Source organism: Amycolatopsis jiangsuensis (assembly GCF_014204865.1).
Lineage (GTDB): Bacteria > Actinomycetota > Actinomycetes > Mycobacteriales > Pseudonocardiaceae > Amycolatopsis > Amycolatopsis jiangsuensis.
This window is the reverse complement of the sequence record NZ_JACHMG010000001.1, coordinates 4985670-5043340: the sequence shown is the minus strand read 5'-3', so window position 1 is coordinate 5043340 and position 57671 is coordinate 4985670. Positions and strand designations below refer to the sequence as shown.

Annotated in this window: 45 protein-coding genes, 1 tRNA gene and 2 pseudogenes (2 of these 48 cut by a window edge); 32 read left to right on the top strand and 16 right to left on the bottom strand. The window is 69.4% G+C overall.

The window, feature by feature from the left end; all coding sequences use genetic code 11:
- The 3 genes from BJY18_RS22675 to BJY18_RS22665 form a co-directional block, all read right to left on the bottom strand.
- Nucleotides 1–3025: the 5' portion of an FkbM family methyltransferase gene (locus tag BJY18_RS22675; RefSeq protein WP_184781865.1), read on the bottom strand. It extends 653 nt beyond the left edge of the window; 3025 of the gene's 3678 nt are visible here — the first part of the coding sequence; its start codon is at nucleotides 3023–3025; its stop codon lies beyond the left edge, outside the window.
- Nucleotides 3018–4223: a hypothetical protein gene (locus tag BJY18_RS22670; protein WP_184781864.1), complete on the bottom strand. Its 1206-nt coding sequence runs from the start codon at nucleotides 4221–4223 to the stop codon at nucleotides 3018–3020. Before BJY18_RS22670 ends, BJY18_RS22675 begins: the two co-directional genes overlap by 8 nt.
- A gap of 134 nt (nucleotides 4224–4357) precedes the next feature.
- Nucleotides 4358–5041, bottom strand: coding sequence for a hypothetical protein (locus BJY18_RS22665; RefSeq protein ID WP_184781863.1), 684 nt, complete (start codon nucleotides 5039–5041; stop codon nucleotides 4358–4360).
- 2051 nt (nucleotides 5042–7092) lie between these two features.
- Between BJY18_RS22665 and BJY18_RS22660 the strand changes: the two genes are divergently transcribed.
- The 4 genes from BJY18_RS22660 (at nucleotide 7093) to BJY18_RS22645 (ending at nucleotide 9378) form a co-directional block, all read left to right on the top strand.
- Nucleotides 7093–7575, top strand: coding sequence for a hypothetical protein (locus BJY18_RS22660; RefSeq protein WP_184781862.1), 483 nt, complete (start codon nucleotides 7093–7095; stop codon nucleotides 7573–7575).
- A 77-nt stretch (nucleotides 7576–7652) separates the two neighbouring features.
- Complete coding sequence (locus BJY18_RS22655) at nucleotides 7653–8273, top strand: hypothetical protein (protein ID WP_184781861.1); 621 nt, start codon at nucleotides 7653–7655, stop codon at nucleotides 8271–8273.
- Nucleotides 8274–8405: 132 nt separating this feature from the next.
- On the top strand, nucleotides 8406–8951 hold the full coding sequence (locus BJY18_RS22650; protein WP_184781860.1) for a DUF2716 domain-containing protein: 546 nt from the start codon (nucleotides 8406–8408) through the stop codon (nucleotides 8949–8951).
- A 25-nt stretch (nucleotides 8952–8976) separates the two neighbouring features.
- Nucleotides 8977–9378 carry an immunity 7 family protein gene (locus BJY18_RS22645; RefSeq protein WP_184781859.1) on the top strand — a complete coding sequence of 134 codons (402 nt, stop codon included), beginning with the start codon at nucleotides 8977–8979 and terminating at the stop codon, nucleotides 9376–9378.
- A 46-nt stretch (nucleotides 9379–9424) separates the two neighbouring features.
- On the opposite strand, the gene BJY18_RS22640 is transcribed toward BJY18_RS22645, so the two are convergent.
- Both BJY18_RS22640 and BJY18_RS22635 read right to left on the bottom strand, forming a co-directional pair.
- Nucleotides 9425–10888 carry an alkaline phosphatase family protein gene (locus BJY18_RS22640; RefSeq protein ID WP_184781858.1) on the bottom strand — a complete coding sequence of 488 codons (1464 nt, stop codon included), beginning with the start codon at nucleotides 10886–10888 and terminating at the stop codon, nucleotides 9425–9427.
- Between the two features lie 1126 nt (nucleotides 10889–12014).
- Nucleotides 12015–12087, bottom strand: a tRNA-Gly gene (locus tag BJY18_RS22635).
- 207 nt (nucleotides 12088–12294) lie between these two features.
- On the opposite strand from BJY18_RS22635, the gene BJY18_RS22630 reads away from it, so the two are divergent.
- From BJY18_RS22630 to BJY18_RS22620, 3 genes are all read left to right on the top strand, one after another.
- The gene (locus BJY18_RS22630; RefSeq protein ID WP_184781857.1) at nucleotides 12295–13884 is read left to right on the top strand and encodes a zf-HC2 domain-containing protein; all 1590 of its coding nucleotides are present in this window, start codon (nucleotides 12295–12297) and stop codon (nucleotides 13882–13884) included.
- Between the two features lie 107 nt (nucleotides 13885–13991).
- Nucleotides 13992–14432 carry a DUF983 domain-containing protein gene (locus BJY18_RS22625; protein WP_184781856.1) on the top strand — a complete coding sequence of 147 codons (441 nt, stop codon included), beginning with the start codon at nucleotides 13992–13994 and terminating at the stop codon, nucleotides 14430–14432.
- Between the two features lie 39 nt (nucleotides 14433–14471).
- A complete protein-coding gene (locus tag BJY18_RS22620; RefSeq protein WP_184781855.1) occupies nucleotides 14472–15332 on the top strand; it encodes an Fpg/Nei family DNA glycosylase in 861 nt (286 codons plus the stop codon).
- Nucleotides 15333–15475: 143 nt separating this feature from the next.
- Here the strand turns inward: BJY18_RS22620 and BJY18_RS22615 are convergent.
- A pseudogene (locus tag BJY18_RS22615) lies at nucleotides 15476–15595 on the bottom strand (IS481 family transposase); the annotation flags it as partial.
- A 437-nt stretch (nucleotides 15596–16032) separates the two neighbouring features.
- On the opposite strand from BJY18_RS22615, the gene BJY18_RS22610 reads away from it, so the two are divergent.
- The 7 genes from BJY18_RS22610 to BJY18_RS22580 all read left to right on the top strand — a co-directional run bounded on the left by BJY18_RS22610 (nucleotide 16033) and on the right by BJY18_RS22580 (nucleotide 23772).
- Nucleotides 16033–17328, top strand: coding sequence for a GAF domain-containing sensor histidine kinase (locus tag BJY18_RS22610; protein ID WP_184781854.1), 1296 nt, complete (start codon nucleotides 16033–16035; stop codon nucleotides 17326–17328).
- Nucleotides 17329–17346: 18 nt separating this feature from the next.
- On the top strand, nucleotides 17347–18192 hold the full coding sequence (locus tag BJY18_RS22605; protein WP_184781853.1) for a S49 family peptidase: 846 nt from the start codon (nucleotides 17347–17349) through the stop codon (nucleotides 18190–18192).
- Nucleotides 18193–18279: 87 nt separating this feature from the next.
- A complete protein-coding gene (locus BJY18_RS22600) occupies nucleotides 18280–19113 on the top strand; it encodes a LytR/AlgR family response regulator transcription factor (RefSeq protein WP_184781852.1) in 834 nt (277 codons plus the stop codon).
- A gap of 7 nt (nucleotides 19114–19120) precedes the next feature.
- Nucleotides 19121–19627 (top strand): hypothetical protein, encoded by a 507-nt coding sequence (locus BJY18_RS22595; RefSeq protein WP_184781851.1) that lies wholly within the window; start codon nucleotides 19121–19123, stop codon nucleotides 19625–19627.
- A 70-nt stretch (nucleotides 19628–19697) separates the two neighbouring features.
- Nucleotides 19698–21509 carry a sodium/solute symporter gene (locus tag BJY18_RS22590; protein ID WP_184781850.1) on the top strand — a complete coding sequence of 604 codons (1812 nt, stop codon included), beginning with the start codon at nucleotides 19698–19700 and terminating at the stop codon, nucleotides 21507–21509.
- Between the two features lie 76 nt (nucleotides 21510–21585).
- Nucleotides 21586–21936 carry a rhodanese-like domain-containing protein gene (locus tag BJY18_RS22585; protein ID WP_312873927.1) on the top strand — a complete coding sequence of 117 codons (351 nt, stop codon included), beginning with the start codon at nucleotides 21586–21588 and terminating at the stop codon, nucleotides 21934–21936.
- A 954-nt stretch (nucleotides 21937–22890) separates the two neighbouring features.
- The gene (locus BJY18_RS22580; RefSeq protein ID WP_246458947.1) at nucleotides 22891–23772 is read left to right on the top strand and encodes a DUF4328 domain-containing protein; all 882 of its coding nucleotides are present in this window, start codon (nucleotides 22891–22893) and stop codon (nucleotides 23770–23772) included.
- 703 nt (nucleotides 23773–24475) lie between these two features.
- Here BJY18_RS22580 and BJY18_RS22575 read toward each other — a convergent pair.
- Nucleotides 24476–25078 carry a TetR/AcrR family transcriptional regulator gene (locus BJY18_RS22575; RefSeq protein ID WP_184781847.1) on the bottom strand — a complete coding sequence of 201 codons (603 nt, stop codon included), beginning with the start codon at nucleotides 25076–25078 and terminating at the stop codon, nucleotides 24476–24478.
- Between the two features lie 98 nt (nucleotides 25079–25176).
- On the opposite strand from BJY18_RS22575, the gene BJY18_RS22570 reads away from it, so the two are divergent.
- Together BJY18_RS22570 and mca are read left to right on the top strand one after the other, a co-directional pair.
- Complete coding sequence (locus BJY18_RS22570; RefSeq protein ID WP_246458945.1) at nucleotides 25177–26517, top strand: MDR family MFS transporter; 1341 nt, start codon at nucleotides 25177–25179, stop codon at nucleotides 26515–26517.
- Nucleotides 26514–27323 carry a mycothiol conjugate amidase Mca gene (gene mca / locus BJY18_RS22565; protein ID WP_184781845.1) on the top strand — a complete coding sequence of 270 codons (810 nt, stop codon included), beginning with the start codon at nucleotides 26514–26516 and terminating at the stop codon, nucleotides 27321–27323. Before BJY18_RS22570 ends, mca begins: the two co-directional genes overlap by 4 nt.
- Before the next feature lie 570 nt (nucleotides 27324–27893).
- Here mca and BJY18_RS22560 read toward each other — a convergent pair.
- Nucleotides 27894–29048, bottom strand: coding sequence for a cytochrome P450 (locus tag BJY18_RS22560; protein WP_184781844.1), 1155 nt, complete (start codon nucleotides 29046–29048; stop codon nucleotides 27894–27896).
- Nucleotides 29049–29123: 75 nt separating this feature from the next.
- On the opposite strand from BJY18_RS22560, the gene BJY18_RS22555 reads away from it, so the two are divergent.
- From BJY18_RS22555 to BJY18_RS22540, 4 genes are all read left to right on the top strand, one after another.
- Nucleotides 29124–29999 carry a DUF5926 family protein gene (locus tag BJY18_RS22555; RefSeq protein ID WP_184781843.1) on the top strand — a complete coding sequence of 292 codons (876 nt, stop codon included), beginning with the start codon at nucleotides 29124–29126 and terminating at the stop codon, nucleotides 29997–29999.
- A 69-nt stretch (nucleotides 30000–30068) separates the two neighbouring features.
- The gene (locus BJY18_RS22550) at nucleotides 30069–30422 is read left to right on the top strand and encodes a DUF952 domain-containing protein (protein ID WP_184781842.1); all 354 of its coding nucleotides are present in this window, start codon (nucleotides 30069–30071) and stop codon (nucleotides 30420–30422) included.
- A 161-nt stretch (nucleotides 30423–30583) separates the two neighbouring features.
- The gene (locus BJY18_RS22545) at nucleotides 30584–31105 is read left to right on the top strand and encodes a SigE family RNA polymerase sigma factor (RefSeq protein ID WP_246458944.1); all 522 of its coding nucleotides are present in this window, start codon (nucleotides 30584–30586) and stop codon (nucleotides 31103–31105) included.
- Nucleotides 31102–31926, top strand: a complete 825-nt coding sequence (locus BJY18_RS22540) for a hypothetical protein (RefSeq protein WP_184781841.1) — start codon at nucleotides 31102–31104, stop codon at nucleotides 31924–31926. The genes BJY18_RS22545 and BJY18_RS22540 overlap by 4 nt, the downstream gene beginning before the upstream one ends.
- Nucleotides 31927–32875: 949 nt before the next feature.
- Here the strand turns inward: BJY18_RS22540 and BJY18_RS22535 are convergent.
- From BJY18_RS22535 to BJY18_RS22525, 3 genes are all read right to left on the bottom strand, one after another.
- Nucleotides 32876–33427, bottom strand: coding sequence for a ferritin (locus BJY18_RS22535; protein WP_184781840.1), 552 nt, complete (start codon nucleotides 33425–33427; stop codon nucleotides 32876–32878).
- A gap of 140 nt (nucleotides 33428–33567) precedes the next feature.
- Nucleotides 33568–34761 carry an arginine deiminase gene (locus BJY18_RS22530; protein WP_184784778.1) on the bottom strand — a complete coding sequence of 398 codons (1194 nt, stop codon included), beginning with the start codon at nucleotides 34759–34761 and terminating at the stop codon, nucleotides 33568–33570.
- 50 nt (nucleotides 34762–34811) lie between these two features.
- Nucleotides 34812–35636, bottom strand: coding sequence for a CPBP family intramembrane glutamic endopeptidase (locus BJY18_RS22525; protein WP_184781839.1), 825 nt, complete (start codon nucleotides 35634–35636; stop codon nucleotides 34812–34814).
- 22 nt (nucleotides 35637–35658) lie between these two features.
- Between BJY18_RS22525 and BJY18_RS22520 the strand changes: the two genes are divergently transcribed.
- A complete protein-coding gene (locus BJY18_RS22520) occupies nucleotides 35659–36126 on the top strand; it encodes a PPOX class F420-dependent oxidoreductase (RefSeq protein WP_184781838.1) in 468 nt (155 codons plus the stop codon).
- A gap of 147 nt (nucleotides 36127–36273) precedes the next feature.
- Here BJY18_RS22520 and BJY18_RS22515 read toward each other — a convergent pair whose 3' ends face one another.
- A complete protein-coding gene (locus tag BJY18_RS22515) occupies nucleotides 36274–37074 on the bottom strand; it encodes a DUF2470 domain-containing protein (RefSeq protein WP_184781837.1) in 801 nt (266 codons plus the stop codon).
- A gap of 550 nt (nucleotides 37075–37624) precedes the next feature.
- Between BJY18_RS22515 and BJY18_RS22510 the strand changes: the two genes are divergently transcribed.
- Nucleotides 37625–38479, top strand: a complete 855-nt coding sequence (locus tag BJY18_RS22510; RefSeq protein ID WP_312874118.1) for a hypothetical protein — start codon at nucleotides 37625–37627, stop codon at nucleotides 38477–38479.
- Nucleotides 38476–39114: an IclR family transcriptional regulator gene (locus BJY18_RS22505; protein ID WP_184781836.1), complete on the top strand. Its 639-nt coding sequence runs from the start codon at nucleotides 38476–38478 to the stop codon at nucleotides 39112–39114. The genes BJY18_RS22510 and BJY18_RS22505 overlap by 4 nt, the downstream gene beginning before the upstream one ends.
- Here the strand turns inward: BJY18_RS22505 and BJY18_RS22500 are convergent.
- The gene (locus tag BJY18_RS22500; protein ID WP_312873926.1) at nucleotides 39111–39785 is read right to left on the bottom strand and encodes a DUF998 domain-containing protein; all 675 of its coding nucleotides are present in this window, start codon (nucleotides 39783–39785) and stop codon (nucleotides 39111–39113) included. The two genes, BJY18_RS22505 and BJY18_RS22500, sit on opposite strands and share 4 nt — an antisense overlap.
- A 121-nt stretch (nucleotides 39786–39906) precedes the next feature.
- A complete protein-coding gene (locus BJY18_RS22495) occupies nucleotides 39907–40506 on the bottom strand; it encodes a TMEM165/GDT1 family protein (protein ID WP_184781835.1) in 600 nt (199 codons plus the stop codon).
- Between the two features lie 172 nt (nucleotides 40507–40678).
- Between BJY18_RS22495 and cutA the strand changes: the two genes are divergently transcribed.
- The 8 genes and pseudogenes from cutA to BJY18_RS22460 all read left to right on the top strand — a co-directional run bounded on the left by cutA (nucleotide 40679) and on the right by BJY18_RS22460 (nucleotide 53571).
- Nucleotides 40679–40999: a divalent-cation tolerance protein CutA gene (cutA, locus tag BJY18_RS22490; RefSeq protein WP_184781834.1), complete on the top strand. Its 321-nt coding sequence runs from the start codon at nucleotides 40679–40681 to the stop codon at nucleotides 40997–40999.
- Nucleotides 41000–41290: 291 nt separating this feature from the next.
- Complete coding sequence (locus BJY18_RS22485; protein ID WP_184781833.1) at nucleotides 41291–42778, top strand: cytochrome ubiquinol oxidase subunit I; 1488 nt, start codon at nucleotides 41291–41293, stop codon at nucleotides 42776–42778.
- A 918-nt stretch (nucleotides 42779–43696) separates the two neighbouring features.
- Complete coding sequence (cydB, locus tag BJY18_RS22480) at nucleotides 43697–44704, top strand: cytochrome d ubiquinol oxidase subunit II (protein ID WP_184781832.1); 1008 nt, start codon at nucleotides 43697–43699, stop codon at nucleotides 44702–44704.
- Between the two features lie 44 nt (nucleotides 44705–44748).
- The gene (cydD, locus tag BJY18_RS22475; protein ID WP_312874117.1) at nucleotides 44749–48420 is read left to right on the top strand and encodes a thiol reductant ABC exporter subunit CydD; all 3672 of its coding nucleotides are present in this window, start codon (nucleotides 44749–44751) and stop codon (nucleotides 48418–48420) included.
- A gap of 70 nt (nucleotides 48421–48490) precedes the next feature.
- A pseudogene (locus BJY18_RS38255) lies at nucleotides 48491–48683 on the top strand (GAF domain-containing sensor histidine kinase); the annotation flags it as partial.
- A 293-nt stretch (nucleotides 48684–48976) separates the two neighbouring features.
- Nucleotides 48977–50281, top strand: coding sequence for a GAF domain-containing sensor histidine kinase (locus BJY18_RS22470; RefSeq protein ID WP_376774767.1), 1305 nt, complete (start codon nucleotides 48977–48979; stop codon nucleotides 50279–50281).
- 62 nt (nucleotides 50282–50343) lie between these two features.
- A protein-coding gene (locus BJY18_RS22465) for an IS5 family transposase (RefSeq protein WP_184779869.1) occupies nucleotides 50344–51149 on the top strand; the annotation gives its coding sequence in 2 pieces (ribosomal slippage) (nucleotides 50344–50683 and nucleotides 50683–51149; 807 coding nt in all).
- A 265-nt stretch (nucleotides 51150–51414) separates the two neighbouring features.
- A complete protein-coding gene (locus BJY18_RS22460; protein ID WP_184781830.1) occupies nucleotides 51415–53571 on the top strand; it encodes an AAA family ATPase in 2157 nt (718 codons plus the stop codon).
- Here BJY18_RS22460 and BJY18_RS22455 read toward each other — a convergent pair.
- Together BJY18_RS22455 and BJY18_RS22450 are read right to left on the bottom strand one after the other, a co-directional pair.
- Nucleotides 53547–55016, bottom strand: a complete 1470-nt coding sequence (locus BJY18_RS22455; RefSeq protein WP_184781829.1) for a hypothetical protein — start codon at nucleotides 55014–55016, stop codon at nucleotides 53547–53549. The genes BJY18_RS22460 and BJY18_RS22455 overlap by 25 nt on opposite strands.
- A gap of 103 nt (nucleotides 55017–55119) precedes the next feature.
- A complete protein-coding gene (locus tag BJY18_RS22450; protein WP_184781828.1) occupies nucleotides 55120–55746 on the bottom strand; it encodes a response regulator in 627 nt (208 codons plus the stop codon).
- 286 nt (nucleotides 55747–56032) lie between these two features.
- On the opposite strand from BJY18_RS22450, the gene BJY18_RS22445 reads away from it, so the two are divergent.
- A protein-coding gene (locus tag BJY18_RS22445; protein ID WP_184781827.1) for a PDDEXK-like endonuclease domain-containing protein crosses the window boundary here: on the top strand, nucleotides 56033–57671 show its beginning. Its footprint extends 2402 nt past the window's final position; the window shows 1639 of its 4041 coding nt (coding positions 1–1639); the start codon lies at nucleotides 56033–56035; its stop codon lies off the right edge, out of view.

The following is a 57671-nucleotide window of genomic DNA, read 5'->3' as shown; positions in this document are numbered from 1 at the left end:
CCTCCCAGGACCGGTGGAACACGATCCACGGCAGCATGACCTCGTCCACCGGCATCAGCAGCGCACCGACGTCGCACGGGACCACGTCGGCCCCGCGCGGCACCGGGGTGTGCGCCATGCGGGCCGACTCACGCATCGCGCTGACGTCGAGGGTGACCCGCTGAATCGCCTTCTCGTCCGCGTCGAGCCGCTCGTCGCGGGAGGAGAACATCTCGTGCACGGAGGCGGTGCTCGCCTCGATCTCGGAGCCGATGCCGCCGTAGCCCTCGCGCAGCTTCGCCACGTCGCCTTCGAGGTTGCGCAGCGCCAGCTCGGTGTCCGGCGCGCGGTGCCGCAGCTCTTCGACGGTGGTGCGCAGTCCCTCGAACCGCTCGCCGATGCCGTGCACGATCGCCGCCGAACGACGCGTCTCGGTGAGGTCGCGCTCGAGACCCTCGACCCGGTCGAGCAACCTGCGGTTGCTCTCCTCGGTCGCCTCCAGCAGCCTGCCCATCACGGTGCGCTGATGTACGTCGTAGTGGTCGATCGCGCGCAGCACGGCCTTGCGCAGCGCGGGCGCCAGCGGCAGCCGCGACGGGGTGCCCGCCTCCGGCCGCCAGCGCAACGCCTCGGTGGCCTCCTGCAGCGGCGTGAGCGGATGCGCGGACGGTGGCGCGTCGACGGTGTTCCGGCGCTCCTGCCACGTCCGGTACGCCTGCCCCAGCTCCTTGCGCATCCACTCGGCGGCGGCCGCCATCGAACGATCGCGCAGGACCGCCTCGCGCGCCCGGCGGCCACGCTTCGCGGCCTCGTCCGGATCGTCGGCCACCTGGCGCATCGCGGCCGCGGCCGAGTCCAGATCGGGCTCGGCCCAGGTCGCGCCCGCGTGGTACGGGTGGCTGTCCGGCCCCACCGGAACCATCCGGTACGGCACCGGCCAGCCGGTGCTCGCGTCGAGGAACTCGGTGGTGCTGGAGTAGTCCGTGGAGATCACCGGCATCGCCCGCGCCATCGCCTCGGCGACGGTGAGGCCGAAGCCCTCACTGCGGTGCAGCGACACGTAACAGGTGCTGCTCTCGTACAGCTCGTGCAGCTCGGCGACGCTGAGATACCGCTCGACGAGCTCGATGCGATCGTCCCCGCGCACCACCGCACGCAGCCGCTCGGCGGCGTTCGGATGCAGCTTCGCGTTGATCGCCTTGACCGTCAGCCGCACGTCGTCGCGGCCGGGAAAGGCACGCCGGAACGCCTCGACGGCGCCCCACGGGTTCTTCCGCTCGGCCACGCTGTTGAAGTCGAAGGCGAACAGGAACCGCACCGGCTCGCCCTGTTCCCGCGCCGGCGGGGACGGTTCACCCGGATCACGCACCGGCACCGGGATCGTCTTGACCGGGATCGATGCGTGCGCGGCGATCGACCGGCGGCAGAACTCGCTGACCGTCCAGACCTCGTCGAGCATGCCGAACGCCTCGTGCTGCCACTGCGGGAAGTCCTCGAGTTCCCACGCCCACAGCCCGATCCGGTAGCGCCCGGCACCCACCTCGGGGTGGTTGGTCAGGATCGTGCGGGTCTGGTCGGCGTTCACCGCGAGCACGCTGATCGGGAACCGCGGATCGCCGACCGTGGCCGGCCGCTCGATGCCCGTGCGGTTCGAAACCGCCTTCTCCTCCAGCACCGAGGCCACCGGCACGCCGCCGGTCTCGATCGCCTCCAGCACGATCCGGCCCATCTCGCCGAGACCCAGCTCGGCGGTCAGGTAGCCGAGCAGGTTCACGCCGAACTCGTCGTGCGGGGGATGGGTGGCGGCCGGCTCACCGGGCAGCGCCCATTCGGGCAGCCCGGCCTCGGTGACCCCGGAACCGGTGCACCAGTGGCGGAAACTCTCCGCGTCGTCGCTGTAGGGATGCGGGAACGCCATCTGGAGATCGAGCCGCGACGACCAGATCGCGTGCGTGAGCCGGTTCAGCCCGGCCGCGGCCTGCGCCTGGTCTTCTGGCGTGGCCAGCCACTCCCGAAGCGCCTGCCCGCCGTCCCTGGCATAGGCGTGTGGCGGCGCGGGCTTGTCCTTGCGCTCGGCCTTGATCCAGCCCTCGCGGAACACGCGGCGAGCCAGCTTCGGCACCGGCGTGCCGTCGCGGAAGTCCTTGAAGCCGTACGGGATCGAGTCGAGCGATTCGGCGTACCCCGCCTCACGCAGCTTCGCGCCGTACGAATCGCAGATGGCCCGCAGGTCGTCGTTGTGCGACAGCAGCACGCGCGGCTTGCGCGCGCAGTGGAAGCTGAGCAGCCACGGCTTCTCCGGCCGGTAACCGCTGAAGTGGAAGAAGCGCAGCTTCGCGCCACCCGCGGTGAGCGTGCCGTCGGCTTCCCGGCCGATCGGGCGCTCGTGCAGGTTCCAGTAGGCGACGTCGTACCCGGGATCGGTGACCACGTGGTGGCGGAACAGCGAAGGCACCTGGTCCACCCACCGCTGGTCGGTGAACAGCTGCTGCTCGGGTGCCACGATCGCGTCGTGCCGCAGCCGGCCGGCCCAGAAGTCGAGGAACGGCCCGGCGCCCTTGCCGACCCCGAGGAAGCCGAGGTTGAACATGCCGGTGCCCATGATCACCGCGTCACCCGGCTCCAGGCCGTCCTGCGGCAGCGGGGTGAGGAAGTGCGGCGCGAGCACGATGTCGTGGTCCGCGGCCAGCTGCGCGACCTCGGTGATCGGGGCGAACAGCTCGATGTCCGGGTCGAGGTAGATCGCCGCCGCGGACGTCGTGAGCAGCTCCCGCAGCAGGTACGGCTTGACCGCCGTGGCGAGCTCGGTGACCGAGTACGCGGTGGCCATCCGAAGGTAGTCGTCCTCAGTGATGCCGAACGCGGCCGGCCCGACGACGTTCGCCCCGGATTCGTCGCGGTGCGCCTCGTCGCGCGGCGCGTCGATCACCGCGATGACGAAGCGGTCGGCCGGATGCTGGGCGAGGTACGAACGGGCGAGCACCCGCGCCGCCGGCAGGTAGTTGCCGGCGACGATGGTGCAGGCGGTGGTGCCCGGCTCAGGCATCGGCGGTCAGGACGGTGAGCTGCTGGTTCAGCGCGGTGGCGAAGTCGGTCTTGGTGGACGCGCTGTCCTTGCCCGAAACCTCGACCCGCACGACCACCTTGCCGTGCGCGTAGTGGCCGCGGACCTGCGCGGACTGGCCGTCCTTCGCGTCGATCGTGGTGGCCTGCACGCCGGGCTGGGTGTCGGAGTAGAGCTTCGCGCCATTCGCGGTCTGCACCCCGGCCAGCTGCTCGACCGCCTTCTTCGCGGTGACCTTGCTGGAGGTCTGGGCGAGCAGCAGGGTGATGTTGTTGCCGTCCGGCAGGTGGTAGACGACGAACTTGACCTTGCCTGCGCCCGCCGACTTGTAGGCCGACAGCTCCTTGTCGTTGAGGTAGGTCAGGGTGTCGACCTGCGAGAACGACGTGATCTCGTCGTGTGTCTCCGCCTGCCCGGGCATGCTCGCCACGGCCAGCGGGTCGGGCGGCTTCGGCGCCGAGGAGCTCTGCTGCGGGGGCTGGGCGTTCTGCTGCGGCTCGTCGCCGCCGCTGTCGCGGCCCCACAGCCAGAAGGCACCGAACGCGATCGCGGCCAGCACCACCACGGCGCCGACGATCGCGCCGATCTTCTTCCCGTTGCCCGACTTGGGTTTGTCGCTGAAGTACTCCGGACCCTGGCTGACCCACTCCGAACTGCCGCCACCGGAGTTGAAGGGCGGAAGATCGCTCCCGCCCCACGGCGGCGTCTGGTCGCTCTCCGGCGCGTTCCACGGAGCCGGTGCCTGCGGGAACCCACCCGCAGGCGACGAGGGCGCCTGCTGCTGGAACCCACCCGGCGGGGAGTACGGCGGCGGCTGCTGGCCGGGCTGCACGTACTCGGTGCGGCCCCCCGGGTCGGCGGACTGCTGCTGGGCCTGCCAGGACTGCACCGCCTGGGTGCGCTCGGCACCCGGATCGGCGACGGGCTGGGGCGAACTCTGCTGTGGGTTTTGTTGCGGGCTCTGCTGCGGGCTCTGCTGTGGGGTGCCGCCGGGCGGGCTGACCGGGGCGATCACCTGGGTCGAGTCCGCGTTGGACGGCTGCTGCGGCGCGGCGGGCTGGTCCTGCTGGCCGACGGCCGAGGACAGCACCTGATCACGGCGGATGCGGTAGTCGTCCGCGGACAGCCGCCCGGACGCGAGCTCCTCGTCCAGCCGGCGCAGCTCCTCCTGCCAGGACACCAGTGCCCCCCTTATCTGTCGGCATGGCGACGTTTCGGCGCGTCACCGCGACCCGATGTGGGTGACGACGTGGACATTGTGCACGGTCACGACCCCGCGTGACCTCGCGGGTCGGCTTCCGTGGCGGTGGTCGTTCAGCCGGCCGGCAGGGTGGCGACGGCCTTCGCCCGGATCTGCTCGATCCGTGACCGCAGTGCCGCCGGGTCCTGGTCCAGCGGCGCCGACACGCCGACGCCGACGGCGACCGATCCGGAGGTGTACCAGAACGCGGTGACCCGTCCGGCCGGGCTGCTGCCGGAGTAGACCAGGTCGGTGGCCGCGGGCCCGAGCGGGGCGCTGTCGAACCCGCCGGTGACCAGGTTCTGCCGCAGCCCCTGCACGAGCTGCCCGGCTTGCGCGGCCGAACCGGTGGGTACCGCGATCAGCAACGTGCCGTTGGTGGCCTCGGCGTAGGAGTGGTAGACCAGCTCGTCGGCGCCGGCCGCGCGCATCAGGTCCGCGTCGGCCTGTGACACGGCCTTGAGCTGCACGGCCTTGTCCAGCGCCATCGTCGAGTTGTCCTTGCTCGGAGTGCCGGCCAGTTTCGGCAGCTTGTCCTCGAGCGAGGCAGGCTGACTCGGCGACGACGACACCGGCGGCGGCGAGACCCGGTCGGCGCTGTCCGAAGTGTCGGACTTGCTGCCGAAGTACCAGATGCCACCCACGGCCAGCGCGAGCACGAGCAACACCCCGAGCGACAGGAACAACCAGGTCGGCCGCGAGCGCCGCCGTTCGGGCTCCTCCTCCCACAACCGTCGCGGCTCCGGCTGCCCGACCACGCTGAACGTGTCCGTGGTGGCGAGATCCGCCGGACTGGGCGCGGTGGTGGAGGCCCCACCCCCCAGCCCCTGACTCGAATCCCACCGAGCCCCCCGCCCGAACGGAGCCCGAGCCGCCCCCTCCGGCGAGCCACCCCCGTTCTCACCCCACGCGACGGGCGGCCGGCTCGGCTGGTCCGGCTGGTGGCCGGTTTGGCTCGGCTGGCCTGGCCATTGGCCGGTTTGGCCCGGCTGCTGGACGGGTTGCTGCTGGTTCGGCTGGTGCTGGCCTGGCTGGTACTGGCCCGGCTGATACTGCTGTGGTTGCGGCTGGTACTGCTCGTTCGGTTGGGGCGGTTGCCCCGGCTGGTACTGCTGAAACGGTTGCGCCGACTGGCCCGGCGAACCGGGCTGCCCCTGCTGCGGCATCGCGGGATTCGCACTGGACCAGCCGCTCCCCCCGGGAGCGGAACCGGCCGCGTGCCACTGCACCGGCGCCGTGCCCGCCCAGGTACCGGGCCATCCGGAAGCCGGTTGGCTCCCCGGAGTGCCGAACCCCGAAGTCCCGAACGGCGGAGGAGTCCCGACAGGATCGCCGGACGCCGGAGCCGCAGGCGTCGGCGCGGGCCCCGCAGGCCCGCTGTCCGCAGGCCCGCTGTCCGCAGGCCCGCTGTCCGCAGGCCCGCTGTCCGCGGGACCGCCGGCCGCCGGCCCGCCGAAGGCCGGACCATCGGCACGACCGGCCGCCGGCTCACCTGGGGTGTCCAGCGCGGAGCCGCCAGAACTGTCAGCCGCGGCACTGCCGGGTGCACCGTTCGTCGGGACGGCTGGGGCGCCTTGCGCGGAGCCGCCAGAACTGTCAGCCGCGGCACTGCCGGGTGCACCGTTCGTCGGCTCACCTGGGGTGGCCAGCGCGGAGCCGCTCGAATTGTCGGCCGCGGCACTGTCCATGGACGGCGCCCCCGCGTCGCTCGTACCCGCGTTGTGCGCACCTGCGTCGCTCGCGCCCGGTACATCGCTGGTCGCAGTACTCACCGAGCCCGCGTCCTTGTCCGCACCCGCCGGCCCGGCAGCCGGAACGCCCGCCGCCGTCGTCGCCGCACTGCCCCCCGCCTCGGCCGACGCCGCAGCCCCACCACTCACGGGAGCCGAGTCCGTCGCCCCTTCGGCGTTCGCCGGACCGGCCGCCGCACCATCGGCCGGGACAGCGCTCTCCGAACCAGTCGTCGCGCCTCCGGCCGAGCCGGTCTCCGTGCCTTCGGCCACGCCCACTGACATCGTGTCAGCCGACGCGCCTGCCGCCGAGCCGGTGGTCATGCCCTCGGCCGACCCAGACGTCGTGCCGCCGACCGACCCAGACGTCGTGCCCGTGGTCGAGTCAGTCGTAGCGCCTTTGGCCGTACCAGCCGTACCGGCCGTCGTGTCTTCGCCCGTGCCCGCTGCCGTCGACCCGGCTGCCGTGCCTCCGGCCCCGTCAGGCCCCGCCGAACCAGTCGCCGGGTCCTCTGCCACCGCGCCGGTCGGCGTGCCCTCGGTCAAGTCCGCTCCTGTCGTACCGGTTGAACCCTGCGCTGCCGCCGGTGCCGTGCTTCCGGACGAAGGTGTACCTGCGGTCGTGCCGGCGTCCGGGGTCCGCGCCGCGTCGGGAGTCGCTGCACCCGGCGCCCACGCCGCGTCCGGGGTCGCCGCGCCCGGCGCCCACGGGGACCCCGCGGCGGGCGTCGTCTCGGGCGCCCGCCGCGTGCCGGCCACTGAGGCCGGGCCGGTCGGTCCACCGGTCTGGCGCTGCGGGGATGCCATCGGCGAGGGCGCGCCGCCTCCGGAGGCCTCCGCGAGCAGGTCGTCGCGTTTGCGCCGGTGTTCGGCGTGTCCGATACGGCCCGCGGCCAGCTCCGTGTCCAGTCGCCGGAGCTCTTCCTGCCAGCTCATCACACAGCTCCCTGTCACCGGTTCGGGCGATAGTGTTCCACGCGCCCGGTCCTGGGGAGGTTCCGGTTCGCCGTGTGCCGGCGCGATCATTCCGCGCCACGCGTGCGACGTCCAGGGTGCCGGGCGATCCGTAGGATCGAGGTATGTCCTCCGCACGCGGTGCGCTCGCCGCCCTGGCTGTGGATCGGCTGGCCGGCTTCGACGTACCCTCGCGCGACCTCGTGGCCGCAGGGATGCGCGCGGTGGTCGAGGGTCTGGACTCGCCCACGCTGCCCGAGCTGGCCGGCAGCGAAGACCGCGATGCCGCCGGCTTGTTCACCCGGGTGGTCGACGAGCTGGGCATCGAACTGCCGGTGGACGCGGATGCCGCGCGCTGGCAGCTGCTCGGCGAATGCCTCGGCGCGATGGTGCGTGGCGACGTCCCGCTGGCCGAGGCGGCCGCGCTGTTCGAAGAACTGGACGCCCGGCTGGGCAGGCCGGGCGTGCTGGCAGAGCTGCGCCGATGGCTCGCGATGCTCGCCACCTGGATCCCCACTGACGTCACCCCGGTCAGCTTCTGCGAGGAGCAGGTCCGCCAGCTCGCGCGCCAGCTGCTCGCCGGGCCGTGGCCGCCTGTCACCCGTTGAGCGGCAAAAACTGTCGTACATACGTTCTAAGATTGGCCGTGTCCTGGGAGAACCCTCCAGCGGAAGGCGGCCCGCCCATGTCCTCACCTGCACCGGCGTACGTCACCCTGCCCACTTTCGTCGGCTACAGCGCCAGTACCGGCCCGTCGCGTTCGTCGTTCGTCCGGCGGCAGCGCCGGCTTTACGAGGATCCGGCGCGCGCGGCGTTCAACTACTACCGCCGTGCGGCCAACGCGGTGCGTGCCGGGCGGGCCGCTCACCAGGACGAGGCCGCGATGCGCGCGCTGGTCGACCACGCCGACGAGCGCACCCGGCCGCACTACACCGAGGTCGCCGAGGGCTGGCTGCGTTATCTCGGCCGGCGGGATCCGGAGCTGCTGGAGGTCGGCCGCGCGCGGTACTCGCTGGGCGATCTGGAGGTGGGCATCAGCCCGCAGCTCGGGTTGCGCAAGTCCAGTGGCCGCCGGTTCGCCACCTGGCTGTACTTCAAGGAGGAGCCGTTGCGCCGGGACGCGGCGCGGCTCGCGTTGTGGCTGCTCACCGAGGGAATGCCGGAGCTGCTGCCGGACGGTGAGGCGCTGGTGGTCGACGTGCGCCGCGCCAAGGAGTTCACGCTGTCGGCCCGGGACCGGCAGCGGCTGCGGCCGTGGGCGTTCAGCGAGGCGTCGGCGTTCGTCACCCTCTGGCACGCGGCGTGAAGGGGTGGAGCAGCGATTCCACTCGGTCGGGTGACGGAGCTACTGCGCGGCGCCGGTGGACTGGACAATCCCGCCCCCAAACACGAAGCTTTGCGCAGTTTCGAGCCCGACCGATGACTTCGAGGTCGACAAGTGAACGCTGCCGCAGCCTGGGAACCGCTCTCCCGAGTGGTCGACGAACCCGCCTGGTACTGGGTCTACGACAAGCTCGGTTTCTGGCCGAGCACCTTCGCGCACGACTGGCCGGGGTTCCGCGAACCGGCTCCGTCGGCCACGTGGGACCTTTCCACCGGGGAGTACCACCGGGATTCCCCGGAGTTCCGGCTCGGGCCGTACGCGGTCGAGGAGCACGACGTCGCGCGGGTCGTGCTCGCGGCGCTGAAGGAGATCGTCGCGGAGGACGAATGGCTGTGGGTGCTGCACTGGCAGCACCAGTCGTTCAAGTTCTGGCCGCACCGCATGGCCGGCGACGGCGAGTGGCCGGTGCCGGTGTTCCCGCGAGGGGACTACCACCTGTTCCTCGCCGCAGACTTCCGTTACGGCACCCTCGGCCACCCGTGGGAGCGCACGCTCTGCGTGTTCGGCGACGAATTCCTGCCCGCCGTGGAGAAGCACGGCGACGGGGTGCTCGGCGCGGTGCTGCGTCGCGACGGCCGGCCCTCGGCGCTGACCCGCTGATCACGGCGCTGCTACCGTCTCCAGCGTGTTCGAATACCACGGCTGGGTGACCATCGCCGCCACCGCGAGCGGTGACGACGACGCGGCGCTGCTGGAGCGCCTCGTCGAACGCGTGCACCGCACCCTGCGCGACGCGGGCACACTCGATCTCGTCGACCTGCGCTGGAGTTCGGGCCTGCCGATGCTGCACCTGGGTGGTCTGGACAAGCACGGTGGCGCGATTTCGCCCGAGCTGCTGGAGACGTTCGCCAGGGTCGGCGAGCTGGCCCCGGGTTCCTACGGCCTGCTGCACGTGTGGGACGACCAGGATCCCGAGCACGACAACGACTTCCGGGTGTTCCGGATGGCGCGTGGGCAGGTCAGCGAGCACGTCGATCCGCATCTCACGCCGGTCGCGCCGACCGTGCTGGATTCCTACGAGCTGTGAGGCGTGGCCGCTGCCCGCCGGAGCTTTCCGGCGGGCAGCGTGCGCGTCAGTGCCGTGGGGTCTGCGGCCGGTGGCCGGGTTCCTGGCGGGGCGGTTTCTGGTCGGTGCCGGGGAAGGTCGGCGCGGGCAGGTGCTCGGCCTCGTAGCGGGAAAGCGTCAGTGGGCCGGAGGTGTCCGGCAGCGTCGGCGGCTTCGCGGTGCGGTCGCGGAACCGGAACGCGGAGGTGAGGTCGCCGAACGTCCGGCGCCGCCAGTCGGAGATGTTCGGCTCGCGCACTCCGGTGACCTGTTCCAGGAACTGCAGCGTCGACGTGTGGTCGAAGTTCTCACTGCACACCCAGCCACCGGCGGTCCACGGCGAGATGATGATGCAGGGCACGCGGTAGCCGCCGCCGACGGACAGGCCGTTGCCCGCGGTTCCGCCGGGTGAGGTCTTGGTGACGAACTCGTGCGGGGTGCCCGGCTTCGGCGTGGGCGGGATGACGTGGTCGAACAGGCCGTCGTTCTCGTCGTAGTTGAGGATGAACGCCGTTTTCGCCCACACGTCCGGGTTGGACGCGATGGCGTCGATCTTGGACGCGATGAACGCGGCGCCCTCGGCGGGCGTGTAGTCCGGGTGCTCCGAGGCCGTCGAGGTGCAGATGATCCAGGAGACGGTGGGCAGTTTGTCGTTGCGCGCGTCGTATTCGAACTGGCCTTCCGGGCCGTGCGTGAGGCCCTTCTCCTTGAGCGGGGAGCCGTCGGGCGCGTTCTGGAAGTTCGCGAAGTTCTCCAGCATGTTGCAGCCGTAGGTGTCGTCCTGCTCGTACACCTTCCAGCTCACGCCAGCGGCCTCGAGGCGTTCGGCGTAGGTGGTCCAGGTGTAGCCGCCTGCCGGGGCCTTGTTGTCGAGGATCGGCCCGCCGTGCTCGCCGTCCGGGTCGACGGTGCCGGTCATCCACATCATCCGGTTGGGCCAGGTCGGGCCGAGCACCGAGCAGTGGTAGGCGTCGCAGATGGTGAACGATTCCGCGAGCGCGAACTGGAACGGCAGGTCGGCCCTGGTGTGGTAGCCCATGACGAACGGCCCGTTCTTGCCGTCGGCCTCGCGGTGCGCGGGCAGCCAGTTGTCCATCTTGCCGCCGTTGAGGGCGTCGTGCTGGACCTGCCAGGCGTGCGAGGTGGAGGGGATCTTCTGCGCGTTCGTGGCATGCGTGTCGAGGTGGAACGGTAGCGCGTAGCCCGCCGCGTTCTGCGCGTCGGGCTGGTAGAAGACGGAGCGCCCGTTCGGCAGCTTGGCCGCGTGGGGGTCGCCGAACCCGCGGACCCCCGAGAGCGTGCCGAAGTAGTGGTCGAACGACCGGTTTTCCTGCATCAGCAACACGACGTGCTCGACGTCCCGGAGCGAGCCACCCTTGGGCGCCCCCTGCGCGAGCGCCGCCTGCACACTGGGCGGCAACAACGTGGCGGCGGCGGCCGCCCCGGCCCCAGCCGCGGACCCGAGCAACCGCCGACGAGTCAGTTCAGTCATGGCAGCCACCCTGATCCGCGGTGGTCACTCACAAAGGTGACAACCGCGAACAGCATCGGAACACCACGTGAAAAACCCCCGCCAACCCGCCCAAAACCCCCACACCGAGACCCCACGCGCACGCCCCGATGCCACGCCGGCTCTGGGGTGCCGGGGGTGTTGGGTTTGCTGGTGTCCGGGCGGTGCCGGGTTTGGTGGTGCCCGAGTGGCTCCGGTTCTGGTGGTGTTCGGGGTGGCGCCGCTTCGGGTGGTGCCCGGGTGGCGGGTGGTGGTGGTGCTCGGGTGGCGTTGGTTCTGGTGGTGCCTGAGCCGCACCGGTTCCGGTGATGTCCGGGTCGCCGTCGGCTCGAGTGGCTCCCAGGTCGCGCGTTGCTCCGATCTGGCTTCGGGACGCGCCGTGTCCGGTTGCTCGGGCCGGTGCCCGGGTCATGTTGGGTTCGGTGGTGCCGTGCCCGGTTACCCGGGTCGCGTTGGGTCCGGTGGTGCCATGTCCGGTTGCTCGGGCCGTGCCGGGGTCGGGTTGGGTTCGGTGGTGCCGTGCCGGGGTCACGGTGATGCCGGTGGTGCCGTGCCCGGTTACCCGGGTCGCGTTGCTCCGACTGCCTCCGGGAAGCGCCGTGCCCGGTTGCCCGGGTCACGCTGGCTCCGGCGGTGCCATGCTCGGGGTACGTTGGCTTCGGCGGTGCCGTGTCCGTTTGCTCCGCTGGTCTCCGGGGCACGCTGGCTCCGGCGGTGTCGTGCCCCGGTCGCTGCAGTGGTGCCCGGGCCACGTTGGCTCCAGTGGAGCGCTACCCGAGACCCCCGCTCACCGGCCCCGTACCCGAGCCGCCGACCTCCTGGTCACCAGGCTGATCCCACTAGCCGAAGCAAGCTCGGCCACCCGGCAGATGGCCACCAGGTCAATCCGGTCACCGATCCTCGGCCGATCACCCGGCCCAGCCACCCGCCGCCGATCACGCCACCGCATCAGTCACCGGCGCCACCACATCAGTCACCGACTTTTACTCACCACGTACGATCCGGCCACCGATGGCACCGCAGGGGCTCCGGGGGCTCGGCCCCCGGGCAGTATGGCGAAGGACCCGCCCGCCCACGCTCTCCGTGGGCACACGGGTACCAGGTCCTGAGCGGATGACGGGATTCGAACCCGCGACCCTCACCTTGGCAAGGTGATGCGCTACCAGCTGCGCTACATCCGCGTTAACCGAGTGGTACTCGGTGTGCACACACTATATACCCAGCTCCGGCCGGCACTTTCGGGGGCCCCGGGTGCCCGATCGGCCTGCGGGACGCGGTGCTTCGGTGTCACATCGGGCGTACAAGGGGTGACGACTGGCTTTTCGCTCCGTATGGTGTCCCCATTCGACCGAATGGTGAGTCCTTCGGGGGAGGAGGTGCCTTGCCGGATGACCGAGCTGGGCACGGCGCCGCCACCAGCGGCCTCGGAATCCGATGAGCAGGCACTGCTGAAACGGCTCCGCGAGGGTGAGGACGCCGCGTTCGGGGAGCTGTTCGAACTGCACGCCGGCGCGGTGCGCAGACTGTCGCAGAACCTGGCCTCGGACCGGTCCGAGGCGGAGGACATCACCGCGGAGACGTTCTTCCGCGTGCTGCAGGCGTTGCGCCGCGGCGCGGGGCCGCGGAACTACATCCGCGCCTATCTGCTCACGGTCGCCCGCCGGGTGTCGTGGGAGTGGCACGGTGCGCGGCGCGACGTGCCGGTCACCGACGACGAGCTCACGTTCCGTGCGGGCGCGGGTGCGGACACGCACGCTCACGCGGCCGAGCGCACGTTGATCACCACGGCGTTCACCAGCCTGCCCGAGCGGTGGCGCACGGTGCTGTGGCAGACCGAGGTCGAGGGCGAGCAGCCGGCGATGGTCGCGCCCAACTTCGGGCTTTCCGCGAACGCCACTGCCGCGTTGGCACGCCGGGCGCGGCAGGGGCTGCGGGCGGCGTATCTGCAGGCACACCTGTCGGTGAACCGCGGTCCGGAGAACTGCCGTGCCGTGGTGGAGAAGCTGGGCGGGTTCACCGCGGGCAGTGTCACCGGTGCCGAGGCCGAGCGGATCAAGGCGCACCTGCTCGGATGCACGTCGTGCCGGGCGACGCAGGACGAGCTGCGTGACGTCTGTTCGTCGCTGCGGGCGCACGCCGAGGTGCTGGTCGTCGCGATGCCCGCGCTGATCGGCGTCAGCAAGGCCGGCGGTGGGGTCGCGGCGGCGATGAAGAGTCTGTTGTTCGGTTCGAAGGTGAAGGTCGGGCTGGCGTTGGCGTCGACAGCCGCGGCCGGTGCGGTCAGCTTCACCACCGGGCCGCTGATCTTCGGTTCGCATCCGGTGCAGAACGTCGGCCTCGACGGCGGGGCACCCGAGCTGGCGTTGCAACCGCCCCAGCCGTCGCAGCCGCCGCCGCAGGTCCAGCAGGGCCCGCGGATCGTGACCGGGATGCTGCACGGCGCGGCCCGCAAGGCGGACCCGAAGCCCGAGACCGGCGATGCGCACCTGGGTGCGGCGGACGTGCCGAAGCTGCCGGACGGATCGGGCCCGGCTCCCGCGGGGCGGTCCTCGTCGTCCGACGGTTCGCCGCGTGACGATCTGCCCAGCGGTTCGACCGAGGTGTCGACGGAGGTGTCGACCGACATTTCGACCATGTCGAGCCAGGACACGTCGACCGAATCGCGGTCGGACACGGATCCGTCCGGTTCGGGCAGCCCGGACTGCGATCCGCCGACAGACTCGACGGATCCGACGGATTCGACTTATCACAGCACTGAGGTGCCGCCGGACTACGTGCCGTCGTCGTCGGAGTACGTGCCCTCGCCCGAGTCGTACCTGCCGCCTTCGGTCACCACCACGCCGACCGGTTCGCCGGCGAGGTCCGCCAGTGCAGAGTCCGCCGGTGCGGAGTCCGCCGGTGCGGAGTCCGCGGCGAAGGACCGGGCCGAGGAAGACGTCACCGATTCGGCCGATTCCTCGTCGAGCTCGACGCCCTGAACAGCCAAAACGGACGAAGCGGTGAACACGGTGCGTGAGCACCTCGCGCTGCACCGTGCGGGCACGGTAACGTTGACCGAGCTTCAGCGTCGCCCGGGAGGCAACAGATGAACCGGCTGGTGCGCGGCGAAGACGGCCGCGACTGGGTGGTCCGTGCCCAGATGGAGTGGCGCGCACCCGCCACCGCGGACGATTTCGAACACGACGTCGCCGGCAGCTACGGCCCGGGTATCGCGATGATCGTCGTCACGGTCGTGCTCGCGGTGGCGCTGGTGGTGTGGACCCCGGAGGAGGTACGGGTTCCGGCGTGGGTGTTCCTCGCGATCGTGCTGGTGTTGCTGTTCTTCCCGTTGCGCTGGATCCTGCGCCGGCCGTGGACGGTGGTCGCGGAGACCGAGGGCGACGTGGGCGGCGACCGGCCCTCCGAGCGCTGGGTCGGCACGATCCGCGGCATGTTCACGGTGTCCGGTGAGGTCAAGCGGATTTCGAAGACGATCCAGAAGCATTCGCTGCCGGATTTCGACGGTCCACTGCACCCGGTCGAGTAAGGCCTGGCCGGAACGCCGCGGGCGAGCGAGACTGGGGTCATGCCCGAGTTGCCCGAGGTCGAAGCCCTCGCCCACCACCTGCGCGAACACGCCGTGGGCAGCACCGTCTTCCGGCTCGACGTCGCCTCACTGAGCGTGCTCAAGACCGCCGATCCGCCCTACTCCGCGTTGCACGGCCGCGAGATCACCGGCGCCACCCGCCATGGCAAGCATCTGGACGTGGTCCTCGGCGACCTGCATCTGGTGGTCCACCTGGCGCGCGCGGGCTGGCTGCGCTGGTCGGACGCGTTGTCCCCGGCGCCGTTGAAGCCGGGCAAGGGACCGATCTCGCTGCGGGTGCACCTGGAATCGGCGTCCGGTCCGGGTTTCGACCTGACCGAGGCGGGCACGAAGAAGGGCCTGGCGGTGTGGATCGTGCGCGATCCGGCGGAGGTGGCGAGCGTGGCGCGGCTGGGCCCGGACGCGCTGGCCGTGGACGCGTCGCAGCTGCGTGAGCTGTTCGCCGGCAAAGGCACCCGGCTGAAGTGGGCGCTCACCGACCAGAGCCTGCTCGCGGGCATCGGCAACGCGTATTCGGACGAGATCATGCACCGCGCGAAGCTCTCCCCGTACGCGACAGTGGGCAAACTCGCCGAGTCCGCGCTGGAGGTGCTGGCCGAAGCCATCCACGAGATCGAATCGGACGCCGTCGAACGCTCCGTGGGCCAGAACGCGGCCCGCCTCAAAGGCGAGAAACGCTCCGGCCTCCGCGTCCACGCCCGAACCGGCCTCCCCTGCCCGATCTGCGGCGACACGATCCGCGAGATCTCCTTCGCGGACAAGTCGTTCCAGTACTGCCCGACCTGCCAAACCGGCGGCAAACCACTGGCGGACCGAAGGATGTCCCGCCTGCTGAAGTAACCACTCCCGCGAGCCCGTGACGGTGCGACCTCGTGAGTGCCGAGACCGGTTCTAACCGGCGTGCGCACTCACGAGGCCGGTATGACGTGCTCGACGTTTCGTGCACGGCACTAGCCGACAAGGCCAGCCACCCTCGTCGGTTGGTGCCGGCCGACGGTGCGGACGGAGATGGTGATGCCCTGCGCAGTCAGCTCGGTCGCGATCCGGCGGGCGGAGCACTTTCGTTCCCGGCGTAGCTGCTCGATCCGGGCCACCACTTCGGCGTCCAGCCAGTGACCCGTGTCGCTTGCCCCGCGAGCGACCCGTGTCGGTTGCCCCCGCCAGTCACCAACCTCCCCGCTCCACTTCTCTCGCCGCACCGCGTTCCCCGCCGCACCGCGTTCCCCGTCCGCCGCACCGTGTCCCCGTCGCCGGGCCGTTCCCGACACGAGCTGAGGCAAGACGATGACCCCAACGCCCGCACCAGGACCCCAACGTCCGCACCAGCCAAGCCATGAAGGTCCCCTTCACCCCTTACGCACCGTCGTCGCGAAAGGGACCGCCGGGCCACGGGATCGTCACTCCGCGCCAGGTCGGTAAGCCATTCAGGGCAACCTCATCTCACTTACCGGCAGTGACGGTAGGCTTTGCCTACCCTCGGTCGTCACACCTGACAGAAAGTGGGAAGCAACCCTTGCACCCGGTGGGTCGAGCGCAGAGCATGGACGTCGTGTCCGCCTTTCCCTACGCGCAGGTCGTTCCCTGGGTACTGGTCGGCGTCCTGCTGCTCGTGGTGTTCGTGCTCGCCTTCAAGGCGCGCCGGCCCAAGGGGGTCATCCAGGACGCCGTGCTGCAGGCTGTGCACCGGATGTCCAAGGCGACGCCGAACCTGCGGGCCGGGCTCGAGGAGGACGCGGCCAACCGGATGACCGCCGAGCTGCTCGAGGTGCTCGACTGCCTCGCCGTCGGGATCACCGACGACGAGGGCACGCTGCTTTCCTGGGCTGGCGAGGCGACCGACCACTACCTCGACCTCGTGGAGGACATCGGCACCGCGCTGCGCAAGCACCGCCGCGCCGTCGCGAACCACAACCAGATGCCGTGCAACCACCGCGGCACCTGCAAGATGAAGACCGCCGCGATCGTGCCGATCCTCGTCGAGGGCGAGGCGCAGGCGACGCTCATCGTCGTCGGGCGCACCCGCGGCAAGCTCGTGCAGATGGCCGAGGCGGTCGGTCAGTTCGTGTGCACGCAGTTCGAGCTGGCGCAGCTCGAGGAGTCGCGCAACCAGTTGCAGCAGGCGGAGATCAAGGCGTTGCGCGCGCAGATCTCACCGCACTTCGTCTACAACGCGCTGAACACGATCTCCGCGCTCATCCGCACCGATCCGGAAGAGGCCCGCGAGCTGCTGCAGGACTTCGCGGACTTCACGCGCTGCTCGTTCCGCAGCTCCGGCATGTACACCACGCTCGCCGAGGAGCTACGCAACATCGACCGCTACCTCACGATCGAGAACGCCCGGTTCGGCGGCCGGCTCGAGGTGCGGATGAAGATCGCGCCCGAGGTGCTGAGTGTCGTGGTGCCGTTCCTGATCATCCAGCCGCTGGTGGAGAACGCGGTCAAACACGGCCTGGCCAGCAAACCCAGCGGCGGCTGCGTCACGGTGATCGCGCAGGACTACAGCCACGAGGCGCTGATCAGCGTCGAGGACGACGGCATCGGGATGGATCCGCGCCAGCTCACCGATTTGAAGAACGCGCACCGGACCGGTGCGCACGTCGGGCTCGGCAACATCAACCAGCGCATGCGCCAGGTGTTCGGGGAGGACTACGCGCTCACCGTGGACACCGCGCCCGGTGCCGGGATGAAGGTCACCTTGCGGGTGCCGAAGTTCAAGCTCGGCGTGCGGCCGAACATGCCGGACTACTCCGCGGACGTGCCCGCGCAGCAGGCGCCGGCCGCCGAGGAGCCGGACGCGGTGCACGGGTCGCGTTCGGGCATGCTGCCCGCGCACTGAAGTGGCTAGCCTGGAGGAATGAGCGTTACCGACAAGCTGAGTTCCCGGCTGCCCGTGCTCGGGGACCGGATCGAACGCAAGGACGTGGTCGCCGTCGTGAAGCTGCACGGCGTGATCACCCCGACGCCTTCGCCGCTGGCCCGTGGTTCGATCAACCTGGCCGCGGTCGAGTCGGCACTCACCCGGGCGTTCGGCCACGACCGGCTCAAGGCGGTCGCGTTGCAGATCAACTCGCCGGGTGGCGCGCCGACGCAGTCCGGGCTGGTCGCCGAGCGCATCCGCCAGCTGGCCGACGAGAAGAACGTGCCGGTGCTCGCGTTCGCCGAGGACGTCGCGGCTTCCGGCGGGTACTGGCTGGCGTGCGCGGCCGACGAGATCTACGCGCACAGCACGTCGATGGTCGGCTCGATCGGGGTGATCAGCGGCGGATTCGGGTTCACCGGCCTGCTCGAGCGGTTCGGCATCGAGCGCCGGCTGCACACGGCCGGGACGAACAAGTCCCGGCTCGACCCGTTCACCCCGGAGAAGCCGGAGGACGTCGAGTGGCTGAAGCGCATGCACAGTCAGCTGCACGACCTGTTCGTCAGCTGGGTCACCGAACGCCGCGGCGACCGGCTCAGCACGTCCGAGGACCTGTTCACCGGCGACGTCTGGCTCGGCCGGAAGGCACTCGAACTGGGACTGGTCGACGGTGTCGGCTCGCTCCGGCAGATCGTCGAGGACCGGTACCCGGGCGCGGAGATCACGGTCGCGGAGCCGAAGAAGCCGTTGCTCGCCCGGCTCGGCCTCGGTGCCCCGGCGGCGGCCAGCGCGTTGCTCGACGCGGTGAGCACCAAGGCGGCCTGGTCCCGGTACGGGCTGTAAGGCCGGCGGGCAAACGGGGGAACTCCCGGTGTCCGAAGGGTCTGTGCGGGTGGCGGGGGGTGGACATCGCACCCGGCAGTCGGCAGGATGCAGTTCACTGTGAGTGCTCACGAAGACACCCGCAAGCTCATCGTCCTGGCTGTGGACGACGAGCTGAAAGGGCTGGACGAACTGACCTACGGCCTGCGGAACAACCCGCACGTGCACCGGGTGTTCAGCGCATCCGACGCGTCCGACGCGCTGCGGTTGTTCTCGCACGACGACCCGGAGCTGGCGGCCCGGCGGGCAGGCGGCCTGCCGACGGTCGACGCGGTCTTCGCCGACATCGACATGCCCGGCCTGTCCGGAATGGAGATGTCGCGGGTGATCGCGGCGATGAATCCCTCGCCCGTGCTCGTCTTCGTCACCGGCCACGCCGAGGAGGCGGTGAACGCTTTCGACCTCGGCGCCGTCGACTACGTGCTCAAGCCGTTCCAGCAGGATCGGCTCGACCGGTCGGTGGCGCGGGTGCGGGAGAAGCTCAGCTCGGCCACCGGCCCGCCCACCGGGCAGGCCGCAGGCGAGCCGGTGAAGAACGACGACGAGGTCATCCCGGTCGAGCTGGCCGGCACCACGAAGCTGATCCCGCGTTCGTCGGTGCGCTGGGTGGAGGCGCAGGGTGACTACGCCCGGCTGTTCACCACCGAGGGCAGCCACCTGGTCCGGATCCCGCTGGCCCAGCTGGAGGAACGCTGGGAGAAGGCCGGGTTCGTGCGGATCCACCGGTCGTTCCTGGTCGCGTTGCCGCTGATCACCGAACTGCGGATGGGCCAGGGCGGCTATCAGGTCGTGATCGGCAACGAGGAGAAGGTGCTGCCGGTCAGCCGCAGGCACACCCGGGCGCTGAAGGACCGGCTGGTCGGCGCCGGACGGGGTGGCTGACCCCGTCGTGACCTCGTCCGAAGACCCCTACCACCGCCTCGCGAACGGCGTCCGCAAACCGGATCCGACGCTGGGATCGTGGTCGGACGACCAGGCGGTCGTGGAGCCGGTGCCCCCGGCCCCGGAGCCGCTGCGGGCCGGCGAACCCGCGCATGTGCGGCCGAAACGGGAGCGGGTGGTGCTCGCCGACTCCCGCCAGACGTCCGGCCGGATGCGCGGGCGGGTCGAGCTGGAGGAGCAGACCAGCTGGGGAAAGCTGCTGGTCCGCGACCTGGTGAAGGTGCAGCTGCGGACCTCGGTGCTGCTGTCCGTGCTGGTGGTGGCGGTGCTCGGCGTGCTGCCGGTGCTGTTCTACCTGTTGCCCGCGTTCGCCCGGTTCACCCTGATCGGCATCCCGGTCCCGTGGATCGTGCTCGGGCTGCTGCCGTTTCCGTTCCTCTTCGTGGTCGGCCTCTGGTACAACCGGCTGGCCGAACGACACGAACGGGATTTCGTGGACATGATCGAGAACTGACCGCACACACCGAAAAGGCCCCCGGTGGCGGGGCATCGCGCAACCGTGTGGTCATGCGAGGATTCCAGCCGTGGAGCTGAACCCGTGGGCGCTGACCGGCATCGTGCTGGTCGCAGTGGCGACCTACTACCTCGGGCACCGCTCGTCCCGTTCGGCCACCAGCACGCACGATTTCCTCGTCGCCCGGCGCACCGTGCGTTCGCGGCGCAACGCGGCCGCCATCTCGGGTGAGTACCTTTCCGCCGCCTCGTTCCTCGGCGTCGCGGGCATCGTGCTCAAGGACGGCGCCGACGCCACCTGGTACCCGATCGGGTTCACCGCCGGGTATCTCGCGCTGATGCTGTTCGTCGCCGCGCCGCTGCGCCGGTCCGGCGCCTACACGCTGCCGGACTTCGTGGAAGCGCGGCTCGGCTCGCTCGGCCTGCGTCGCTTCGCGACGGCGATGGCGGTGTTCATCGGCGTCCTCTACATGGTGCCCCAGCTGCAGGGCGCCGGGCTGACGCTCAGTGACGTGCTGCCCGGCGTACCCGCCTGGGCGGGTGCGGCGGTGGTGACGCTGCTCGTCGCCGCGAACGTGATGTTCGGCGGAATGCGTGCGATCACCGTCGTGCAGGCGTTCCAGTACTGGCTCAAGCTGTTCGCGATCGCCGTGCCCACTTTCGTGCTGTGCATCGTGTTCTTCGCCGGCGGAGGTCCGGGCGGAGTGCGTTCGCTGGGCACGCCGGCACCGCCGGTCTTCCCGAACGACACAGCGGTGTCGGTCAAGACGGACGTGACGGTGAAGGTCACCACCGAGACCTATTTCTACGCCTACGGCGAAATCGACGGCGGCCCGGCGCGGGGCGCGGCGCACTGGTCGCCTGCCGTACCGCACAAGGTCTCCGAGGGCACCACGCTGAACTTCGCGGCGGGCACCCCGGTACCGGTGGTCAGCGACGTTCCGGCGACGACCGACGTCCCGGCGACGAACGACGACTGGCTGCATCCGGCGTCCGGCGAACTCACCGACCTGCTGCAGATCTATTCGCTGATGTTCGCGCTGTTCCTCGGCACCATGGGCCTGCCGCACGTGCTCGTGCGCTTCTACACGAACCCGGACGGCAAGGCCGCGCGCCGCACCACCGTGCACGTGCTGCTGCTGCTCGGCCTGTTCTACCTGTTCCCGACGATGCTCGGCGCGCTCGCCCGGATGTACGTGCCGCAGCTGCTGGTCACCGGCAACACCGACGCGGCCGTGCTGATGTTGCCGCACGCCTTGCTGCCCGGGTGGCCGGGGCAGCTCCTCGGTGCGATCGTGGCGGCCGGTGCGTTCGCGGCGTTCCTGTCGAGTTCGTCGGGGCTGCTGGTGAGCGTGGCCGGCGTGGTGTCGACCGACCTGCTCCCCGGCCGGGTCCGCGATTTCCGGTTCGCCACGGCGATCGTCGCGGTCTGCCCGCTGGGGCTGACGTTGCTGCTGCGCACCGAGGACATCTCGATCTCGATCGGGATGACGTTCGCGCTCGCCGCCTCGACCTTCAGCCCGTTGCTGCTGCTGGGCATCTGGTGGCGCAAGCTCAGCTGGCCGGGCGCGCTGGCCGGGATGATCGTCGGTGGCGGCACCGTGCTGGCGGCGCTCGTGTTCAACATCGCCTGCGGGTACACCGGGGTGGTGCCACCGTGGTGGACGGTGCAGCCCGCGCTGATCACGGTGCCGGCCGCGTTCCTGGTGACCTACGTGGTGAGCCGGCTGACCCGCTCCGGACGACCGGACCTGGTGAACGACATCATGCTGCGGCTGCACGCCCCGGACCCGCTGGGCCTGACGCGGGACCGGGCGGTCGCGCGGTTCGGGCAGGTGGAGGACAAAGCGCGCGCCGGACGGGGACGGCACCGCAGGGGGTAGCCGTCCGTGGTCGTGGAGCGGGAGGGCTAGCGTTTCCTCACACGCGCACAACGTCACGACATGGGAGCATGGAACTGTGGTGAGCCCTTCTGAACTGCCGACCGCCGAGGTCCGCGACCTGCCCAAGGACGGCCTCGCCCTGCTCGACGTCCGCGAGGACGACGAATGGGCTGCCGGGCACGCCCCCGCGGCACTGCACATCCCCCTCGGCGAACTCCCGTCCCGAGTCGACGAGCTGGCTCAACTGCCCGAAGACCAGCCGGTCTACGTCATTTGCCGCAGCGGCGGACGCTCAGCTCGCGCAGCGGCCTGGCTGAACGCCAGCGGCTGGGACGCGGTCAACGTAGCCGGCGGCATGGGCTCCTGGGCCCGCGAAGGCCGTCCCATGGTGGCCGCAACTCCCGGCGCGACCCCCGAGGTCCGCTGACGGATGTCCTCGCCCCACCCCCCACCCGACCAGCCCGGCCCGCACTCCGGGCCGGCAGTGCCACCGGACGGTGCCGGTGGGGACGGTGGGGCTGTTCCGTCCGTCCCCGGCAGCCGTCCGGAGGCTGCCGGCACTCCGAAGGCCGCGGGGTCTGGTGACGGGGCGGGCATCTCGGCGGATTTGGACCCGGTGTCGTCGGCAGGGTCGGTGTCCTCGTCCTCGCCGCCGCCGCCGTCGTCGGGGTCCTCGCCGTCCTCGGTGTCCGGGAGATCGCATAGGTCGACGGGAGAGTCGGGCGGTGGCCCCTCTTCCGGTGGCCGGTTGAACGCTTCCGGCGGTGCTGGTTCCGGCGGCGGGCTCGGTGGTCAGTCGGATGGCCGCGCGGATTCCGTTGCCGATGATCAGCCGCGCGGCTCCGCGACCTCTGTTTCAGGTGACCCGGCCGGCCTTGTTCCCGGTGGCCAGTTGCACGGTTCTCCGCAGTTCGCTTCTGGTGGCCAGCCGGGTCCGTTGGGAAGTACTCCCGGTGGCCGGCCGGCCGGCTCCGCGAACTCCGATCCTGGGCAGCCGAGTCACTCGGTTGCCGCGCCGTTTTACGCTGCGCAGCCACCGTCCGCCCCGCCCGCAGGCCACCACCAGCACTTCGCCGGCCCGCATCCGAGTCACCCCGCCCCGCACGCTCCGGCGACTTATCCCCAGCAGCCTCACACGGCCTATCCCCAGCACCACGGTCATCCTGGCTACTCGTCGGACCACGGCCATCCCGCTTATTCGCCGGACCACGGTCACCCCGGCTACTCGCCGGACCACGGCCGTCCTGATCATTCGCCGGACTACGGCCGTTCCGGCCACTCGCCGAACCCCGCCCCCTCGGTCCACCCATTCACCTCGGCCCCGCAAGGCGCTCTCCACCGCACCGCGACTCCACGTTCGCCGCAGCGGCGGCCGGCACGGTTGCGCTGGGTCGCTTCGCCGCCGCCGGGAACGCTTCGCCGCCGCCGCGCCGTACCAGTGACGCCGTACACCGGTCCGCCGTCGTATCCGGTGCCGCCGCGCTGGGGGTTCCCGAATCTCGTCTGGCGCCGCCCGACCGCCGTGCCCGGTACTGCTTCCGGTCTGGTCCGGCCGATCGACCGCGTCCCGGTCCTCGCGCAGAGCCTCGTCATGGTCCTCTGGACGTTCGCGATCCTGGCCGTGACCGCCGCCGGTTCGGAGGTCTGGCGTTACGTCCTCGTCGTGCAAAGCCGCAGTTCCGCGCTCAACACGGGAGTGGTCGCCTTCTCCGACGCATTCGTCGTGACGGCCGGCCTGCTCACCACGATCCTGTCGCTGTTGCCCGCGGGACTGTCACTGTGGTGGCTGCTGGTCGCCCGCCAGGCCGCCGCGGAGGAGGCCGGCGAAGCGCCCGCGCGCCCGATCTGGCAGGTACTCGTCGGGGTCCTGGTGCCGATCGCGAACCTGCCACTGGCGCTTTCCGTGCTCGGCGAACTGGAACACGCCATCCTCCGCCGCCCCCGGGACGACCGTCCCACACCGAGCCGGCTGGTCCTCGTCTGGTGGGTCGCGTGGCTGGTGAACTGGGCGCTGCTCGCCGTCACGATCATCTGGCGTACCCGTTCCGGCATCCAGGCGATGGCAGACAGCGTCGTCCTGGTCGCACTCACCGACGTAGCCGCCGCGGCCCTCGCGATCAGCACGGCGCTGGTCATCCGACGCTTCTCGAGCCTGCTGATGCCCATCGCCGCAGACCACCTCCGCGACCTGCGCGTCCTCAAGGTCAACGGAGCTCCCGCGCCACAGCTCCGCCCCACACGCCCGGCCGGCGCCGCCCGCTGACCTGCGCGACTGCCTGGCACTGCAGGCTGGGTCGGCGTCGCGCGCTTGCCTGCGCTACGGCTCGGCGCCGCATGCTGGGTCGGCGTCGCGCGTTGGCCTGGGCTACGGCTCGGCACCACAGGCTCGGCTGGTATTGAGCGTTGACCTGCGCCACGGCTCGGCACTAACTGCCGGGTCGGCGCCGCCCGCTGACTTACGCCGGGCGGACCGGTGCCCCCGCGGGCGGACCTGCGCCCACGTACTCGTGCTGCGGTAGAGCCTTTGTCGCGTCTGGTTCGTCGTCGCGCCGAGCCCCTGGCCGCACTGGAGTATTGGTCGCGCCGAGCGTTTGGACGGGCGGGGCCCTGGCCGGGTTGGATCTTGGCGGCGGTGGGCGTTTGGTCGCGCGGGGCCCTGGCCGGGTTGGGTCTTGGCCGCACTGAAGTCTTGGTCGCGCCGGGCGTCGGGCTGCGCTGAATCCATAGCCGCGCTCGGTGCTTGGCCGCGCTGGGTGCTTGGCCGCGCTGAGGCCCGGGCCGCCTGAACCTGCGTGGCGGTTGAACCCGCGCTGTGCGTGCTGTGCGCTGATCCGCCAGGATCACGCTGTCCGGCACAGCGCCCCACTCACTACCGTTATGCAGAACTGCACCCAAACCGGCATCATGCTGCACCTGCGCAGCGCCGATACACGCCGGTCAACCACCCACGCCGCGCTTACGACCCTTCAAAGAGTGCCGATCGCCGGTTCCAGCTGCGCGAACGCCAAGCCTGCCGATTTCCGCACTCGCGAGACGAGCTCCTCCGGTGGGACGTCGGCCCACGTCCAGTCCCAAACGTCCTCGAACAGCAGCCGCAGCACGGACGTGAGGTGGGCCCCCGCGGTTCGCGACAGCATTTCCGGCTCGGGCTTCCGGTCGAGCAACGCGGCTACGAGAACCCGTTCCCGCTCGAGGTGCATCTCCGTGAGCGCCGACGAGAGCGTCTCGCTCTGCCGGATCATCCGGATGAACGGCAGTTCCGCGAACCCGAGCATCGCGCTCCGTTCGCCGAGCGCCGTGAGGAACCCGTCCCGCACGGCAACGACGGCGGGGCTCGACGGTGCAGCACGCACGAGGTTCGTCGGCCAGTCCACGAAGTCGGTCCGGATATCGAAGACGAGGTCTTCCTTCCGGCTGAAGTGATTGGTGACGGTCATCTTGGCCACCCGCGCCGCCTGCGCGACGTCCGCGATCGTCACCTGGTCGAACCCGCGATCGATGAACAACCGGGTCGCCACGTGCGAGATCGTGCGCCGGGTCTCCAGCTTCTTCTGCTCTCTGAGGCTCACCCCACCCAGCTTACTAGGTCTGTCCTAATTTTGTGCTTGACCCACTCAATGGGTTGAACATAATATGAGGTCCGACCTAATCACCGAGGGAGATGTGGATGACCACGCAAGCACCGGCTACCGACGCCGCACTTCGCCGTCTCGGCGGAGTCCTGATCATGGGTGCGGTGCTGTCGGTTCTCGACGCGACGATCGTGTCGGTCGGGATCGGTGCGATAGCCCGTGACCTGGACAGTTCGCTCCCGACCGTGCAGTGGGTCGCGAGCGGGTACCTGCTGGCCGCTTCGCTGACGATCCCGTTGTCCGGCTGGCTCGCCGATCGTTTCGGTGGCCGGCGGGTGTGGATCGCGGCCGTCGGGTTGTTCACGATCGGCACCCTGCTGTGTGGATTCGCCTGGTCAGCCCCGGCGCTGATCGTGTTCCGCATGCTGCACGGGTTCGGCGGGGGTGTGATGCAACCCGTCGGACAGGCGATTTTCGCGCAGGCAGCGGGCCCGCGGCTGGGCCGGATGATCGGTATCGTGACGCTGCCCGCCACCGTCGCGCCGGTCCTCGGCCCGATGCTGGGTGGCGCCCTGGTCCAGGATCTGGGCTGGCGGTGGCTGTTCTTCGGCACCGTTCCACTGGGTGTCACCACGCTGGTGCTCGCCCGCCGGCTGCTGCCCCGTGCCGAGCCCAACGGTGTGCGCGACCCACTGGACGTCCGCGGGCTCCTGCTGCTGCCGCCCGGGCTGGGGGCACTCGGCTACGGCCTGGGCGAAGGCGCCGTCTCCTTCGCGTGGGCGGGCGCCGCGCTGCTGATCGGGTACGGGTTCCACGCCTACCGCGCGAAAGCCCCCTTGCTGGAGTTGAAGTTGTTCTCGCACAAGGCTTTTGCCGTCGCCAGTGCGAGTACCTTCCTGCTCGGCGCGTCGCTCTACAGCTCGATGCTCTTGTTGCCCTTGTACTACGAGCAGGTCGAGCACACGTCCGCGCTGACGGCCGGTTTGCTACTCGCACCCCAGGCTCTCGGTTCTGCGCTGGTGCTGGCGGCGGGCGGGCGGTTACTCGAACGGTTCGGCCCACGCACGGTGATGCTGACCGGCATCGGACTGTCCCTGATGGGCACGCTCGCCTTCACCCAGCTCGGTGCCGGACCGAGTCCGGCACTGTTGACCGTGTCGTTGTTCGTACGCGGCGTCGGGCTCGGCGCCACGACCACCCCGGGCATGACGATGCTCTACACGTCCCTCGACCGCAGCCGTATCCCACGGGCGGCCAGCGCGATCAACGTCATCAACCGCATCGGCGGCTCGCTCGGCACCGCATTGCTTGTGTCCGTCCTCCACAGTTGTCCACCGGGCGCCGCGGCGTTCGGAACTACGTTCGGCTGGGCACTCGGGCTTTCTGTGCTGAGCCTCGTACCCGCCGTTCTCTTCCCGAAAGGAGTTCGCGCATGAACCTGCGCCTGCTGGCTGTGCACGCCCACCCCGACGACGAGTCGAGCAAGGGAGCGGCGACTCTCGCACGTTACGCGGAAGAAGGTGTCGACGTGCTGGTCGCCACCTGCACGGGCGGCGAACGCGGCGATGTGCTCAACCCAGCGTTGGACCGCGCCGAAGTACGGCAGGACCTCCCGGCCGTCCGCCGCCGCGAAATGGCCGAGGCGGCAAGGATTCTCGGCGTACGGCAGCAGTTCCTCGGTCACGTCGACTCCGGTCTGTCCGAATCACTGCCCGACGGCTGCTTCGCGCGACTACCACTGCACGACGCGGTCGAACCCCTCCTCGAACTGATGCGGGAGTTCCGTCCACAGGTGGTCGTGACCTACGACGAGACCGGAGGTTATCCACACCCGGACCACATCCGAACGCACGAAATCACCCGCGCAGCGTTCGAGGCTGTGGACAACGGCGGGCCGCGAAAGCTCTACTACCTGGCCACCCTGAGCCGCGCTTGGTTCCAAGCCATGCACGACGCGACGATCGCTGCCGGACAGGAGTCGCTCATGGGGCCGGTGCTCGAGGAGCTGCCCCCGGTCGACCGGCTCACCGTGACGACCCGCATCCGCTGCGAACAGCACTTCGCCACCCGCGACCATGCCTTGCACGCCCACGCCACACAGTCGGATCCGGCCCATCCGTTCTTCGCGCACTCCCGTGAGCTGGAACGGAGTGCCTGGCCTTGGGAGGAGTACCACCTGGCACGTACGACGCTTCCCGCCCCGGCCGGCCTGGAGGAGGACCTGTTCGCCGGCCTCCGCTGACTGCTCGGCTTCATCGCGTGCCGCCACGGATAGGCGCTGCCGGACAACGACGCCGGCCGTCGCTACGGGTTGCTGCTACCGAGTGCGGCCCGGACGCTGGGCTGGACACAGCCACGAGAAACCGTTACTGGTCGCCGTTTCCGGTGCCCGGACGCTGCTTCCGGAAAGCGTGACCGATCGCGACTTCCGGAGGTTTCCGGACGCTGCGGTCGGCGAGCCATGTCGAGCACTGCCGCCAACCAGCCCGCTGGACGTCCACCGGCCACAGTTCCCGCCTGCGCTGCGTCACGCAGGCACCGCACGCCACCCGAGCGCTGCGTCACGCAGGCACCGCACGCCACCCGAGCGCTGCGTCACGCAGGCACTCGAGCTCGGCAAGCCACTCGAGCGCAGCACGTCAGGCGAGCGAGGCACGTTCCGCAGGCAGCGCAAGCCACTCGAGCGCGGCACGCCACGCAGGCAGCGCAAGCACCCCGAGCGCGGCACGCCATCCGAGCGCGGCACGCCACCTGAACGCGGCACGTTCCGCGTGCAAGACCGCGGGAGCGCAGCCAGCCGGGCGGTGAAACGTCATACGGTGACCGGCAGCGTCCGTAGGCCACGGATGACGAATTCCGGTCGCCGTTCTGGTTCCGCGGCCAGGTGGAGGTCGGGCAGCCGGGCCGTCAGAGCCGCGAGTGCCGCGGCGATTTCGACTCGGGCCAGTGGCGCGCCGACACAGTAGTGAATACCCATGCCGAAGCCGAGGTGCGCGTTCGGCGTCCGGCCGATGTCCAGTCGGTCGGGGTCCTCGAACACCTTCGGATCGCGCGCCGCCGCACCCAGCAGCGCACCGACCTTCTCGCCCTTGGCCACCCGGGCACCGGCGATCTCCACTTCTTCGGTCGCAGTGCGCTCGAACAACTGCAGTGGTGCGTCGAAGCGGATCAGTTCTTCCACAGCCGGATCGAGCAGGGCTGGGTCGGACCTAAGACGAACCCACTGATCACGGTGGGTGAGAAGTGCCGTCACGCCGTTGCCGATCACGTTCACTGTTGCCTCGTGGCCTGCCATCAGCAGCAGAACCGCGGTGGCGACCACCTCGTCCGCGCTCAGTTCGCTGGCCATCAAGTCCCGCACGATGCCGCCGGGGGCACTCCGCACGACGTCGCGCAGGTAATCGACGAAGTCGGCGGCGGCCTGTTCGGCAGCGTCGCGTCCGGTCGCAGGGAGGCCGTACTCGTACATCTTCACGATGGCGTTGCTCCAGGTCACAAGCTGGGGCCCGTCCTCGACGGGAACACCGAGCAGCTCGGCGATCACCGCGACCGGTAGTGGTTGTGCCAGGTGTTGCAGAAGGTCCGCACTCCCGTCCGCGGCGATTGTGTCGGCCAGCTCGTCCACCATGGATTCCGCGACGCGGGCCACCATCGGATGCAGCCGTTGCACGTGACCGCGCCCGAACTCGCCGGCGATGACCCGGCGCAACCGGGTGTGCGCCGGCGGCTCATTCTCCAACAGAGAGTTGCGGTGCAGCAGGTTGAACGAGGCGAATCGCTCCAGTGGCTGAGCGTCGGTCCAGATCCGGCCGAGCCCGCGATGGCGCAACACCGCTGCGGACGCCGCATGGGAAACAGCGATTTTTAGGTCGAGCCCATCGTGATGGTGCACCTCCCCGTCGGTGCGTAAGGCGGCGAAGGCGGGATACGGGTCGGCGAGGAATGCGGGATCGCGAGGGTCGAACACCGGCCGACTCTAACCCGGGCGGCTCGGCACCCGGCCGCTTCGATAGCGTCGTGCGTCGAGCTTGGAGGAGGCTAAGTGGGTAAGGGCGCGCGGAAGAAGGGTCCCAAGCAGGACCGCAAACCGAAGGTGCGCGACGTCTTCGTCGGCCAGCCCTTCGAGGGCTTGGCGGCCGAACCGGAGCTGATCGCGCTGCGGGAGTTCGTCCCGTCCGCCACGGCGAAGCTGACCCTGGCCGACGGCGGCGACATCACGCTCGGCACCGTGCTGCCCATGGCCGCGGCCGCGTTCGTCCGGTCGGACGGCCATCGGTACCTCGGGCTCCAGGTGCAGACCCGTTCTTCGGATATCAGCCGCGACCTCGGCCGTTCACTGCGTTGGCTGCTGGAGGCCAAGCCGGGGGACGTCCTGTCCGTGCCCGACACCACGACGCCCGCCGATCCGGACGAGCACAGCCGGCTGCAGGACCTGCTCGTGCCGAGTGCGGAACTGGAAATCGCGCTGCACAACGACTTCGGGTGGTGGCTGCCCGAGGATGCCGACGCGACCGGTGACGTCGCGGTATCGCTCGAGCGCGCGAACGCGGCGATCATGCCGACCGATCGGCTGGGCGCCGGCGCCTACTGGGTACTCGCCGGCGAGAAGGCGCACCTGCGCTGGGTCCGGTCGGAACCAGAGAATCTCCTGTTGCAAGCGCTTGCGCGACTGTCCGCGGCCGGCACACTCGGCCTGGGTGATGGCACCCGGTACGCCGGTTCGTTCCGGGCGCACGGCCTGCTGGTCCCGGTCTGGGACCTCGACCCGGAGGCGCACGCGCGAGAATGGGCCGAGCCCAAGGAGCAACTCGGCGCCCGCCTGGAGGAAGCACTCAAGTCGCTCGACACCGAACCACTCGACGCCGTCGAGCGCCGCGCCCGTGACGGGTTGGTCGGGCGGCAGCTCACCATTCGCTGACCCGAGTTGTCCACTTGTGGATGGCGCGCAGCCACCCACAAGTGGACAACTCGATGGGACGATCACAGCGTGATCCTCCACATCTGCAGCAGGGGCGAATGGGCCGCGGTGCCCGCCGACGGTGCCTACCGTGCCCCTTCCCTCGACGACGCCGGGTTCATCCACTGCTCGGATCCGGGCACCGTCGTCCTCCCGGCCAACGACGTCTACCGCGACCACACCGACCTGGTGCTGCTCGAGATCGACCCGGCCGAGGTCGATTCGCCGGTCCGCTGGGAGGACGGAGTGCCGCCGCGTCGCGACGGGATCTGGTTCCCCCACGTCTACGGACCCATTCCGCGAAACGCCGTGGTCGCGGTTCACGATTTTCCAGTCGAGCCGGACGGCTCTCGGAAGCTGCCCGCGTCGCTTTCGGTGCGCTGAGAGTTCTCCACAGGGCACGGAAAGTAGTGGGTGGCTGTGGACAACCTGCGGGGGCGCTGATGCGTGCTGGAAAGGATGGGGAACCGCGGTCCGGAGAGGTCATCCCGGGAGGGGGCGATACGGTGACGGCAGCGGCACCGCTTGTCGCGGACGATGGGCGGATGTGGATGGATCGGCGGGTCGGCGCGGTCCGGCACGCGGATTTCGCCGATTTCGTGCGCACCGCGCTGCCCGGGCTCCTCCGGTACGGGCATGCGCTCACCGGCAACCCGCACGACGCGGCCGACCTGGTCCAGACGGTGCTCGAGAAGATCGGCACACGGTGGCCCGCCGTTTACCAGAAGACCGGCGATCCGGTCGCCTACGTGCGCCGATCGATGGCGAACGCGCATGTCAGCCGGTGGCGGCGAACGCGTCGTGAGCACCTCGTCGCGGATCTGCCGGACACCGGCTCACGCGCGCCGAAGGACCCGTTCGAACACGAACCGTTGTGGCAGGCCTTGCGGGACCTGCCGCCGCGGCAGCGCGCGGTGATGGTGCTGCGCTACTACGAGGGTCTGTCCGAAGTGGAGATTGCCGAGACGCTGGGCATCAGTCAGGGGACGGTGAAAAGCCAAGCGAGCAAGGCAATCGCGTCCTTGCGGAGGAAACTCGGGCAGCGGGAAGGGAGTGAGGAGGAGTGACCGGGTCCGAGGACGAGCTGGAGCAGCGGTTGCGTGCTCTCTTCGCCGACGACCGCCTCGCTGTCGAACCAGCCGACGATGCCGCTTCCGCGATCGCGGCCGGCGCACGCAAGCGCCGACGCCGGCGGCGGACGCTGACCACGGCCGCCGGGGTGGTGTGCGTGCTCACGATCGGAGCGGGCGTCGTGGCCTTCCAGCTACGCGCGCCGGACAACGGCGTGGCAGTGTCCGCCCAGCCGATCACGGACAGTCGCGTTCCGGCTGTCCCGCCGTCGGCAGAGTCCCCCTCGAGCACATCGGACGTGCCAGAGCCGCCACCGGCCGTGACGCCGCCGTCGGAAGAAACGCACTCTTCTCGCCAGCCGTCGGGAACGCGGAAGTCGAAATCCCCGTCCGGCCGCGCCACTGCGCAGGCGACGTCCGGCGCCTTGGTGACAGCGGATGGGCTGGCCGGCGTGAAATTGGGGATGAGCGAGCAGCAGCTGACCGACAACGGCGTCACTCTCCTGCCGGTGAAGGAGTCGCCCGGCTGCCGGTACTTCGCCCTTGCCGGGCCGGGAATTCCACGCTCCACTGCGGTGGTGTCGCCCGACAACGGTGTGGTCGCGGTGAAACCGGTCGGAGCCGCGCACACCCCGGAAGGTGTGGGGGACGGCTCGACCAAGGACGAGGTCGCGGCCACCTATCCGGGAACGTCGGAAACGGCCGGCGCCCTGGTCTCGCCGACCGGTGACCAGGGCACCTACCGCTTCAGCCTCAGCCCGGACGGCGCGGTGGCCAGTATCGAGGTCCGCACCGCGACCCAGGACTGTCTGACCTGATTCGCCGGAATTGCCTGTCCCGGAAGCGAGGCGACGGCCGCGTCGACATGGCCAGTCGGACTGATTAGGCCGAGCCCATACAGAGTCGTCAGCCTGTGGACAACCTCCGTGCATGGCTCAGGAGGTCCGAGACCACGCCGGGCCGATTTGGCCGCCTCTTGCACGCGGAGCGTGCTGGTCATCGGCCCGTGCACAGGTGGATCCAGCCGTTCGGCTCGGATGGGTTGTGCCGGGCCTGACGGTGGTGACGCAGGCGATGGACGCTTCCGGGCTGTCCTGCCGGTGAGGACGTGGCGCTGATTGCAGACGGTGCGGGCGGCTCTGCATGTCGGTGGGCGCACGGCCTTGCTCGGCCGGTGGGGAGGTGGCTTTGCCCGCTGGTGGGTGCGTGGCCCTGCTTGCCGGTGGTGTGGGCGGCTCTGCCTTTCGGTGAGGACGTGGCGCTGCTTGCCGATGGTGTGGTTGGCTCTGCCTGTCAGCGCGGGTGTGCTGCGTTCGCTGGTAACGGTCCGTGGTTCTGCCCGTGAGCGTGTGCGTTGCTCTGCTCAGCCGGTGAGGACGTGGACCGCCTGTCGGTGAATGGTGCGGCTCAGCTTGCCGGTGGCTCGTGCACTGCCCGTCCCACATCGCCCCGCTGATGGCGTGCTCTTTCTGCCTGTGATCCTGTGGATTCCTAGGTCGGTGGACGGCCGCTCTGCCCGCCGGTGGCCTGAGTGGCTCTGCTCGCCGGTGGGGGCGCGCGCCCAACACCGCGCGCTCTGGAACCCATGACCCCGACCCTGTCGGTGGAAACCTTTGCCTGCCAGCGCGCGAGCAACCCCGTCCGCGATGAGGATGCCGTCCGAACAGCGAGCAAACCCGTTGCCGATGCAGGTAACTGGTTTCGGTACGAGAAGAGCCCGGGCCGTCCGCTGGGGACGGCCCGGGCTCCGAGGTCTGCTGGCAGCGTTTACAGCGCGCCACCGGCGACCGGTGGCATGCCGGAGTCGGCGCCGCTGTCGCCGACGGACTCGCGGTGCAGGAACTTCTCGATCTCGTACACGTTGTCACCCGCGCGGCGCGCGACGGTGAGCAGCGTGGACATCTGGGAGATCTCCTCAACCTGCTCCTTGAGGAACCACTGCGTGAACTGTTCGCTGATGTAGTCTTCCTCGGCCCGAGCGGCCTTCGCCATCGTGGAGATGTCCGCGGCCACCTCCTTCTCCTGCGCCAGTGCGAGTTCGATCAGATCGACCGGGGTGGAGAAGTCGTTGCGGACCTCGCCCGTGCTCGGGATCTCGATGTGGTGGTCGCGATCGAGCATGTACTGGACGAGGGCCATCCCGTGGTTGCGCTCTTCGACCGACTGCTTGTAGAAGTGCTTCGCGAGCTGGGGCAGGTCCTCGTTGTCGAACCAGACCGCCAGCGCGATGTACTGCTGGGACGCGTTGAACTCATTCTGGATCTGCGCCTGCAGCAGCTCGTAAAACTTCGAGCGCGGTTCCTTCTTCGTGAGGGCCATGTCCATCACGGTACGACATCAAGTCATTGTTTTCCACTTTAAACTGGTGATCTCCACCCCATTAGGGTTACCATTCCTAACGAATCCCACGCTCATTTCGGTTAGCCTCGCCTTAATTGCGGACGTTTAATTAGGAAAGGCTAACTTGAGCGCGTGGCCCCGCGCAGGACCGGGCACGACATGCACCGCGGCCCGCCGCGGCCGGAGCCGAGTTCGGAGCCGGTGATCGGGAGTACCTCGATACCCGCCGCGGTCAACCGCTCGTTCGTCTCCACGTTCCGTTCGTATCCCACGACCACGCCGGGCGCGAGTGCGAGCGTGTTGTTCCCGTCGTCCCACTGTTCGCGTTCCGCGGTGACCGGGTCGAGGCCGGTGTCGATCACGCGCAGCCGTTCGATACCCATTGCTTCGGCCGCCGCGTCGAGGAACGGGGCCGGGCCGGCCACTTTCACGCCGCCATCGCCGGTCGGCTGGAGTGTGAACGCGGTAAGAGAATCGCGAGCGAGTGGATACATCACCACGGCGTCGACATCGACCATGGTGCACACGGTGTCGAGATGCATTGTCGCGCGCGATTGTTCGATCGGCACCGCGACGACAGTGTGTGCGAGGTCGTCGGCGAAAACGGAACGGGCCAGCGACTCCGCTCCGGCGGGGGTCGTGCGTTCGCCCACCCCGATGGCCAGCACGCCCGGCGCCAGCAACATCACGTCGCCACCCTCGATCGGCGCCGAATGCGCACCGTAGGCACGCGCCGCGTGCCTGAACCGCGGGTGGTATGCGTACACGAGGTCGAGCACAGCCGTTTCCCGCCTCCGGGCAGGCATCGTCAGCGAGGAGATCGCCACCCGGTCACCGATCCACGCCGACGAATCCCGGGTGAACAACAGGTTCGGCAACGGGTCGACGGCGAAGTCGCGTGGACCGTGCATCATGCGCACCAGCGACGCGCCCTCGGCCGACGGCAGTTCTTCGAACGTCATGCCCGCCATCAACACCTCGGCGAGGGTGTGCGCGTCGACGCTCGTTAGGTGCGACCTAAGCGAATCCGCGAGATCTGTCCCCAGCCTCCGGTCATCCACAGCCGCGTGCACGCCCGCGGCGTGTGCTCGCGGGTCTTCGAGCGCGGTACGCAGCGTGTCGGAGAGCAACAGTACTTCGACGCCGCGGCCGCGCAGCACGTCCGCGAACGCGTCGTGTTCCTGCTGGGCTCGGTCCACCCACGGGATCGAGTCGAACAGGAGCTGGTCGTTGTTGCGAGGAGTGAGCCTTTTGAGCTCATTACCCGGTCGGTGCAGCAGAACCGCACGGAGAGGCCCGACTTCGCTGTCCACCCTGGGTGGTGCCGTCATGTCGCTCACCAGGCGAGCCTAATGAGCACCGGTCACGGGAGCCAGGAAATGTGCCCCTTCAGCAGCGAATACCCGACGAAGGAAACCACGTCGAACAGCGTGTGCGCGGCGATCAGCGGCCACAGCCGGTTCGTGCGTTGCCATACCCGTCCGAACACCAGGCCCATGACCAGATTTCCGACGAAGCCGCCGAAGCCCTGGTACAGGTGGTACGAGCCGCGCAGCACGGCCGCGCCGAAGAGCGAGGCGTTTTCCCGGACGCCGAGCTGACGGAGCCTGGTCAGCAGGTATCCGATGACGAGGACTTCCTCGGCGAAAGCGTTGCCGAAGGCGGAAGCCGTCAACGCGATCGGCCGCCACCAGGTATCGCCCAAAGTGGACGGTTGGACCGCGAGGCTGAAACCGAGGTGGTAGGAGAGGAAGTACAGGCCGAGGCCGGGAATGCCGATCAGCGCGGCGAGCCCGAGGGTCACCAGGATGTCGAAGCGCGGTTTCCGCCGGTCCAGGCCGAGGTCCCGCAGCTTTACACCGGCGCGCCAGAGCAGGTACAGACCGAGCCCGCCCCAGCCGATGAGCTGCGCCGCGTTCACCAGCTGCTGGAGCAGGTCCAGCAGGCTCGCCGCGGCCTGCGGGACGTTCAGCTGCGCCTGCTGCTGCGCCAGCGGTGCCGGGCGCAGCAGCGAGTCCACAAGGGACAGCAGACTGTGGGCGCCGGAAAGGCCGAGGGTGATGCCGAAGACGAGCACCAGCTCGAACTTGACCGCGCGCCGCTCGTCGGGGTCGGTGATCTGCCGCGGGAAATCCGGCAGACCGGGCCGGAACCAGCCGCGCAGGCCCGATCGCTCTGTGGTGCTCATGAACGCACGCTACCGTCGGGGTATGCCGAGAACTATCGCCACCAACACGAAGGTCGAGCGGGCCGAGCTGGTCGAGTTCCTGAAGTCTCGCCACCGCGCGATCCTGGTCACCACCCGTTCCGACGGGCGCCCGCAGCTGTCGCCGAACACCTGCGGGGTCGACGAGGAAGGTCGCATCGTCATCGCGACTTATCCACAGCGAGCGAAGGTCACCAACCTCCGTCGCGAAACGAAGGCGTCGGTGTGCGTGCTGTCCGACGAGTGGAACGGGCCGTGGGTGCAGGTCGACGGCACCGCCGAGGTGATCGACCTCCCGGACTCGGTCGAGCCGCTGGTGGACTACTTCCGCGCGATCTCGGGCGAGCACCCGAACTGGGACGAGTACCGGCACGCCATGCGCGAGCAGGGCAAGAGCCTGATCCGCATCACCATCGAACGGTGGGGCCCGATCGCCACCGGTGGCTTCCCGCCCGAGCTGGCCGACGACTGACACCGGCGCCGGACCCAGTTCTGTCCCCATGGGGACAGAACTGGGTCGAGTTGTCCCCATGGGGACAAAGCCGGGTCGACCTGTCCCCATGGGGACAGAATCGGGACAGGTTGTCCCCATGGGGACAATCAGCCGGCGGCCGGGCGTTCAGACCCCGAAGTGCTGGTGGCGCAGGAACGGGCAGCCGAGCAGCCGGCGCAGCTCGGCAGCCAGCTGGGGAGGGCTGTCGACCGCCTGGGAGAACGCCAGCCGCACGTCGTGGTCGCCGGTGTCGGACTCGACGCGCAGGCGGAGACCGAACCGGTCGAGGCCGAGCGGGCGGATGCACCCGCCGCGCAGGTCCGGTGGCAGGTGACGGGCGAGTTGCTCCACGACGTCCGGATGGTCGCTTTCCAGATGCCGCAACCACTCGGCCTCGTAGTCGTGGAACGGGTCCGGCGGGGCCGCGCTGAACATGTGCGGGCGGAGCGAGTGTGTGCCCTCCGCATCCGCCAGCACCAGGGACGCCGGAGTGAGCCGCAGCAGGGTGAGGCCGTGTCCGACGTCGAGGAGGCGGTGGTCCGGCCGTTCGTCGGCGATCGCGATGGCGCGGGCGCGCGCCGAAACGACCGTCAACGGCCGGAGCCACCCGGTTATCCACAGCAGGCCGCGGATGGGTTCCCGCAGCGGTACGGGAGCGTGGTCGGCGAGCTCGACCATGACGGCGAGCTCGCCGCGCTGAGTCTGCCGGGAAGCGCGCACCATCGGGTGCTCGTCCGGCAGAAGAATGCTGACGCTGCCGCTGTGGTGCACGTGGTGCATCACCGGCTCCACGCGTTCGGCTTCGCAGTCGGCGCGTTCGACGGTCGGCATGATCGTCGCCGGACCGTTCCGCGTCGCGATCGTCTTGGCCCGCTCGGCGGGGTTCGGCGCGGGTGGGCGGCGGACGGATGTCGGGGCCTCGGTCACGGGTCACCTCCTACTTAGGTGAGCCTAACCTGACCGTGCTTCGTTGGGAAGAGCCCAACGACGATCACGGCAATGATCCACAGTGTGGACACCGAAGTCGGACGGTTGCCCTTGTGCCCCGCCCCGGCCAGGTCCACGGCCTGGTGGACGCAGGGACGGCGACCCGACCCCGATGCAGTGAGGGGCTCGCCTTTGCTATGGACGGCGTACGTCAGCTGGTCGACATCCGCGTTCGCGCGCGAAGTTCGGGTCCGAGAACGGTGCGCCCCTCCCGGCGATCGGTTCAGCCGTCAAAGCCCTTGGGCTGATACGGAGAACGGGTACGACCGCTGTCGGCAAGTCGACGCGGCATCGCAGCGCCGAAGGCGGGGAAGTCCTCGACGCCCGTCAGTTTCGTCGGCGGACAGGCGTCATCGGTGACGAAAAGCCTGCTACTCGCCGGTAATAAAACATCCGTGCCGCTTCGGAAACCGCCCTCAGAGGCGTCCGCAGAGCGAACGATTTTGTCCCTTAGTCGTACGCTACTAGCGTGTCAGTCGTGTCAAGCGCTGTGGAACTCACACCCCCCGGCCCTCGTGGAATCCCTCCCCTGTTCGCGCGGCTCGTCGACGACTCGGCTTTGTTCCCGCCCGCCGACGCCGCCATGCCCGACGCTCTCCGTGCGCACTTCGCCTCGCGCACCGGAGAACACGCCGGGGTGCTCGGAGTTTTCCTCTGCCAAGCCTCGCGGTTGCCCGAGCTGATCACCGAGCTGATCAAGATCAAGCCGAAGGAGCCACTGCCGCTGTCGCTGATCATCGACACCGGTCTCGGTGGCGTGCCGAAGGCCATCTCGATCGTCGAATCGCGCAGCGAGCTGCTGTCCCTGCGGATGGTGGAGATGCCCGCGCCGTCCGACGTCGACGAGGTGTGGCTCGAACGGGTTTCGGAGTTCGTGCCCGAGGACGTGATCCGTGTGGTCGAGCCGCGCCGCGGCGTCGGCTGGCTGGACGGCGTGCGCAAGGTGATCGAGCACGGCAGCTGGCCGAAGATCCGCTGCGGCGGCCAGGCGGGTGAGAACTTCCCCAGCGTGGACGAGGTCGCCGACTTCCTGTCGGTGGTCAGCGGCTCGCCAGGGGCCTCGTTCAAGGCGACCAACAGCCTGCACCGCGCGGTCCGGCACGTCGACCCGAACAGCGGATTCACCCACCACGGTTTCCTCAACCTTCTGGTCGCCGCGGCGCGCTGCCTCTCCGGCGGCGACGTGCGCGAGGCGCTCGAGACGACGGACGGCAAGGCGCTGGCGGACGAGGCCCGCTCGCTGCCGGAGCCGGCCGCGAAGTCGGTTCGTGAGCTCTTCGCGTCGTACGCCGCGGCTTCGTTCGACGAACCGGTGGCCGACCTGGGCGAACTCGAGCTGTTGTGAGCAGGGAGGGGTCGCTGACCCTCGACCGCGGCCTGGCGCTGTTGCAGGCGGTGGCCGATGCGGGAGAGCAGGCGGCGACCATCTCCGAGCTGGCGGTCACCATCGGCGCGAGCCGGGCGGCGGTGTACCGGCTGCTGGTGCCGTTGACCGAGCGCGGGCTGATCTGGCGTGACGGCGCGAAGGTACGGCTGGGCATCGGCGTGTTGCGGCTGGCCGGACAGGTGCTTCCCCAGCTGCGCGAAGCCGCCCGCCCGGTGCTTCGCGCGCTCGCGGAGGACGTGGGTGCCACGGCGCATCTGACGGTGGCGCAGGGAGATCAGGCGCAGGCGGTCGCCGTGGTGGAGCCGTCATGGACGAGCTATCACGTCGCCTACCGCGTGGGCAGCAGGCACGCGCTGAACGCCGGTGCGGCGGGACGGGCGATGGCGTTGCGGCCCGGTGGCGACGGCTGGATCAGCTCCACCGGCGAGCTCGAGGCGGGGGCGTCGGGGGTGGCCGCGCCGGTCCGCGGGGTGCTGGGGCTACGAGCGAGCGTCGGCGTCATCTCGCTCGAGCCGTTCGACACCGGGAAGGTGGGCCCGCGGGTCGTGGTCTCGGCGACCCGGCTCGCCGAGGTGCTCCGGGTCGAGGCCTAGTCGCGGTCCTCGCGGGAGGCAGCCAGCAGCGGCCGGACCATGGTGAGCAGCAGCGCGAGGTCGACGGTGAACAGGAGACGCTCGAACAGCCCGAGCGTCACTTCTTGTCCGGCCGGCCTGGTGAGCAAGGTTAGGACGAACCCACCGAGTACCACGGCGATGCTCAGGAAACTACCCACAGCCCATCGCCTGATCGACGTCCGACGCGGCTCCCACGGGCAGGACGGCCGGCCGCGGCGGGTGAGCAGCCAGGCGGCGGTCGGCAATGCCAGGAACGCCGTGAGCGCGGCTACATTGTGTAGCTGGCCATCGAAGGAACGGGCTTGTCCGTCCGGATCGACGGGGACCGTCGCGCACACCGTCAGCCCGGCGCACCACACGCCGAGCAAAGCCACCACCGCGGGCGAGCGGCGGGCCCGGACCAGCCCGGCCAGCAGCGCGAGCGACCCCAGTGCGAGGGCCAGGCACATCGCGCCGAACAGCGGCGCGGCCGAACGGTCGCCGAGCCGGCCGTAGACGTACTCGGACAACGTCTGCCACACCGGGCTGACCTGCGTGGACAGCCGTAGATGGAGATCGGCGGCGATGAGCACGGCCACGCCGATGCCGACGAGCGCGAGCCGTCCGTGCACCGGGGAGACGGCGGGGCGCGGAATCGCGGTCCTCGGCACGGGTACTCCTCTGCGGTCATGGCAAAGGACAAGGGCCTCGATTCATCGCGGGTTCACCTTGCGCTCGTCCACGGGTTCCGCAGAGGTTACCCGCCGTTCCTGTGAAAACTCGGTTCAGTGATCACCAGATCAGGTGCGCCAAGGCGAACACGGCGAAGCCGGCGAACACGAACCCTGCCACGCGCTGGATGAGCTTCGGCCGGATGCGGCTGCGAATCTTGGCGCCGAGGAACACCGCGAGCCCGGCGACGGAGACGAGCGCGGCGAACGCGCCCACGCCGACTGCGAAAGGGTTGTCGAAGCGCGCTGCGAGCCCGGCCGTCGCCAGCTGCGAGGCGTCGCCCCACTCCGCTGCGAACAGCACGCCGAACGACGTGAGAGCGGAGCGCAGGAACGTCAGCGGTGCGGGACCGGAGCGCGACGCGTCCTCACCCGCTTCGTCGCCTTCGCTGAAGCCCTCCCGCAGCAACATGAACGAGCCGATACCGAACATGACGGCGACCACTATCGAAATGAGAGCGTCGGGAAGCAGCGTGAGCACGCTGCCGAACGCGACCGCGATAACACATTGCAGAGCGAATGCCGCACACACCCCGGCGAATACCGGCCAGGCGCGGAAACGAGTGGTCAGCACCAGTGTCGCGACAAGTGTCTTGTCCGGCAGCTCGACGGCGAGCACCAGGCCGAACGCGCTGGCGAGAGCGACAAGAGCAGGAGACATGACCTGGTGGCACCCCTTTCACTGCAACGATAAAGGGGTGCTGCGGAAAGAGGCAAGCTGATGGGTTTCTCGAATTGCCGGATGTGGTCTCGTGAATAGTGCTGGCCGGACGGACTGATTATTTTTTTCGGCATGCCGAAATTCGGAAACGGGTTGCGGTACGGTGCGGGTCATGTCTGCTGACCACGTCGTCGTCATCACGACGGTCGACTCCGAGGCCGCCGCCCGTACGCTCGCCGCGAGCGCGGTCGAGGCCCGGCTGGCCGCGTGCGCCCAGATCGTCGGGCCGATCACCAGCGTCTTCCGGTGGGCGGGCGAGGTGCAGACCGCGACCGAGTGGCGCATCGAGTGCAAGACGGCCGCGGACCGGTCCGGCGCCTTGGAGGAGTTCCTCAACGTGCGCCACACCTACGACGTGCCCGAGGTGGTGGTCACGCCGATCGTCGGCGGCAGCCCGCGGTACCTGGCGTGGCTGGTCGAGGAGACGCGCTGAGCGGCGGCCGGGAGCGGTGACCACCACCTGACCAGCCGGTTGTCCTCGGCCGACCTGGCTGTGCACAGACGAACCGCGTTGTGCATGGACGGTCCCAGTTGTGCGCAGGCGATCCGGGTTGTGCGCAAACGGTCCCGGTTGTCCTCAGCCGGACCTGGTTGTGCACAGCCGTTCCCGGTTGTGCACAGATGGCTAGGTCCGTCCCAGCCGAGCAGTGCGGGACGTTGGTCCCGGCTTGTTCAGGACGTGTTGAACTGGTTGGTGCACGTGCCCGCGCGGAGGATCGGACACGTGGATGTCCTTGAGCTCGCGCGGTGGCAGTTCGGCATCACCACCGTCTACCACTTCCTGATGGTCCCGCTGACCATCGGACTCTCGGTGCTCGTCGCGGCCATGCAGACGGCGTGGGTGCGCACCGGCAAGCTGCGGCACCTCAAGATGACGAAGTTCTGGGGCAAGCTGCTGCTGGTCAACTTCGCCATGGGCGTGGTCACCGGCATCGTGCAGGAGTTCCAGTTCGGGATGAGCTGGAGCGCCTACTCGCGGTTCGTCGGCGACGTCTTCGGTGCTCCGCTCGCGATGGAAGGGCTCGTCGCGTTCTTCGTCGAGTCGACGTTCCTCGGCCTGTGGATATTCGGGTGGGACCGGCTGCCCAAGAAGGTGCACTTGGCGTGCGCGTGGGCGTTCTCCCTCGCGACGGCGGCCTCGGCCTACTTCATCCTCGCCGCGAACTCGTGGATGCAGCACCCGGTGGGCGTCGAATTCGTGGACGGCAAGCCGACGATGAACTCGATCGGCGCCGTGCTGACGAACAACACCGCACTGGCCGCGATCCCGCACACACTGGCGGGTGCGTTCTCGGTGGCGGCGGCGTTCCTGGTCGGGGTGGCCGGCTGGCACCTGTGGCGCAAGCGCGGCGCGTCCGACGAGCACCGCGAGGTCTGGCGTTCGTCGCTGCGACTGGGCGGCTGGGTCGGCGTGGTGGCGTTCGCCGTGCTCGCGATCACCGGCGACACCCAGGGCAAGCTGATGTTCGAACAGCAGCCGATGAAGATGGCCTCGGCCGAAGCCTTGTGCCACACGGAAAAACCGGCGAGCTTCTCGATCATCGCGATCGGCGACGTCCGCGGCGCCAACTGTGAGGACGTCAAGACGTTCACCGTGCCGGCGCTGCTGTCGTTCCTCGCGCACAACGACTTTTCCACCGAGGTCAAGGGTGTGGAAAACCTCGTCGGCGAGTATCAGGCGAAGTATGGTTCGACCTACCCGGACGACCCCGCACTCGGCGAACTCGCCGGCCAGCCGATCGACTACGTGCCGAACCTGCCGGTGACGTACTGGGGATTCCGCGTGATGATCGGGTTCGGCGCGATTTCCGCCGGCATCGGGGTACTGGCCCTGTGGCTCACCCGCCGCGGCCGCATCCCGGCCGGACGCTGGTTCCCACTGATGGCGCTCGGCGGTATCGCGACCCCGTTCATCGGCAACAGCGCGGGCTGGATCTTCACCGAGATGGGTCGCCAGCCGTTCGTGGTCGCGCCCAACCCGACCGGCGTGGAGGGCATGTGGATGTTCACCGCGCAGGCGGTGTCGAAGCTGACGGTGGGTGAGGTGGTGACGTCGCTGACCACCCTGACGGTGCTCTACCTGGTACTCGGCGTGGTCGAGCTGTACCTGATGCGCAAGTACGTCCGCGGTGGCGTCGATGCGGTCATGCCCCCCGCTCCGTCCTCCTCGAAGGAAGACTCCGATGACGAAGCCCTTTCGTTCGCCTACTGACCCGGTGAGGCGGGCCTGGGTGCAACCCGCCTCACCGGCCCATGCTGCGCCCGACGGGACCACTGGGACCGCTGTCGCCACTGTCGCCGCGGCCCACGTTGCGACCACTGTCGCCGCTGCACCTGAGGTGACCGCTGTCGCCGGGAACGGGCGGGCCGAAGTCGCGCGGACATCGGTGCTTCTCCCGAAGGATCGTGCGCGGCTGGCCGCTGGGCATTCCTCGACTGCGGTGGTCAGGGACGCTCCAGTGGCGGTAGCTGAGAATCTCGCGGCCGTAGTCATCGGCGGCGCTGCGCCCTTGGTCGCTGGGGTTCCCTCGGCTGCGCTGATCGAGGACGCTCCGGTGGTAGTCGCTGAGGGTTCCTCGTCGGTGGTCGTTGGGGGCGCTTCGGCCGTGGCGGTCGGTGGTACCTCGGCGGAGGTCGTGGGGGACGTCCCGGTCGTGGCCGGCAAGGTCCCCTCGGCGGTGGCCGTAGGAAACGTTCCGATCGTGGTCGCTGAGGTTTCCTCGGCTGTGCCCGTGGGGGATGTTCCGGTCGTGGCCGGCAAGGTCCCCTCGGCAGTGCTCGTAGGGGACGTTCAGCTGGTGGCCGCCGAGGACCTCTCGGCGGTGCCCGCAGGGGACGTTCCAACTCCGGTGGCCAAGCGTGATCCGGCTGTTACGGCGGGCTGGACAGGGGCTGCGGCTGCTGGAGCTCATTCGACCACGGCAGTTGGCCGCTTTGCGGCCGTCATGGCTGGGGCCGCCGTGGTCGTGAGCGGATTCGAGCAGGTTGCACCGAAATCTGTTCACACCCGCTGTAGCCGTGGGGTCGCTCTCGCGGGTTACCCACAGCGGGTCTGTGGACAACTCGACTGGTTGTGGATAACTCAGGGCCACCAGGTGCGCACACCGGTCGGCCGGGGAGGTGCGGGGCGGTGACGCTCGAAACGGTCTGGTTCGCGATCATCGCGGCGTTCTGGCTGGGATATCTGTTCCTCGAGGGTTTCGACTTCGGGGTGGGGATGCTCCTGCCCGTGCTGGGTCGGGACAACACCGAGCGGCGCGTCATGGTCAACACCATCGGTCCGGTCTGGGACGGCAACGAGGTCTGGCTGATCGTCGCGGCGGGTGCGACCTTCGCGGCGTTCCCCGGCTGGTACGCGTCGCTCTTCTCCGGGGCCTACCTTCCGTTGCTGGTCGTTCTGCTCGCGCTCATCGGACGAGGAGTCGCCTTCGAGTACCGCGGCAAGGTCGACTCCGAACGGTGGCGCCGGACCTGGGACCGGGTGATCATGATCGGCTCGTGGGTGCCACCGCTGGGGGTGGGCCTGCTGCTGGCCACGACTGTGCTCGGCCTACCGCTCGATCCACAGGGCAACCGGGTGGGCACGGCCTTCGAAGCGATCCGGTGGGACACGCTGCTCGGCGCGCTGGCCATCGTCGGCTTCTCAGTGGTCCACGGTGCGGCTTTCCTCGCCCTCAAAACCGCCGGTGAGCTGCGTGAACGCGCCCGCGTACTGGCTATGCGGATCCTGCCGGTCGCGTTGCTTCCGATGGTCGCGTTTCTGACCGTCGTGCAGATGCGCGAGGGGCAGGGCTGGACGCTGGTCTCGCTTCTGGTCAGTGTCGTGGCCGGCGTGGTGGCTTGGCTGCGGCTGCGCGCGAACCGGGACGGCCAGGCTTTCGCCGCCTTGGGGATCGTGATCGCCGCGGCCGCGGTGACGTTCTTCGGTGCGCTCTACCCGAACGTCCTGCCGTCCACCGGCGACCCGGCGAACTCGCTGAGCATCGCGCACGCGGCAGCGAGTCCGTACGCCCTGGAAGTGATCACCTGGGTCGGTGCGTTCGGCGCGCCGGCGGTGCTGATCTACCAAGGTTGGACCTATTGGGTCTTCCGCAAGCGCATCGGGGTGCAGCACATTCCGGCGGTGCACGCACCGTGATCACACTTCCCGGCCTCGCGCCCCTTTCCGCCAAGCGGTCCACAGTGGACCCAGCGCGGCCGGGTAAGGGTCCGCTCGGCGCGCTCCCGGCCCTCGGTCCGGCCGCGCGCCGAGCGCTGATCCTCGTCGCGGTGCTCTCGCTGCTGAACGCGGTTTTCCTCGTGGCGCAAGCCTTTGTGCTGGCGGACGTGCTCGCCTCCATCGTCGCTGCCGGTGTCGGAGGCCGCACCGCCCAGCTGGCTGCCCTGTTCGCGCTCGTCGTGGGACGGGCCTTCGCCAGCTGGGCGGTACGGGTGGTTTCCGCCCGCGCCGCCGCCACGGCACAACGGGATTTGCGCGCTCGCGTCGTCGACCACGCGCTGCGGCTCGGCCCGGAATGGCTTGCCCGGAACGGACACGGTGAGCTGACCACCCTCGTCACCCGTGGCCTCGACGCCCTTGACGCCTACTTTCGCGAGTACCTGCCCGCGCTGGTCACCGCTGCGGTGGTCCCGCTCGCAGCGGGCGCGGCGATCCTGTGGGCGGATTGGCCGTCCGCGGTGATCATCGCTGGGACCGTCCCACTTTTGCCCCTCTTCGCTGTGCTCGTCGGCAAGTTCACTGCGGACCGGGTGTCCGGGGCGACGGACGCGGTGCACCGGATGTCGGGCCTGCTCCTCGAACTGGTGCGGGCGTTGCCGGTCCTCACCGCGTTCCGGCGGGCCGGCGCACAGGCGGAGACCGTCCGGAAACTCTCCGAACGGCATCGCCGGACGACGTTGAAGACGCTGCGAGTCGCGTTCTCGTCGGCGTTCGTCCTGGAACTGGCGGCCACGCTGTCGGTCGCGCTCATCGCTGTGGTGATCGGTGTCCGGCTTGTCTCCGGGTCCTTGCCACTGGCCATCGGGCTCGGTGTGCTGATTCTCGCGCCGGAGTGCTACCAGCCGATCCGCGCGGTCGGCGCCGCGTTCCACGCGAGCGAGGACGGGGTGGAAGCGGTACGCCGGGTGCGCGGTGTGCTCGCGGAGCCGGTGCCGGCGGAAGGCACCCGGAGCGCACCCTGTGGATCGTTGGTTGTGACCGACCTAAAAGTAGCCCGGCGTCAAGGTTTCGCTCCGGACGGAGAGAGCTTCTCCGTCCGCCGTGGGCAGACCGTGTGGCTGCGGGCACCCAGCGGCGGGGGGAAGTCGACCACTTTGGCGACGTTGCTGGGCTTCGTGCCGTCCTATGGCGGGTCCGTGCTCGTCGGCGACGTGCCGCTCGCGGAGGCCGACCTCGCCCGGTGGCGTGCGGCCGTAGCCTGGGTTCCCCAGAACCCGGTCTTCAGCGGTGGCACGGTGCGCGCGGAGCTGGCTGTCGCCGATCCTGGCGTCAGTCCTGATGAACTCGCTGCTCCCGGCGACGGTGCCAGTGCCGGCGAGGCGTTCATCCCTCGCTCCGGTGCCAGTCCCGGCCTTGGTGGTGGGGTTGACGAGGCACTGAGTCCTCGCATCGACACCGACGCTGACACCGACGAGGTGCTCGGTGAACTGGGCTTGCACGGGCTCGCTGACCACCCTGTCGACGAGCTGTCGCTCGGTCAGCGGCAGCGTGTCGCAGTGGCGAGGGCGCTGTTGCGGGTGCGTTCCGGGGCGTGGCTCCTACTGCTGGACGAACCGACTGCCCACCTCGACCAGGTCAACGCTCGGCGTGTGCTCGACGCTGTGGATCGTGCGGTCGCGAACGGTGCGGCCGCCGTGATCGCCGCGCACGAACGTTCCACAGCTGTCGCGGTTGTGGATGAAAAGCCTTTGCCTGCCGGAAAGTCGCCTGTGGATGAATCCGTGCGGCAAAGGCCGCTGCCTTGGCGGCTGTTGGTGGATCGTCGGTTGCTCGGCGGCGCCGCCCTCGGGGCGCTGGCGTTGCTGGCTGGTGTCGCGCTGACCGCGACGTCCGGATGGCTGATCGCCAAAGCATCGCTACAGCCACCGATTCTCACGTTGACTGTCGCCGTTGTCGGCGTGCGCGCCTTCGGCCTCGGCCGAGCTGGTCTCCGTTATGCGGAACGGCTCATGACGCACGATGCCGCTTTCCGGACAGCCGGGCGATTGCGGGTGCTGTTGTGGAACGCGCTCGTACGCCGAGGTCCTGCCCGGACGCTCGACGCGGGGGAGAGCCAGCGGCGGCTGGTGAACGATATCGACACGGTGCGTGACCTCCTGCCCCGCGTTGTCTCGCCGCCGATCGTGGTGGGTTTGGTCGCGATCGGGGCCGTTGCGATACAGACAGTCGTACTTCCGTCGGCGGGTTTGGTTCTCGCGCTGGCGGTTCTGGCCGGATTGGCAGCGCCGGCAGTCGCGTTGCGGCTGGAACGCCGAGCGACGTCGGCACTGGCGACCGGCCGCCGCGACGTCGGCGCGCAGGTTTTGGGGCTGTTTTCCTCAGCAGCGGAGTTGCTGGCGTATGGCGCAGCCCGTGTGCGGCGTCGGGCCTTGGCGGATACGGACACACAGCTCGAAGCTGCCGCCCGGCGTCAAGCTTTCGGTGCCGGTGCTGGAGATGCGCTGATCACCCTGGTATCCGGCGTAGCTGCGGTGGTGTGCGCGATGCTGGCCGCGCGGGCCGTCGCAGCGGGAGAACTGGCCGGCGTGATGGCGCCTTTGCTGGCGTTGGTTCCGTTGGCGCTGGCGGAAGTCCTGACATTGCTTCCACAAGCAGCCGCGCATGGGGACACTTTGCGCACAGCGCGCGTGCGGCTGGCTGAGGTGGGGATAACTCGGGACGGATCGGACTTTGATCCACATGTGGACAACCTGATGGGCGGACGCGCTGTGGACAACCCGCCACCGACACGGGCCGGCAATGGCGGCAGCGCGGTGAATGGAGCCGTTTCCGCGGACGGGACGGTTTCGGGTGAGGCGGTGTCGTCGGGCCGAGTGTCGTCGGGTGAGGCGGTGTCGGGTGAGGCGGCGTCGGGTGGCGCGGTGTCGTCGAGTCGGGAGTTGGCGTCGGGGCGGGTGGTTTCGGGCGAGGTGTCGTCGGGCCGTGCGGCGGTGTCGCGGCAGGCGATGTCCTCGAGGCGGGCGGATGCGGCGGATCGCGAAGGCTCGGCGGGTCGCGGACCTGGCGCGCCGGCCGTGCGGGTTCGTGGAGCTGAGCTGGGGTGGCCAGGAGGTCCGGCGGTGGTGAAGGGCGTCGACTTGGAGGTGCCGGTCGGGGGGTACGTGGTGGTCGTCGGGGCCAGTGGGGCGGGAAAGTCGACGTTGCTGGCGGCGTTGCTGGGCTTTCTCGCGCCGCGGGCGGGGGTCGTGGACGCGCCGGCGAAGGTGGCGTGGGCGCCGCAGGAGCCGATGTTGGTGTCGACCACAGTGGCAGAGAATTTGCGGCTCGCTGATCCTCGCGCCTCCGCCGACGAGCTACGGCACGTCCTCGACTTGGCGCAGCTGCCCGACCTCGATCCGTCGACGGTGCTCGGCAGCGCGGGCGCCGGGTTGTCGGATGGGCAGGCACAGCGCGTGGCGCTTGCCCGCGCACTGCTTGCAGCGCCCTCGGCGGACCTGGTGTTGCTGGACGAACCGACGTCCCATCTCGACGAGCCGACGGCACGCGCGTTGCGAACCGCGCTTCGATCCGAGCTGGCTGGTCACACTGTGTTACACGTGACGCATAGCGTGGACGAGGAAGTCGATGCCGACGCCGTGCTCGAAGTGCGTGACGGGCGGGTCTTGCGCCGGGCCGCGCCGCTGGTGACGGGGTGACAGGGAGCAGTTGGTGACGGTCACGATCGCGGGTGCGGGGTGGGGGCCCGCGCTAAGGTCGGAGTTGCTCATGGACCCGACACTCGCCGCGCGGGCACTGTCCGCCGCTACGGAAATCACCAGCACCGCGCTGTCCGGGGACGACCCGGAAGGGGTGCTGGAAACAGTCGTGGCACGAGCCGCCGAACTGGCCGACGCCGACCTCGGCCTGGCCATGGTCAGCGCGGAAGACGGACGGGTCGTCGTCGAAGCGGCGTACCGGGCGACCGACGCAGAGGCCGGACTCCACCCAGAAGCAGGCGAGCACGGAGAGTCCGCCGATCCGGATGCCAACGCCGTGGGCGTATCTCATGGTGGGGCTGCCGGGCCTGATAGCCCAGGAAGCTCGGGTGAAAACAACAGCTCTGGTGAACCTGCTGGTGTAGCTGAAGCAAGCGACCCTGACGAGCCTGGCGGCACGGGAGGTGCCGGCAATGCAGGGGAGACAGACAGCTCGAGGGAGACTGACGACGCTGGTGGGGCCGGCGACGTTGCCGGTAGTGGCGGCGTTGCCGGGATTGGTGAGGTTGCCGGTAATGGCGATGTTGCCGGCATCGGTGGGAATGGCGGCGCTGCTGGGATCGATGAGATTGCCGGGATCGACAACGCCGGCGGGAGGAGCGCGGAGCGGAGCGAGGGTCCGGGTGGGGGTGCGGAGCCGAGCGAGCACCGGAGTGCGCGGGCTGGGAGTGCGGACGGGAGCGAACGCCGTAGTGCGCGGGCTGGGAGCGCGGAGCGGAGCGAAGGTTCGGGGGGGGGTGCGGAGCCGAGCGAGCGCCGGAGTGCGCAGGCCAGGAGTGTGGACGGGAGCGAGCACCGGAGTGCGCGGGCTGGGAGTGTGGACTCGAACGAACGCCGTTGTGCGCGGGCTGGGAGTTCGGTGGGGGCGTTGCAGGGGTTGACCTTGCAGGCCGACTCTGCGGCGGGGCGGGTGGCTCGGGGCGGGGAACCAGTGTCGTCCGAGGACTTTCTCGTGGATCCGCGTACTGCGCCTTATGTGCCGGACGAATTGCGTGACTATGGGCCCTTTGCGGCGGCGCCGTTCGGGTCCGGGGGGCGCGTGCTGGGTGCGCTCACGGTGTATCGACGGCGAGGGCGCGAGCCGTTTACGGCGGGCACGGTGGAGATGCTCGCGGCGTTCGCGGCGCAGGCCGGCGTGGTGCTCGCGCTCGCGGAGGGGGCTACCGCGCGGCATCGCGTCACCCTCTACCAGGAGCGCGAGCGGATCGCCCGCGAGCTGCACGACGTGATCGTGCAGCGGCTCTACGGCACCGGCATGCAGCTGGACCGCGTGCGGCGCAATATGCGCAAGCGATTCGCGCAGGCCGACGGGGCCCGGCTGTCCGACGCCATCGATCAGCTCGACCAGACCATCGACGAGATCCGTGGCACGGTGCGCGCGCTCCGCTCACCGGAACCGCTGCAGCACGAGCCCGGTATGCCAACCGATTTGGCCGAGTCCGCGCGCGGCGAAGTGCGCATTGCCGGGGAACTGCTCGGTTATCCTCCCACGCTTGAACTTTCCGGTGAGTTCGCCGACATTCCGGCGGAACGCGGTGATCACATCCGCGCCGCCCTGCGTGAGGCACTGTCCAATGTGGTCCGGCATTCCGGGGCCAGTGAGACACGGGTGACGCTCACGCGTGATGTGGAGGGTGTCAAGCTCCGCGTGCGCGACAACGGATCCGGGGTCCCACAAGGGGTTGCCACCCGCGGACTGCGCCACCTCGCCGAACGCGCCGACACCGCCGGCGGCCGCTTCTACATCAACTCCTCACCGAGCCTCGGCACGCTCGTCGCATTCGATCTCCCTCTGGATTGAGCCGGTTAAGAGCGTGTCTCACTTGGTTGTTGGTTGAGGTGTGGGCATGATCATGAGCTGTGATGGACGAGTTGTCGCGACGGCTGGTGCCCGACGAGTTGTGGGCGCTGGTCGAACCGTTGATCCCGCCGGGAAAGACGCGCCCGCAGGGTGGCGGCATGTCACGAGTGGGCGACCGGGCGGTGTTCACCGCGATCGTGTTCGTGCTGACCAGCGGCTGCGCCTGGCGACATCTGCCGCCCAGCTTCGGGGTCACCGTGCCGACAGCGCATCGGCGGTTCACCGAGTGGACCAAGGTCGGCCTGTGGCGCGATGTGCACCGGGCGGTGCTGGACGAACTTGGCGGCAAGGGCATGATCGACTGGTCGCGTGCGGTCCTGGACGGAGCATCCGTCAGGGCCAAAAGGGGGGCGGTCTGACCGGTCGGAGCCCGGTCGATCGCGGCAAGCCCGGCTCGAAGATCCATGTGCTGTCCGACCGGGCCGGACTTCCGTTAACCGTTGGGATCTCCGCGGCCAACACTCACGACAGTCACGCGCTCAGACCCTTGGTCAACGCGCTGCCGCCGATCCGGTCTCGCCGCGGACCGCGCCGCCGGAAACCGGCCAAGCTCCACGCCGACAAGGCCTACGACATCCCAGCCCTGCGCGACTGGCTCCGCCGGCGCGGGATCATCCCGCGCATCGCCCGCAAAGGTATCGAATCCACCGAGAAACTCGGAAGACACCGGTGGGTGATCGAACGGTCCATCGCCTGGCTGACCAGCTACCGGCGCCTGACCATCCGCTACGAACGTAAACCCAGCCACTACCTCGCCTTCCTCACCCTCGCCGCCACCATCACCTGTTACAAGAAACTCGCCAAATGAGACACGCTCTAAGACGAGACACTCAACCTTCACGAGTCATCTGCGAACACTCCCTTCTGGGGTCGCATCCGATGATATCGGCAGATCGAACATTCATTCGACTCTCGATGGAGTGAATCTGGCCGACCCCGGTCGAACGACCCGTGACGGAACTCGAGGCTGGATCGGCCAGCAGGCTGATTTTCTTCCGTTGGTTCACGGACAGTGACGTGGCCCACGCACGCTGCTAGCGTGGATGACGAACACCAGTGCGAGGGGGAAGCAAGTGAGTGAGGAGTGGCAGGCGGAGCTCGTCAAACAGAGCGTCGTCTTGGCTTTCACGACGACCGGAAAGGTCGCCGAGTACCTGTGGAAACGGTTCACGAACCGGGTGGCCCGCGAGCCGGCCGCGGTGGAGCGCGCCGTGCGCCGTCTGCTCGAGGAGAACCCGGAAGCGGCTAGTGACCTGGCGAAGCTCATCGAACGCGAGGTGCCGGAGAAGCGGCGCAAGCCGCGGATCGCGGACAACGAGGGGCCGTTCGTCGACCGGCTCGGCGCGTGGGGGCAGCTGGCCGGGCGAAACGGGTGCGCCGTGCTGTGTGGTCCGCCCGGGATTGGGAAAACCGCGCTCGTCAAGCGATTCGCCACCGAAACCACCGGCGCGGGCGGCGCCTATCCCGATGGTGCCCTCCTCGTCGACCTGGCCGACTATCGCGACGGCCCGGGAATGCCGTTGGCGCGCAGCAGGATCATGACGTACGTGCTGTCCAGGCTCGGCATCGAGACGCTTGGCACCACGGGGGAGGAGCTGGCCGCGCAATACGAGGCGACGCTGGAACCCTTGCGGTTACTGCTTGTCTTCGACAACGCGGAAAGTGCCGGGGAGCTCCATGGCCTGATCCCGCCCGCCCCGATGAGCCTGATCCTCGCGCTCACGTCCGGGCCGGCCGACGACTTCATCTTCGGCTTCTCCACGCCCGTAGCGCTCGGCCAGCTCGAACCAGGCGCCGATCGCCAGCTGCTCGAGCAACTGTGTGGCGCCGAGCTGCTGGCGCGGGACCCACAGGGCGTCGAGGCGTTGCTGGCGCAGTGCGACCGGATTCCGCCGGCCATCGTGTCCGCGGGACATGCGGCGCGGCAACGGGAAAACTTCACACCGCGGCCGTTCACCGACGTCGCGCGGGAACTTGCCGGCGGTGCCGAGCTCGGCAAGGTCAGCCGGGCGTATGACGAACTGGTGGCCGGGCTCAGCCCGGAGGCCGGTGAGTTGTGCCGCCTGCTCACCGCCTTTCCCGGCCCCAGCTTCACACCCGAGCTGGTGAGTGTCCTCTTGGGACGATCAGGTACGCAGGCGCTGATCGAGCTGCAGGCGCAGGTTCTGCTCACCGCCGAACCGGGCGGTCGGTGGCGCCTCGGCAGTCAGGCGCGCCAGGCGGTGCTGCGCACCGGAGACACCAGCGGCGTGGACGAGGCATTCGCCCGCCTGCTCCGGTTTTACGTCGGGCGGGCAGTTCGCGCCGACACCAGTAATCCGGATCGGTTCCGGGTGTACGACACGGCGGTCCCGGCCAGTGCGGACATCGTCCCGGAGGTCGACTGGCTGGCCGCCGAGATGCCGGTCTTGCGTGCGCTGGCCGCGGCCGCCTACCAGCGCGGCTTCCACCACGAACTCACGCAGCTGTGCGGTGCGCTGGAAATCGTGCCACTGCACCGCAACGTACACCGCGAGTTCGAAGCAATCCTGAGCTACGGCATCGCCGCGACCACCGAGCCGGCGTTGCTCGCGCGGATGGTCAGCCAGCACGGCCGGGTGCTGTCGTTGCTCGGTGAGTTCGCCCTCGCCGCCAAGGATTTCGATCGTGCCGAAGCCGAGCTGCGCCGGATCCCGGACCCGGGCACCGATCTCCACCAGCAGCTCGCTGCGTCCGTGTCCGAGTTCCGCGCCCTCTTCCACCGGGAACAAGGACAACTCGAGGAAGCGCTCGGCTACTATTTCCGTGCGCTCGAAATCAGCCGGCGGCTCAGCGTGCCAGGAAAGCGGCACCGTGGACGAGGGCTGCACGCTCGCATGCTGGCCAACGTGCTCGTCGGGCTCGGCCGAGCGCAGGAAACGGTGGGGTTGCTCGAAGAAGCCGAGCAGAACACGCTCGACGAGGACAAGCGCAATCTCGCGCAGGTCCTGCTCGTGCGGGCCAAGGCGTTCGCGGAGACCGGGCAGACTGCCGGCGCGCGCGCTTTGCTGCCGGAGGTGTGGCGGCTGGCGAACGAGGCCCGAAGCGACCAGTACGACCTCGAGATCAGCGAAGCACTCGGCGACGCGGCTTGGCGTGCCGGTGATCCGGACCAGGCGCGACAGTACTGGTCAGGAGTCTGGCAACGATACGAAACTGCCCGCCACCCGCGGCGGGCACGGCTGTATCACAAGCTGTGGTTCGGCAGCTGATCCGTGAGCGGCAGACGTCGCACCGTCCGCCAGTGTGCTCGTGACACGGCGATCAGCGGGTCGGCACCGGGTTCGGTGGGCAGCTCGACCACCTGTCCGTCCGTCCATACCCGACACACGTCAGGCGCGATCTCCGCGATCAGCCGGGCGTGCGGACGGTGGTGGGCGGTTTCCGTCGCCCAGGAGGCGAAGTCGCCGGCGGCCTCGCGATATACCACGTCGGCACCCTCCAATTCGGACAGAGTCGCGAGCTCGCCATGCGCCACCACGTGCTGTCCGGGCAACGGGCGCCCGGGTACCGCCGCCGGGAAACGGGCCACGGTGCGGCCATCGGGCGTGACGCCGACGCGGAAAGCGGCGACCGGTTGGCGTTCCGGCACCGGATCGGCGATCGGCGGGAACACAGCCGGCCACGCCGGGGCGTCGAGGTCGAGCAGTTCGTACAACAGCGGACGCAGGATCTCCGCGCATTTGCCGGCGTATTCCACCGCCTGCCCGGCCACGTCGGCGACCGGCCCGCCGGCGATCGCGTGGTCGAGCTGGGCCGGGAGGGGAGAATCGTCGAGCCGAGGTGCCGCGGCGACCAGATTCGCCAGTGGCGAACCGGGTACCACGGTGTCCGCGACCGGACTGCCGAGCAGCACCGGGACCTGCGCGGCCGTCGCGTAAAGCGGCATCGATCCACAGTCGGCGACAACCAGCTCGGCCGCCAGGATCGCCGCCTGCCAGCCGTGTTGCGGCGGGATGACGGTGAGCCCGCCGCGGATCGCGGTGGCGAGGTTGGCGCGGACCTGATGCGGACTGTGCGCGGACCACACCCCCGGGTGCAGCACGAGGCTCACCTGGTAATCGTCGAGTGGCAGCTCGGACAGAAACCGTTGCGGCAGAAGTGGGTTCGCGCCGAGCAGGGACTGCGGACCCCAAGTCGAGGCGAGCACCACGTGCCGGCGCGCACCGGCTCCGAGCGCCCGGCGGAACCGCGGCACGCGGTGCGCGCTCACGAGCATCCGGTCGTGACAGGGATCGCCGATCACGACGGCCCGCGCGGCCACCTCGGGTTCGAGCCGGCCGAGCTGGTTGGCATGCGACAGCCCGACGCGGACGTGTTCGCCACGCAACCGGTCCGGGTTGAGGCCGGAGACCGTGGTGCTGCCTGGGTAGTACTTCTGGTGCCCGATCCCGTGCGGTACGAGCAGGACTGGGCAGTCCAGCCGGTCCAGCGCGTCGTTCTCGCTGGCGGCGACCGCCAGGTCGAACCTCGTCCGCACCGCCTGCTCCCAGGGCAGCACCACCGCTTCGAGGCTCGACAGGAACTGCTCGAGCCCAGCGGCGAACACCGCCCGCTCGCGCTCGGCGAAGGTGAACGCGACCTGCACCCGGTGGTCATCGTCGAACAGCGAGCAGATGTCGAGCAGCCGGGTCAGCGTAGTGACCGTGCGCGCCACCACAAGGACCCGGCGCTCGACGCGGTAGGTGAGCCAGTGGTCGTAGGCCGGGTCAACCGGGACTTTTCGCCAGAACGACGGGGGGGGGTTGCGTTTTCGGCCATCACTTGCCGCGGCGGGCGATCCACGCGGCGGCCTGGGTGCGGCGTTGCATGCCGAGCTTGGCCAGCACCGACGTGACGTAGTTCTTGACCGTCTTCTCGGCCAGAAACAGGCGTTCGGCGATCTCGCGGTTGGACAGTCCCTGCCCGATGAGCTCCAGCACGTCCCGCTCACGGTCGGTGAGGGTGGACAGCTCGTCGGTGGGCGGATGGCGCAGCTTGTCGAGCACGCGTGCGGTGCTGACCGGGTCGAGCAGCGACCGGCCGGCGGCCACCTCGCGCACCGCGTTGACCACGTCCTGGCCGCGGACCTGCTTGAGCAGATAGCCCGACGCCCCGGCCATGATCGCGCCGACCATCGCCTCCTCGTCGTCGAACGCGGTGAGCATCAGGCAGGCCGGCGGGTTCGGCTTGGACCGCAGCTCCCGGCACAGCGTGATGCCGTCCCCGTCCCCGAGCCGCACATCGACCACGGCGACGTCCGGCTCGACGTGCATGGCCACCGCGAGCGCCTCCTCGACACTCCCGGCCTCGGCGACGACCTCGAGATCCGCCTCGTCACCGAGAAGGTCGCGCAACCCCCTCCGGACCAGTTCGTGGTCGTCGACGAGCAACACCTGGATCGGCATCTGTCCAGGTTACGGCGATCGCGGCGGGGTGGCTGCCGGTGGTGCCGCAGGACACGGGAGCCGGTTGCGGATCGGCGGCCGGAAGCGGCCGTTCGAGTGGATCTTGTGCAATCGATGACACGAATCCACCCGCTTCGGCGATCCTTTCTCTCGGTGTCGCGGAATGGTGTGCCGAGGTGCCTCTTTCGCCGAGGCGCACCGATCTGTCATTCTGTACGGCTCGTCGCAGAACGACGGGCCCTGGGCGATACCAGGTCCGACAACCGTTCTGCCGAGGGGAAGCGGGATGACCGCGGAGATCGATCCGCGGCGGCTCCAGTTGGTCGCTGGGGCCGCCGAAGGATGGCGCAAGAGGCTGATCGACTTCACCACGTCCAACACGATGCTCGCGTTCAAGAACACGAAGCAGGGCAGTCTCGACCTCACCGACGCTGATCCGGTCGTGGCGGCGGCGGTCCTGGCAGGGGAGAAAGTGCCGTTGCGCAAGCTCTTCCCGGACCAGCAGCGGCACCGTGAAGCCTGTGTCCGCGCACGGGCGCTCAGCCGGAAGATCCAGTTGTTCGAGGAGGAACAGGGAGTCGAGGTCGGACGGTTGGCATCAGGCTTCGTCCGCACGTCTCCTGAGCAGCACAAAGGAGCAAAGCCGGTACTCCGGCTTCGGGCACCGCTGCTCCTGCGTCCGATGGCGATCCGGCCCCGTACCGCGTCCGAGAGCGACTACACCCTCGAAGCCACCGACGACCTCGAGGTCAACCCGATTCTGTTGCATGTGCTCAACGAAGAGTACGGAGTGGCGGTGGAGCCGGAAGAGTTCGCAGCTCACGTCGAGGCCGTCTTCGCCGAGGAGACCGGTCTGGAGGCTCAGGTCGAAGCGGTGTTCGGCAGGCTCGCGCATACAGCGGCGGAGCAAGGCATCGAGTTGACTCTGGAACGTGCCGTGGTGGTCGGGGTCTTCAACTACGCGAAGTTGCCCATGGTCGAGGACCTGGCTGCGGCAACGGAACTACTGGCGAGCCACGATTTGATCGCGGCCCTGGCCGGTGATCAGCAGGCGGCTACGGAGCTGGCGCAAGAATCCACGGACTTCGTCGCGCCGTCCGTCGACAATTCACCTCCTTCGGAGGAGTTTCTCGTCCAAGATGCTGATTCTTCACAGCATCACGCGATCGCCGCCGCGTTGGCCGGGCGGCACGTTTTTCTCGAGGGACCCCCAGGTACCGGAAAAAGCCAGACCATCGCGAACATCATCGCGGGAGCTGCCGCGATGGGGAAGAAAGTCCTCTTTGTGGCAGAGAAGCAGGCGGCCATTGAAGCGGTGGTGAACCGGCTCGCCGACGTCGATCTGGATGGCCTGGTGCTCGACTTGCATCAGCAGAAGGCGACTAAGCGGGAGGTCGCCAAGCAGCTCGGGGACAGCTTGGACCGGCTGGCCCAGCAGGGGTGGGTGGACGCCGCACACGTGCAGGAGCGGCTGGTCCATTCGCGGCAACGTCTGCTCGACCATTCCGGCGCGCTACACACACTACGCGACCCCTGGGGGCTGAGCGCATATCAGGTGCGGGAACGGCTACTGGCGCTCGGGCCCGGCCCGGCGGTCGCGACCGGGTTCCGCGGTGCGCAGCTCGAGGCGTTGAACCGGGACGTGGTGCTCGGCCTCCAGGACAAGCTGCGGCGGTATGTCAGTCTTGGCGGCTTGCGGGTGGTCAACGAGGAAACGCCCTGGTGCCGCGCGAACATCCGCTCCGAGGGCGACGTGCGGCGGGTGCTTGTGGAACTCGACGAGCTCGCCGGCAAGACGTTGCAGAACGGCAAGTCCGGTATGCGAGCTTTGCTGGGCCGGACTGGTCTGGCCGAACCCCGGGACATCTCCGGTTGGCAGGTGGTGCTCGAACTTCTCGACCAGGTGTCGGGCACAGTGCAGGCCT

Coding starts and splice junctions, on each gene's coding strand:
- cutA (WP_184781834.1), top strand. CDS start 40,679: ATGTCTGCTGACCACGTCGTCGTCATCACGACGGTCGACTCCGAGGCC.
- mca (WP_184781845.1), top strand. CDS start 26,514: ATGAACCTGCGCCTGCTGGCTGTGCACGCCCACCCCGACGACGAGTCG.
- BJY18_RS22600 (WP_184781852.1), top strand. CDS start 18,280: ATGCAGTTCACTGTGAGTGCTCACGAAGACACCCGCAAGCTCATCGTC.
- BJY18_RS22520 (WP_184781838.1), top strand. CDS start 35,659: ATGCCGAGAACTATCGCCACCAACACGAAGGTCGAGCGGGCCGAGCTG.
- BJY18_RS22535 (WP_184781840.1), bottom strand. CDS start 33,427: ATGGCCCTCACGAAGAAGGAACCGCGCTCGAAGTTTTACGAGCTGCTG.
- BJY18_RS22660 (WP_184781862.1), top strand. CDS start 7,093: ATGTCCTCCGCACGCGGTGCGCTCGCCGCCCTGGCTGTGGATCGGCTG.
- BJY18_RS22495 (WP_184781835.1), bottom strand. CDS start 40,506: ATGTCTCCTGCTCTTGTCGCTCTCGCCAGCGCGTTCGGCCTGGTGCTC.
- BJY18_RS22630 (WP_184781857.1), top strand. CDS start 12,295: ATGACCGAGCTGGGCACGGCGCCGCCACCAGCGGCCTCGGAATCCGAT.
- BJY18_RS22605 (WP_184781853.1), top strand. CDS start 17,347: ATGAGCGTTACCGACAAGCTGAGTTCCCGGCTGCCCGTGCTCGGGGAC.
- BJY18_RS22620 (WP_184781855.1), top strand. CDS start 14,472: ATGCCCGAGTTGCCCGAGGTCGAAGCCCTCGCCCACCACCTGCGCGAA.
- BJY18_RS22525 (WP_184781839.1), bottom strand. CDS start 35,636: ATGAGCACCACAGAGCGATCGGGCCTGCGCGGCTGGTTCCGGCCCGGT.
- BJY18_RS22570 (WP_246458945.1), top strand. CDS start 25,177: ATGACCACGCAAGCACCGGCTACCGACGCCGCACTTCGCCGTCTCGGC.
- BJY18_RS22545 (WP_246458944.1), top strand. CDS start 30,584: ATGTGGATGGATCGGCGGGTCGGCGCGGTCCGGCACGCGGATTTCGCC.
- BJY18_RS22610 (WP_184781854.1), top strand. CDS start 16,033: ATGGACGTCGTGTCCGCCTTTCCCTACGCGCAGGTCGTTCCCTGGGTA.
- BJY18_RS22625 (WP_184781856.1), top strand. CDS start 13,992: ATGAACCGGCTGGTGCGCGGCGAAGACGGCCGCGACTGGGTGGTCCGT.
- BJY18_RS22640 (WP_184781858.1), bottom strand. CDS start 10,888: ATGACTGAACTGACTCGTCGGCGGTTGCTCGGGTCCGCGGCTGGGGCC.
- BJY18_RS22450 (WP_184781828.1), bottom strand. CDS start 55,746: ATGCCGATCCAGGTGTTGCTCGTCGACGACCACGAACTGGTCCGGAGG.
- BJY18_RS22655 (WP_184781861.1), top strand. CDS start 7,653: ATGTCCTCACCTGCACCGGCGTACGTCACCCTGCCCACTTTCGTCGGC.